58 protein-coding genes and 1 pseudogene (2 of these 59 only partly in view) are annotated in these 54,434 nt (G+C 69.8%); 33 read left to right on the plus strand and 26 right to left on the minus strand.

Annotated features, from left to right (window positions below):
• A protein-coding gene (locus ACQP2T_RS29065; protein WP_433519218.1) for an aldehyde dehydrogenase crosses the window boundary here: on the minus strand, nt 1–1,099 show its 5' portion. 359 nt of this gene lie to the left of the window's left edge; the window shows 1,099 of its 1,458 coding nt (coding positions 1–1,099); it begins with the start codon at nt 1,097–1,099; its stop codon lies beyond the left edge, outside the window.
• Between the two features lie 43 nt (nt 1,100–1,142).
• On the opposite strand from ACQP2T_RS29065, the gene ACQP2T_RS29070 reads away from it, so the two are divergent.
• Nucleotides 1,143–1,820, plus strand: coding sequence for a hypothetical protein (locus ACQP2T_RS29070; protein ID WP_433519219.1), 678 nt, complete (start codon nt 1,143–1,145; stop codon nt 1,818–1,820).
• Nucleotides 1,821–1,826: 6 nt separating this feature from the next.
• On the opposite strand, the gene ACQP2T_RS29075 is transcribed toward ACQP2T_RS29070, so the two are convergent.
• From ACQP2T_RS29075 to ACQP2T_RS29105, 7 genes are all read right to left on the minus strand, one after another.
• A complete protein-coding gene (locus ACQP2T_RS29075) occupies nt 1,827–2,366 on the minus strand; it encodes a hypothetical protein (RefSeq protein ID WP_433519220.1) in 540 nt (179 codons plus the stop codon).
• Between the two features lie 2 nt (nt 2,367–2,368).
• Entirely contained in the window at nt 2,369–2,560 is a 192-nt protein-coding gene (locus ACQP2T_RS29080) for a ferredoxin (RefSeq protein ID WP_433519221.1), read from the minus strand.
• Nucleotides 2,557–3,894: a cytochrome P450 gene (locus ACQP2T_RS29085; protein ID WP_433519222.1), complete on the minus strand. Its 1,338-nt coding sequence runs from the start codon at nt 3,892–3,894 to the stop codon at nt 2,557–2,559. Before ACQP2T_RS29085 ends, ACQP2T_RS29080 begins: the two co-directional genes overlap by 4 nt.
• Nucleotides 3,891–4,667 (minus strand): SDR family oxidoreductase, encoded by a 777-nt coding sequence (locus ACQP2T_RS29090; protein ID WP_433519223.1) that lies wholly within the window; start codon nt 4,665–4,667, stop codon nt 3,891–3,893. The genes ACQP2T_RS29085 and ACQP2T_RS29090 overlap by 4 nt, the downstream gene beginning before the upstream one ends.
• A gap of 14 nt (nt 4,668–4,681) precedes the next feature.
• Nucleotides 4,682–5,881, minus strand: coding sequence for a cytochrome P450 (locus ACQP2T_RS29095; protein WP_433519224.1), 1,200 nt, complete (start codon nt 5,879–5,881; stop codon nt 4,682–4,684).
• 10 nt (nt 5,882–5,891) lie between these two features.
• On the minus strand, nt 5,892–6,494 hold the full coding sequence (locus ACQP2T_RS29100) for a TetR/AcrR family transcriptional regulator (RefSeq protein ID WP_433519225.1): 603 nt from the start codon (nt 6,492–6,494) through the stop codon (nt 5,892–5,894).
• 68 nt (nt 6,495–6,562) lie between these two features.
• On the minus strand, nt 6,563–7,324 hold the full coding sequence (locus ACQP2T_RS29105; RefSeq protein ID WP_433519226.1) for a FadR/GntR family transcriptional regulator: 762 nt from the start codon (nt 7,322–7,324) through the stop codon (nt 6,563–6,565).
• 183 nt (nt 7,325–7,507) lie between these two features.
• Between ACQP2T_RS29105 and ACQP2T_RS29110 the strand changes: the two genes are divergently transcribed.
• The 7 genes from ACQP2T_RS29110 to ACQP2T_RS29140 all read left to right on the plus strand — a co-directional run bounded on the left by ACQP2T_RS29110 (nt 7,508) and on the right by ACQP2T_RS29140 (nt 15,806).
• Complete coding sequence (locus ACQP2T_RS29110) at nt 7,508–8,746, plus strand: ABC transporter substrate-binding protein (protein ID WP_433519227.1); 1,239 nt, start codon at nt 7,508–7,510, stop codon at nt 8,744–8,746.
• A 2-nt stretch (nt 8,747–8,748) separates the two neighbouring features.
• The gene (locus ACQP2T_RS29115; RefSeq protein ID WP_433519228.1) at nt 8,749–9,684 is read left to right on the plus strand and encodes a carbohydrate ABC transporter permease; all 936 of its coding nucleotides are present in this window, start codon (nt 8,749–8,751) and stop codon (nt 9,682–9,684) included.
• Complete coding sequence (locus ACQP2T_RS29120) at nt 9,681–10,496, plus strand: carbohydrate ABC transporter permease (protein WP_433519229.1); 816 nt, start codon at nt 9,681–9,683, stop codon at nt 10,494–10,496. Before ACQP2T_RS29115 ends, ACQP2T_RS29120 begins: the two co-directional genes overlap by 4 nt.
• 5 nt (nt 10,497–10,501) lie before the next feature.
• Nucleotides 10,502–11,650, plus strand: a complete 1,149-nt coding sequence (gene dgoD / locus ACQP2T_RS29125; protein WP_433519230.1) for a galactonate dehydratase — start codon at nt 10,502–10,504, stop codon at nt 11,648–11,650.
• A gap of 48 nt (nt 11,651–11,698) precedes the next feature.
• A complete protein-coding gene (gene manD / locus ACQP2T_RS29130; RefSeq protein ID WP_433519231.1) occupies nt 11,699–12,928 on the plus strand; it encodes a D-mannonate dehydratase ManD in 1,230 nt (409 codons plus the stop codon).
• A 78-nt stretch (nt 12,929–13,006) separates the two neighbouring features.
• On the plus strand, nt 13,007–15,304 hold the full coding sequence (locus tag ACQP2T_RS29135; RefSeq protein ID WP_433519232.1) for a polysaccharide lyase 8 family protein: 2,298 nt from the start codon (nt 13,007–13,009) through the stop codon (nt 15,302–15,304).
• Nucleotides 15,305–15,395: 91 nt separating this feature from the next.
• Nucleotides 15,396–15,806 (plus strand): hypothetical protein, encoded by a 411-nt coding sequence (locus tag ACQP2T_RS29140; protein WP_433519233.1) that lies wholly within the window; start codon nt 15,396–15,398, stop codon nt 15,804–15,806.
• Nucleotides 15,807–15,824: 18 nt separating this feature from the next.
• On the opposite strand, the gene ACQP2T_RS29145 is transcribed toward ACQP2T_RS29140, so the two are convergent.
• Complete coding sequence (locus ACQP2T_RS29145; RefSeq protein WP_433519234.1) at nt 15,825–16,469, minus strand: TetR/AcrR family transcriptional regulator; 645 nt, start codon at nt 16,467–16,469, stop codon at nt 15,825–15,827.
• 168 nt (nt 16,470–16,637) lie between these two features.
• On the opposite strand from ACQP2T_RS29145, the gene ACQP2T_RS29150 reads away from it, so the two are divergent.
• The 5 genes and pseudogenes from ACQP2T_RS29150 to ACQP2T_RS29170 form a co-directional block, all read left to right on the plus strand.
• Entirely contained in the window at nt 16,638–17,519 is an 882-nt protein-coding gene (locus ACQP2T_RS29150; RefSeq protein WP_433519235.1) for a sugar phosphate isomerase/epimerase family protein, read from the plus strand.
• Nucleotides 17,516–18,559 (plus strand): Gfo/Idh/MocA family protein, encoded by a 1,044-nt coding sequence (locus ACQP2T_RS29155; RefSeq protein ID WP_433519236.1) that lies wholly within the window; start codon nt 17,516–17,518, stop codon nt 18,557–18,559. The genes ACQP2T_RS29150 and ACQP2T_RS29155 overlap by 4 nt, the downstream gene beginning before the upstream one ends.
• Nucleotides 18,556–19,569 carry a hypothetical protein gene (locus tag ACQP2T_RS29160; RefSeq protein ID WP_433519237.1) on the plus strand — a complete coding sequence of 338 codons (1,014 nt, stop codon included), beginning with the start codon at nt 18,556–18,558 and terminating at the stop codon, nt 19,567–19,569. The genes ACQP2T_RS29155 and ACQP2T_RS29160 overlap by 4 nt, the downstream gene beginning before the upstream one ends.
• Before the next feature lie 277 nt (nt 19,570–19,846).
• Nucleotides 19,847–21,118 (plus strand): MFS transporter, encoded by a 1,272-nt coding sequence (locus tag ACQP2T_RS29165; RefSeq protein ID WP_433519238.1) that lies wholly within the window; start codon nt 19,847–19,849, stop codon nt 21,116–21,118.
• 192 nt (nt 21,119–21,310) lie between these two features.
• A pseudogene (locus tag ACQP2T_RS29170) lies at nt 21,311–21,703 on the plus strand (ATP-binding cassette domain-containing protein); the annotation flags it as partial.
• A gap of 170 nt (nt 21,704–21,873) precedes the next feature.
• Here ACQP2T_RS29170 and ACQP2T_RS29175 read toward each other — a convergent pair.
• The 3 genes from ACQP2T_RS29175 to ACQP2T_RS29185 form a co-directional block, all read right to left on the minus strand.
• Nucleotides 21,874–22,851: a hypothetical protein gene (locus tag ACQP2T_RS29175; protein ID WP_433520035.1), complete on the minus strand. Its 978-nt coding sequence runs from the start codon at nt 22,849–22,851 to the stop codon at nt 21,874–21,876.
• On the minus strand, nt 22,845–22,967 hold the full coding sequence (locus ACQP2T_RS29180) for a hypothetical protein (protein WP_433519239.1): 123 nt from the start codon (nt 22,965–22,967) through the stop codon (nt 22,845–22,847). Before ACQP2T_RS29180 ends, ACQP2T_RS29175 begins: the two co-directional genes overlap by 7 nt.
• A gap of 108 nt (nt 22,968–23,075) precedes the next feature.
• Nucleotides 23,076–23,684, minus strand: coding sequence for a TetR/AcrR family transcriptional regulator (locus ACQP2T_RS29185; RefSeq protein WP_433519240.1), 609 nt, complete (start codon nt 23,682–23,684; stop codon nt 23,076–23,078).
• Between the two features lie 102 nt (nt 23,685–23,786).
• Here ACQP2T_RS29185 and ACQP2T_RS29190 point away from each other — a divergent pair, with 102 nt between their 5' ends.
• A complete protein-coding gene (locus tag ACQP2T_RS29190) occupies nt 23,787–24,680 on the plus strand; it encodes an NmrA/HSCARG family protein (RefSeq protein WP_433519241.1) in 894 nt (297 codons plus the stop codon).
• A gap of 38 nt (nt 24,681–24,718) precedes the next feature.
• On the opposite strand, the gene ACQP2T_RS29195 is transcribed toward ACQP2T_RS29190, so the two are convergent.
• A complete protein-coding gene (locus ACQP2T_RS29195; RefSeq protein ID WP_433519242.1) occupies nt 24,719–25,360 on the minus strand; it encodes a TetR/AcrR family transcriptional regulator in 642 nt (213 codons plus the stop codon).
• A gap of 137 nt (nt 25,361–25,497) precedes the next feature.
• Between ACQP2T_RS29195 and ACQP2T_RS29200 the strand changes: the two genes are divergently transcribed.
• The gene (locus ACQP2T_RS29200; protein ID WP_433519243.1) at nt 25,498–26,130 is read left to right on the plus strand and encodes an NAD(P)H-dependent oxidoreductase; all 633 of its coding nucleotides are present in this window, start codon (nt 25,498–25,500) and stop codon (nt 26,128–26,130) included.
• A gap of 149 nt (nt 26,131–26,279) precedes the next feature.
• Here ACQP2T_RS29200 and ACQP2T_RS29205 read toward each other — a convergent pair whose 3' ends face one another.
• A complete protein-coding gene (locus ACQP2T_RS29205) occupies nt 26,280–26,900 on the minus strand; it encodes an L-threonylcarbamoyladenylate synthase (protein ID WP_433519244.1) in 621 nt (206 codons plus the stop codon).
• 321 nt (nt 26,901–27,221) lie between these two features.
• Here ACQP2T_RS29205 and ACQP2T_RS29210 point away from each other — a divergent pair, with 321 nt between their 5' ends.
• The 6 genes from ACQP2T_RS29210 (at nt 27,222) to ACQP2T_RS29235 (ending at nt 32,028) form a co-directional block, all read left to right on the plus strand.
• Entirely contained in the window at nt 27,222–28,364 is a 1,143-nt protein-coding gene (locus ACQP2T_RS29210) for an RNA-guided endonuclease InsQ/TnpB family protein (protein WP_433519846.1), read from the plus strand.
• 82 nt (nt 28,365–28,446) lie between these two features.
• Complete coding sequence (locus ACQP2T_RS29215) at nt 28,447–29,196, plus strand: hypothetical protein (RefSeq protein ID WP_433519245.1); 750 nt, start codon at nt 28,447–28,449, stop codon at nt 29,194–29,196.
• Nucleotides 29,197–29,431: 235 nt separating this feature from the next.
• A complete protein-coding gene (locus ACQP2T_RS29220) occupies nt 29,432–30,031 on the plus strand; it encodes a CHRD domain-containing protein (protein WP_433519246.1) in 600 nt (199 codons plus the stop codon).
• Between the two features lie 87 nt (nt 30,032–30,118).
• Nucleotides 30,119–30,553 carry an MEKHLA domain-containing protein gene (locus ACQP2T_RS29225; protein WP_433519247.1) on the plus strand — a complete coding sequence of 145 codons (435 nt, stop codon included), beginning with the start codon at nt 30,119–30,121 and terminating at the stop codon, nt 30,551–30,553.
• Nucleotides 30,554–30,605: 52 nt separating this feature from the next.
• Complete coding sequence (locus tag ACQP2T_RS29230) at nt 30,606–31,490, plus strand: helix-turn-helix transcriptional regulator (RefSeq protein WP_433519248.1); 885 nt, start codon at nt 30,606–30,608, stop codon at nt 31,488–31,490.
• A gap of 91 nt (nt 31,491–31,581) precedes the next feature.
• A complete protein-coding gene (locus tag ACQP2T_RS29235; protein ID WP_433519249.1) occupies nt 31,582–32,028 on the plus strand; it encodes a Clp protease N-terminal domain-containing protein in 447 nt (148 codons plus the stop codon).
• 3 nt (nt 32,029–32,031) lie between these two features.
• Here the strand turns inward: ACQP2T_RS29235 and ACQP2T_RS29240 are convergent, their stop codons facing one another.
• The 3 genes from ACQP2T_RS29240 to ACQP2T_RS29250 are packed head-to-tail and all read right to left on the minus strand — an operon-like array spanning nt 32,032 to nt 35,729.
• Nucleotides 32,032–33,816, minus strand: a complete 1,785-nt coding sequence (locus ACQP2T_RS29240; RefSeq protein ID WP_433519250.1) for a DUF2264 domain-containing protein — start codon at nt 33,814–33,816, stop codon at nt 32,032–32,034.
• Nucleotides 33,817–33,842: 26 nt separating this feature from the next.
• Nucleotides 33,843–34,925, minus strand: a complete 1,083-nt coding sequence (locus ACQP2T_RS29245; RefSeq protein ID WP_433519251.1) for a LacI family DNA-binding transcriptional regulator — start codon at nt 34,923–34,925, stop codon at nt 33,843–33,845.
• Between the two features lie 27 nt (nt 34,926–34,952).
• Complete coding sequence (locus ACQP2T_RS29250; RefSeq protein ID WP_433519252.1) at nt 34,953–35,729, minus strand: sugar phosphate isomerase/epimerase family protein; 777 nt, start codon at nt 35,727–35,729, stop codon at nt 34,953–34,955.
• A gap of 192 nt (nt 35,730–35,921) precedes the next feature.
• Here ACQP2T_RS29250 and ACQP2T_RS29255 point away from each other — a divergent pair, with 192 nt between their 5' ends.
• From ACQP2T_RS29255 to ACQP2T_RS29285, 7 genes are read left to right on the plus strand one after another with little or no spacing between them, the layout of a single operon-like run.
• Nucleotides 35,922–37,376 (plus strand): ABC transporter substrate-binding protein, encoded by a 1,455-nt coding sequence (locus ACQP2T_RS29255; protein ID WP_433519253.1) that lies wholly within the window; start codon nt 35,922–35,924, stop codon nt 37,374–37,376.
• 23 nt (nt 37,377–37,399) lie between these two features.
• Complete coding sequence (locus tag ACQP2T_RS29260) at nt 37,400–38,404, plus strand: carbohydrate ABC transporter permease (protein WP_433519254.1); 1,005 nt, start codon at nt 37,400–37,402, stop codon at nt 38,402–38,404.
• Nucleotides 38,404–39,258: a carbohydrate ABC transporter permease gene (locus tag ACQP2T_RS29265; protein WP_433519255.1), complete on the plus strand. Its 855-nt coding sequence runs from the start codon at nt 38,404–38,406 to the stop codon at nt 39,256–39,258. Before ACQP2T_RS29260 ends, ACQP2T_RS29265 begins: the two co-directional genes overlap by 1 nt.
• Before the next feature lie 4 nt (nt 39,259–39,262).
• Entirely contained in the window at nt 39,263–40,432 is a 1,170-nt protein-coding gene (locus tag ACQP2T_RS29270; RefSeq protein WP_433519256.1) for a hypothetical protein, read from the plus strand.
• On the plus strand, nt 40,426–41,412 hold the full coding sequence (locus ACQP2T_RS29275) for a hydroxyacid dehydrogenase (protein WP_433519257.1): 987 nt from the start codon (nt 40,426–40,428) through the stop codon (nt 41,410–41,412). The genes ACQP2T_RS29270 and ACQP2T_RS29275 overlap by 7 nt, the downstream gene beginning before the upstream one ends.
• Nucleotides 41,409–42,377, plus strand: coding sequence for a D-2-hydroxyacid dehydrogenase (locus ACQP2T_RS29280; protein ID WP_433519258.1), 969 nt, complete (start codon nt 41,409–41,411; stop codon nt 42,375–42,377). Before ACQP2T_RS29275 ends, ACQP2T_RS29280 begins: the two co-directional genes overlap by 4 nt.
• Nucleotides 42,377–43,504: a mandelate racemase/muconate lactonizing enzyme family protein gene (locus ACQP2T_RS29285; protein ID WP_433519259.1), complete on the plus strand. Its 1,128-nt coding sequence runs from the start codon at nt 42,377–42,379 to the stop codon at nt 43,502–43,504. Before ACQP2T_RS29280 ends, ACQP2T_RS29285 begins: the two co-directional genes overlap by 1 nt.
• Nucleotides 43,505–43,525: 21 nt before the next feature.
• Here the strand turns inward: ACQP2T_RS29285 and ACQP2T_RS29290 are convergent, their stop codons facing one another.
• Nucleotides 43,526–44,218, minus strand: coding sequence for a TetR family transcriptional regulator (locus tag ACQP2T_RS29290; protein ID WP_433519260.1), 693 nt, complete (start codon nt 44,216–44,218; stop codon nt 43,526–43,528).
• A gap of 134 nt (nt 44,219–44,352) precedes the next feature.
• Here ACQP2T_RS29290 and ACQP2T_RS29295 point away from each other — a divergent pair, with 134 nt between their 5' ends.
• A complete protein-coding gene (locus ACQP2T_RS29295) occupies nt 44,353–45,546 on the plus strand; it encodes a DUF3500 domain-containing protein (RefSeq protein WP_433519261.1) in 1,194 nt (397 codons plus the stop codon).
• Between the two features lie 10 nt (nt 45,547–45,556).
• On the opposite strand, the gene ACQP2T_RS29300 is transcribed toward ACQP2T_RS29295, so the two are convergent.
• From ACQP2T_RS29300 to ACQP2T_RS29310, 3 genes are all read right to left on the minus strand, one after another.
• Complete coding sequence (locus ACQP2T_RS29300; protein WP_433519262.1) at nt 45,557–45,946, minus strand: VOC family protein; 390 nt, start codon at nt 45,944–45,946, stop codon at nt 45,557–45,559.
• A complete protein-coding gene (locus tag ACQP2T_RS29305) occupies nt 45,943–46,266 on the minus strand; it encodes an ArsR/SmtB family transcription factor (protein WP_433519263.1) in 324 nt (107 codons plus the stop codon). The genes ACQP2T_RS29300 and ACQP2T_RS29305 overlap by 4 nt, the downstream gene beginning before the upstream one ends.
• A gap of 114 nt (nt 46,267–46,380) precedes the next feature.
• Nucleotides 46,381–47,169 carry an IclR family transcriptional regulator gene (locus ACQP2T_RS29310; RefSeq protein WP_433519264.1) on the minus strand — a complete coding sequence of 263 codons (789 nt, stop codon included), beginning with the start codon at nt 47,167–47,169 and terminating at the stop codon, nt 46,381–46,383.
• A gap of 153 nt (nt 47,170–47,322) precedes the next feature.
• Here ACQP2T_RS29310 and ACQP2T_RS29315 point away from each other — a divergent pair, with 153 nt between their 5' ends.
• Nucleotides 47,323–48,435, plus strand: coding sequence for an aminotransferase class V-fold PLP-dependent enzyme (locus ACQP2T_RS29315; protein ID WP_433519265.1), 1,113 nt, complete (start codon nt 47,323–47,325; stop codon nt 48,433–48,435).
• Nucleotides 48,436–48,440: 5 nt separating this feature from the next.
• Nucleotides 48,441–48,854 carry a RidA family protein gene (locus tag ACQP2T_RS29320; protein ID WP_433519266.1) on the plus strand — a complete coding sequence of 138 codons (414 nt, stop codon included), beginning with the start codon at nt 48,441–48,443 and terminating at the stop codon, nt 48,852–48,854.
• A gap of 7 nt (nt 48,855–48,861) precedes the next feature.
• Here ACQP2T_RS29320 and ACQP2T_RS29325 read toward each other — a convergent pair whose 3' ends face one another.
• Nucleotides 48,862–49,338, minus strand: a complete 477-nt coding sequence (locus ACQP2T_RS29325; protein ID WP_433519267.1) for an Lrp/AsnC family transcriptional regulator — start codon at nt 49,336–49,338, stop codon at nt 48,862–48,864.
• Nucleotides 49,339–49,407: 69 nt separating this feature from the next.
• On the opposite strand from ACQP2T_RS29325, the gene ACQP2T_RS29330 reads away from it, so the two are divergent.
• Both ACQP2T_RS29330 and ACQP2T_RS29335 read left to right on the plus strand, forming a co-directional pair.
• A complete protein-coding gene (locus ACQP2T_RS29330; RefSeq protein WP_433519268.1) occupies nt 49,408–49,881 on the plus strand; it encodes a hypothetical protein in 474 nt (157 codons plus the stop codon).
• A complete protein-coding gene (locus ACQP2T_RS29335; RefSeq protein WP_433519269.1) occupies nt 49,874–50,248 on the plus strand; it encodes a nuclear transport factor 2 family protein in 375 nt (124 codons plus the stop codon). The genes ACQP2T_RS29330 and ACQP2T_RS29335 overlap by 8 nt, the downstream gene beginning before the upstream one ends.
• Before the next feature lie 4 nt (nt 50,249–50,252).
• Here ACQP2T_RS29335 and ACQP2T_RS29340 read toward each other — a convergent pair whose 3' ends face one another.
• The 4 genes from ACQP2T_RS29340 to ACQP2T_RS29355 form a co-directional block, all read right to left on the minus strand.
• On the minus strand, nt 50,253–51,050 hold the full coding sequence (locus ACQP2T_RS29340) for a MerR family transcriptional regulator (RefSeq protein ID WP_433519270.1): 798 nt from the start codon (nt 51,048–51,050) through the stop codon (nt 50,253–50,255).
• A complete protein-coding gene (locus ACQP2T_RS29345) occupies nt 51,050–51,904 on the minus strand; it encodes an alpha/beta hydrolase (protein WP_433519271.1) in 855 nt (284 codons plus the stop codon). Before ACQP2T_RS29345 ends, ACQP2T_RS29340 begins: the two co-directional genes overlap by 1 nt.
• A 1,196-nt stretch (nt 51,905–53,100) precedes the next feature.
• The gene (locus tag ACQP2T_RS29350) at nt 53,101–54,042 is read right to left on the minus strand and encodes an RNA polymerase sigma-70 factor (protein WP_433519272.1); all 942 of its coding nucleotides are present in this window, start codon (nt 54,040–54,042) and stop codon (nt 53,101–53,103) included.
• Nucleotides 54,043–54,219: 177 nt separating this feature from the next.
• Nucleotides 54,220–54,434, minus strand: the end of a protein-coding gene (locus ACQP2T_RS29355) for an NAD-dependent epimerase/dehydratase family protein (RefSeq protein ID WP_433519273.1). 757 nt of this gene lie beyond the right edge of the window; 215 of the gene's 972 nt are visible here — the last part of the coding sequence; the start codon falls outside the window, past its right edge; the stop codon is at nt 54,220–54,222.

The raw sequence follows: 54,434 nt of genomic DNA on the forward strand, positions 1-54,434 counted from the left end.
TGTCCCGGTCGGAACGGTGGCCCCCGGTGGCGAACGAGCCGCCCTCCTCGGCCGCGAGCTTCAGGTAGCCCTCGATCCGGTCGCGCTGACGGGCGGAGATGACCGGGCCGCAGACGGTGCGGTCGTCGGAGGGGTCCCGGGCGCCGAGCTTGGCCATGACGCGGGCGGTGATCTCCACGGCCTCGTCGTGGCGGGCGCGGGGGACCAGCAGCCGGGTGGTGATCGCGCAGCCCTGCCCGGCGTGGGTGACGCCGGTGAAGGCGGCGTAGGAGCAGGCGGTCCTGAGGTCGGCGTCGTCCAGCACGATGAAGGCCGACTTGCCGCCCAGCTCCAGGAACACCTTCTTGAGGTTCTCGGCGGCGCCGCGCATGACCTCGCGCCCCGTCGCCGTGGAGCCGGTGAAGGAGACCAGGTCCACGCGCGGATCATCGGCCAGCCGCGCGCCGAGGGCGTGGTCGCGGCCGGTGACGATGTTCACGACGCCCGGCGGGGTGTCGGTCTCCTCCGCGAGCAGCCGGCCGAGCGCCGCGGCGCACCATGGGGTGTCCGGGGCGGGCTTGAGCACCACCGTGTTGCCGGCGGCCAGCGCCGGGCCGAGCTTGGCCAGGTTGATCTGGTGCGGGAAGTTCCACGGGGTGATCGCGCCGACCACGCCCACGGGCTCGCGCAGCAGGCGGCGTTCGCTGACCATCCCCATCGGCGCGGCCCGGCCCAGGTCACGGGTCCATTCGTAGGTCTCGGCGAGGTCGGCGAACCAGCCGAGGTCGGCCACGGGCGTGTCGAGCTGCGCCCCGTACGTCAGGAACCGCGGCGCCCCGACCTCTCGTACGGTGAGTTCGCGTAGCTCGTCGGCGTGCCGTACGAGGGCCTTCCGGAGCTGGCGCAGGCAGCGGACACGCAAGGGGAGATCGGTGGCCCAGCCGTCGAAGGCGCGGCGGGCGGCGGCGATGGCCGCGTCGAGGTGGCCGAGCGTGGCGTCGGCGGCCGTGCCGATGACCTCCTCGGTGGCGGGGTCGAGCGTCTCGAAGCGTTCGTCGCACGTGACCAGCTCGCCGTCGATCAGGAGCGGGGAGCCGCGCGCCGCCCAGCTGTCGAGCAAGCGTCTGCTTGTTATGGACACTTGTCCAGACTACAGTTCACATGTGGCTGTGCAAATGGATGACTATTCCGGCGCGTTCGATCCCGGCTTCCGGTTCGAGGACCTGTCCAAGCAAGCACTGGTCCGCCTGGTCAGGGAGTACGCCCTCATCACCCACCTGCTCGACCGCGCCTCGCTCATCGCGGTCGGGCTGAAGTACGGGCAGCGGGACGTCGAGGAGATCGCCATCCAGGAGTGGCGCGGCGCCAGCCCGGTCTACACCGAGCGGATCCGCGAGATCATGAGGATCGACGGCGACGGGGTGTCGGCCATCTTCAAGTGCCTGCAGCTCGACCCCGGCTTCGCGCAGCACTACATGGACGTCGAGTACGAGCTGATCGACGAGTCGCACGGCTTCTTCCAGCTCCGTACGTGCGGGGCGCTGCTCGACGTGGAGCCGTTCGGCGAGCGGGCGATCCGCGGCATGTGCCACCACATCGAGGACGGCACGTTCGACTGGACCGCCCAGGCGGTCAACCCGAGGGCGCGCATCCGGCCGGTGCACCGGCCGCCGCGCGTCCCGGCGGACCGGGTGCCGCACTGCCGCTGGGAGGTCGTCATCGACGACGAGACCGAGCCGGTCGGCGAGGACCCGATCACCGCGATGACGCGCGGCACCACCGCGGCCCGCTTCCGCTTCCCGCCGATGCGCGACGGCACCCCGCACGTGCCGTCCCCATAGAGGCCGTCACCACAGGGGCACGGGCGTCTCCGGCCGCGCGTAGTAGCCGGGGATCGGCGCGCCGGAGGCCGCCCGGTCCAGGCGCCGGCGCATCCCGTCCGACAGCACCCCGGCCTTCATCATCTCGACGAACACCGAGGTGACGTTGCCGAGGTCGAACCAGTCACGCTGCCAGCGCCACTGGAAGCCGCCGCCGTACTTGAACCAGCTTCCGCCGATCCCGGCGACCTCGTACGGGCTGCCGTCGGGACGCCGGGCGTCGGCCACCTGCTTCCAGAACCCGACGACCTCGCCCCTGCGCTCGTCGATGAGGATGCTCTGGTACGGGTACGACCAGCCGTCCAGGCCGCCCATCTCCGAGCCCAGGGCGAGGTCGCGGATCTCGTCCCTGCCGACCGCCATGAAGTCCTGGCCGGGGCCGATGTTCCAGCCGTAGGTGGCGTCCTCGGTGTAGAGCTCGGCCAGCGGGCGCCAGTCTCCCAGCTCCTCGCACCGCCGATTGGCCGCCAGCCAGCGGCCTACCATCTCCTCCAGCTCGTCCCGCATGGTCAACCTCCCAGCTTGAGTGCTTGCGTCGGGCAGTAGCGGACCGCGGCCTCGACTCGGGCGCGCAGCGGCTCGCCGGGCTCGTCCACGAGGACGCGGACCTTGCCCTTGCGCGGGACCTCGAAGACCTCGGGCGCCTCCAGCTCGCACATGGCGTGGCCCTGGCAGAGGTCCAGGTCGGCTCGCACCTTCACGATCTACGCCTCCGGTAGCGGACCAGGCACGGCCGGGCGAGCTGGACGACCATCTTGGAGTGGTCGTCGCGGTACGACTCCGGGTCCTGGGCCGGCTCGAACTCCCAGTCCCGCAGCAGCGCCGAGAAGATCGCCTTGAGCTGGATCATCGCGAAGTTGGCGCCCACGCAGCGGTGCCGGCCGGCGCCGAACGGCACCCAGGTCCACCGATTGAGCAGGTCCTCCTCGCGCGGCTTGGCGTACCGGGCGGGGTCGAAGCGGTCGGGCTCGGGGAAGTCCCCGGGGATCCGGTTGGAGACCGCCAGACCGCACCCGACCAGGGTCTCGGCCGGGATGCGGTAGCCGAGCACCTCGTGGTCGGACTTGGCCACCCGCAGCAGCAGGATCAGCGGCGGGTGCAGCCGCAGCGCCTCCTTGATCGCCGACTCCAGCAGCGGGATCTCGCGCAGCGCCTGGAAGCTGATCTCCGAGCCGTCGGCGTACAGGTCGTCCAGCTCCCGTACGACGCCGTCCAGGACGTCCGGGTGGCGCAGCAGCTCGATCAGCGTCCAGGCCGCGGTGCCGGAGGTGGTGTGATGCCCGGCGAACATCATCGAGATGAACATCCCGGTGATCAGATCCGCGGAGAAGCGAGGCGTCCCGTCGTCCGCCCGGATCGACATCAGCACGTCGAGCAGGTCCCGCTCCTCGCGGGGCGGGCGCGGCGCCGCGGCCCGGCCCCGCATGATGCCCTCGACCAGCGCCACGAGCTCGACGCGGGCGGCGTCGCGACGGCGGAAGCTGTCGATGTCGGCGTGTGGATCGACGTAGGCGATCGCGTCGGTGCCCCGCTCCAGATCGTGGTAGAGCTCGGCGAAGCGGCGGTCGAGCTGGTCGCGGAACCGCTTGCCGATCAGGCACGCCGAAGAGGTGTAGATGGTCAGCTCGGCGAACCAGTCGAGCAGGTCGATCTCGCCCTCCTCGCCCCACGCGCCGACCATCGCGTCCACCTCGGCGGCGATCGTCGCGGCGTGGCCCTTGAGGAAGGAGCCCTTGAGCGCCTGATTGTGCAGGGCCTCGCGGCGCTGCTCGGGCGTCGCGTCGAAGAGCACGCCCTCGCCGAAGATCGGCGTCATGAAGGGGTACGCCTCGGCCTGGTCGAGCTCCTCGTCCGGGGCGCGGAAGAAGAACTCGTTCGCCTCGGCCCCGGACAGCAGCACCACCGGGCGGCCGGCCAGCCGGAACTCCCCGACGTCGCCGCACTCCTCGCGCACGCGGCGCATCAGGCCGATGGGATCGCCGCGCAGCTCGTCGAGGTGGTCGGGACCACCGGAGACGATCGCCGGATCCTTCATGACGGGACCGCCCTTTCCGGCTGGACCTCCACCAGCGTCAGGTGGACGCCGCGCGGCGCGGTCGCCACGGTCATGATCACCTCGGCGACCTGCTCCGGCTTGAGGAAGTACGGATGCCGGGCCAGACCCCACGCCGCCCAGTCCTCCAGCACGGCGGCGGTGGTCTCGGCGTCCCAGGTCATGCCCATCCCCGTCATCGTCGGGCCGGGCCGGACCACCGACACCCGCACGCCGGAGCCCTCCAGCTCCATCCGCATGGCCCGGGCCATCCCCTCGATGCCGTTCTTCGCCGCGACGTAGGCGCCCATGCGGGGCCGCGGCGACGGCACCACGTCGGAGGAGACGAACACGACGTCGCCGCGCGCCCGGGTGACCATGCCGGGCACCACCTGGGACACCAGCCGGTGCGCGCCGACCAGGTGCACCTGGAGCTGCGCGGCGAACGCCTCCGGATCGAGCTCGTGGACCCGCTCGGCGCTCAGGTCCCCGGCGCCCGAGACGACGATCTCCGCATCGCCGTACGCGTCCGCGGCCGCCGCCACGTACGCCTTGACCGAGTCGGAGTCGGAGACGTCCAGCGGGAGGGCGACGGCCTGGCCGCCCTTCTCACGGATGGCCGTGGCGATCTGCTCGCACCGGTCCACGCGGCGGGCGCCGAGGGCCACCGGATGACCGGCGGCGGCGAGCAAGGTGGCGGTGGCCGCGCCGATCCCGGACGAGGCCCCGGCGACCAGCGCGGGGCGGTGTTCCGGGTGGGGGGCGAATCGGGGCATGAAGGCGGGCCTCCTTATCGGGGGGTGACGGTCATGGGTAAGGCGGCGAAGCCCCTGACGTTGACGGAGTGCACGCGTACGGCCCGCCCGGCGTCGAGGTCGTAGGCCCGGACCACGCGCACGAACTCGGTCAAAGCCAGCCTCGCCTCCAACCGGGCCAGGTTGGCGCCGAGGCAGAAGTGCCTCCCACCGCCGAAGCTGATCAGCGGCGCGGTGTCCCGGTCCAGGTCGTAGGCGTCGGGATCGGCGAACGCCCGCTCGTCGCGGTTGGCCGCCCCGATCAGCAGCAGCATCCGCTCGCCGGCCGGGACGCGGGTGCCGTACAGCTCGGTTTCCTCGGTGACCGTGCGCGCGATCATCTGGCTGGAGGTGTCGAACCGCAGCGTCTCCTCGACCCACGCGGGCACTACGCCCGGGTCGGCCAGCACCTTGGCCAGCTGCTCGGGGTTGCGCCAGCCCCAGTACAGGGCGTTGGCGAGCAGCTTGGTGGTGGTCTCGTTGCCCGCCACGACCATGAGGAACAGGAACGCGATGACCTCCTCGTCGGTCATCCGGTCCTTGCCCTCCTGAGCGGCGAGCAGCGCCGAAGTGAGATCGGACCCCGGTCTGCGGCGGCGTTCCGCGACCAGGTCCTCGTAGTAGCCGGCCAGCACGAGCGCGGCCTCCATGCCGACCGGCGGAATGTCGTTGAGTCCCTCCTCGCGGTGCACCACCAGGTCGGCCAGCCGCCGTACCTCGTCGCGGTCGGCCTCCGGGACGCCCATCAGCTCGGAGATCACGTCCATCGGGAGCCTGCCCGCGAAGTCGGCGATCACGTCGAACTCGCCCGCCGCCACCGCCGGGCCGAGGTATCGCCTGGTCAGCCGCAGGATGTCGGCCTCCAGCCCGCGCACCCGCCGCGGCGTGAAGCCCTTCGAGACCAGATTGCGCATCCGGGTGTGCGTGGGCGGGTCCATGGCCAGGAAGGACATCGTCCGGTGCGCCGCCGGGCCCCACGCGCTCGGGTCGAGGGAGACGCCGTTGACGCTGGAGTAGCGCGCGTGGTCCCGGAAGGCGGCCGATACGTCGGCGTGCCGGGAGATCGCCCAGAAGTCGAGCTCGTCGTTGCGGTAGAGCGGCGCCTGGTCGCGCAGCCACCGGTAGGCGGGGTAGGGGTCCTCGTGGATCGCGTAGTCGTACGGGCTGTAGTCGTACGTGCTGTGGGGGGCGGGCACGGCGATCACCTCACAGGATCGGTTCGCCTTGCAGAAGCAGCTCGGCCACCTCGGCGAGCCGGTCGGCCATTTCGGCGTACGAGCTGTAGCCGATGCCCGCGTGCACGAGCGCGCCCGCGTACGCGAACTCCAGCGCGTTGAGAATCCGGGCGTCCGACTCCGACGGCTTGGCGTCGGGGTTCAGCGCGGTCCGCAGGCGTCGGCGGATGGCCTTGCCGATGCGCAGCCGCAGCTCCTGAACGTCCGGATCGGTGCCGAGCAGCGCGCTCGTACAGGCGGCGGCGAGCCGGGGGTCGTCGGAGACCAGCAGCGCGATCTCCCGCAGCACCGCGATCACCCGCTCCCGTGGCGCCTGCCTGGACGGCTGGATCGGCGGCAGCGCGCTCAGCCGCCGCCAGAACACCTCGGTGATGAGATGGTTCTTCGAGGTGAAGTACGTGTACGCGGTGGCCGGCGCCACCCCCGCACGGCGCGCCACGTTGCGCACGGTGAACCCGTCGAAGCCGCTCGCCCGGACCTCCTCGACCGCCGCGTCGGTGAGACGACGCACCGTGTCGGCCTGCCGGTCGGACAGCCGGCGGCGGGTGGACTCCGTCATCAATTCGCCGGACATGTGTCCAGACGCTAGTTCAGGCATGTCTCCGGCGCAAGAGCCGGCCTACCGGCTCGTCGCTGAGCCGGTCACCTTCCCCCTGGCTCCACGGCCTGCTCCCACAAGGACTTCATCTCGGCGAACCCTTGCTCCATGATCCGCACCATGGCCTCCCGGGCCCGCTCGCCGTCGCGCCGCTGGATCGCCTGGGCCACGTCGGTGTGCAGCTGCAACGCCTCCTCGTCCGGGTTGTGCGGCATCAGATGGTAGTGGTGCCGGCCGGTGAGCACCTCGGCGACGATCAGCTGCAGTTTCGCGAACATCTCGTTGCCGGAGCCGGCCAGCACCCGCCGGTGGAATTCGATGTCCAGGTCGAGGAAGCGCGGCTCATCGCCGGCTTTCCCCGCGGCCCACATCTTGGCCGCGAGGCCGACCAGCTCGCTCGCCTCGTTGTCGTCGATCCGCTCGGCGGCCAACCAGGCGGCGTGCGGCTCGATCGCGGTCCGTAGCTCGGTGATCGAGCGCATCTGCGCCATCCGCCCGGCCGAGGCCAGCCGCCAGCGGATCACCTGCGGATCGAAGACGCTCCACCCCTCGGCGGGCTGGATCATGATCCCGACCCGGCGCCGGGTCTCGATGAGTCCCATGGATGCGAGCACCCGCAGCACCTCGCGGATCACCGAGCGGGAGACCCGGTAGCGGTCGACCAGGTCGTCGATGCTCAGGACGGAACCGGCGGCCACATCGCCGCTGCAGATGGCGGTGCCGAGGTGGTCGAGGACGCGTGCGTGTAGCCCAGTCTCGGCAGGGGAGGGCTGGATTGGGGCGCCCTCTGGAGGGGACTGATTCACGGCATAAAGCATATCAGTTGAAGCCAGCTCTTGAATAAGTCTGCTTTTTTGTCCTAGCATCCCGGAATTAAGCCGATGTTACGAGAGTGTGGCGCTCTTCCGGGGGCGGCGGCCATGACAGAAAGGCGAGATGACGTGCAACGTCGATCGATATTCAGTACTTCTCTGGCCGTGGTTGTCGCCATGAGCCTGTCCGCCTGTGGCGGCGGTGACGACAGCGGTGCGTCCAAGACGGTCCGGGTCACCCTGGCCAACCACGTCTGGACGGAGAACATCAAGAAGGCCCTGCCCGAGTTCGAGAAGCAGACCGGGCTCAAGGTCGAGGTCACTCAACTCGGCGAGGACCAGCTCTCCGACCAGTACAACGTCAAGCTGAACGCCGGCTCGTCCGACATCGACGTGATGATGTACCGCCCCCTGCAGGAGGGGAAGCTCTTCGCCAAGAACAAGTACCTGACCGACCTGTCGGACCAGGTGAAGGCCAACAAGGACTGGGACTTCAGCGACTTCCAGGCCGGCCCGGTGGAGGCCACCACATACGACGGCAAGCCGGTCGGTGTCCCGATCATCACCGAGCAGGAGGTCCTCTACTACCGCAAGGACCTGCTCGACAAGGCCGGCCTGAGCGCCCCGCCGAAGACCCTCGACGAGCTGAAGGCCGCCGCCGCCAAGGTCAAGGCGGCCCAGCCGGACGTCGCGGGCTTCGTCGCCCGCACCGGCAAGTCGCCGGCGGTCACCCAGTTCTCCAGCTTCCTCTACAGCTTCGGCGGCGACTTCGTCGACGGCGGCGGCAAGGCCGCGGTCAACAGCGACGCGGCCAAGCAGGCGTACGCCTACTACGGCGGGCTGATCAAAGACTCCGGCCCGGCGAACGTCAGCACCGATATGGGCTGGCCCGAGGCGATGGCCATCTTCACCCAGGGCAAGGCCGCCTTCTACACCGAGGCCGACTCGCTCTACAAGAACGCCACCGATCCGGCCAAATCCAAGGTCGCGGACAAGGTCGGCTTCGCGCCGTTCCCGGCCGGCCCGGCCGGTTCGAAGCCGTACAACATCCCGTCGTGGGCACTGGGCATCAACTCCAGCTCGGAGAACCAGGCAAACGCCTGGAAGTTCATCGAGTGGGCCACCGGCAAGGGCCAGACGCTCAGCCAGCAGACGTCCGGCGTGCCGGGCGCCCGTAGCTCCGTCTGGGCCAACCCGCAGGGCACCTCGACCTTCCCGAAGGACCTGGTGGAGGCCATCACGGTCAGCACCAAGGCCGGGGTGGGCCATGACCGGCCGCTGGTCGTGAAGGTTCCCGAGGCCCGCGAGATCGTCGGCCAGCCGATCGTCGATGCGATCACCGGCAAGGACGCCGCGGCGGCCGCTGACACGGCCAACGCCGCATTCCAGAAGTTCCTGGACGACGAGGCCAAGTAAGTATGGCAACGATCACCACCACCGAGGCGCCGCCCAGCGCCCCCGACACGCCCGGCTGGGTGCGCTGGGCCAATGACCACCGCAAGTGGCTCTTCGCCGCGCCCGCGATGGCCTTCGTCACCGCGCTGATCGTGTTCCCACTGGCCTGGACCGGCTATCTCAGCCTGACCGACGCCGAGGGATCCGTCCGCGCGGAGAGCGAGTTCGTGGGCTTCCAGAACTACCTCGACGTCTTCACGGACACCGCCCGGTTCTGGCCCGCCGTAGGACGGACCGCCACGTTCACGGTGGTCGCGCTGCTGTTCGAGGTGGTCCTCGGGATGGCGATCGCCCTGCTGCTGTGGCGGCCGTTCAAAGGGCAGAGATGGGTCCGGGTCGCCATCCTGATGCCGCTCGTCGCCACCCCGGTCGCGGTCGGCATGATGTGGCGGCTCATCTTCGACCCGAACATCGGCATGGCCAACCAGATCCTCGGCTGGGTCGGCATCGGGCCGCAGCCGTGGCTCGCCGGCCAGCACACGGCCTTGCCCACCACGATCTTCATCGACGTGTGGCAGTGGACACCGATGGTGACGCTGATCCTGCTCGCCGGGCTCACCTCACTGTCGGACGAGCCGCAGGAGGCGGCGCGCATCGACGGCGCCAGCACCTGGCAGCGTTTCCGGCACGTGACCCTGCCGCTGCTGGGGCCCACGCTGACCGTGGCGATCCTGCTTCGCGGCATCGACGCGCTGAAGACCTTCGACATCCTCTACGCCACGAAGGGCCGCGGCGGCGGTTCGTTCCACGAGGTAGAGACGCTGAACGTGTACGCCTACGGCCTCAGCTTCGACTACAACGAGTACGGCGTCTCCTCCACCGTCCTCATCCTCTTCTTCCTGATCATCATCGGGGCGATGTGGGCCCTGACCGCCCGGCGCAAGGAGGCCAAGCGATGAAGCCCCGTCCCGCGTACCGGGTGTTCCGGGTGGTGGCACTCACCTTCGTGGTGCTCTCGCTGCTCGCGCCGCTGCTCTGGATGATCGCCGCGTCGTTCAAGACCAACGTCGACATCTACGACCCGGGCAAGGCGCTCGCCTTCTCACCCACCATGGACAACTACGCCAAGGTGCTCCAGCAGGCCAACTACGTCGAGTTCATCCTCAACAGCCTCTGGGTGGCGTTCGCCGCCACCGTGGCGTCGCTGATCCTCGGCCTGCCGGCCGCGTACTCGATGAGCCGGTTCAACATGAGAAAGTCCGCGCTGGTGGTGCTGATGGCCCGGGTCATCCCCGGTGTCTCGCTGCTGGTGCCCTGGTATTACGTCTTCTCCAACCTGAAGATGGTCGGCGGCTTCGGGGTGCTGATCCTCAGCCACATGTTCGTCGCGCTGCCGCTGGTGGTCTACATCATGATGGGCTACTTCGACAGCCTGCCCGAGGAGCTGGAGGAGGCGGGGCTGGTCGACGGGCTGACCCACATCGGCGCGTTCCGCCGCATCCTGCTGCCGCTGTCCGTGCCGGGTATCGCCACCGCGGGGATCTTGTCCTTCATCTTCTCCTGGAACAACTTCATGTTCGCGCTCGTGCTCTCCGACGCGGACACCAAGACCCTGCCCGTGGCGATCTTCGACTTCGTCGGCTACGCCAGCATCGACTGGGGCGGTCTGATGGCCGCGGCCACCGTGGTCACCGTACCGATCATGGTGATCGCCTTGTTCGTGCAGAAATACGTGGTCTCCGGCCTCACCGCCGGCGCGACAAAGGGCTGACCGGCATGACGACCATCGCCCGCATCGAGACCTTTCTCGTCGCCCCCCGCTGGCTCTTCGTCCGGGTGGAGACCGACTCCGGGATCGTCGGCTGGGGTGAGGCCACCTGCGAAGGGCGCTCCGAGACCGTCCGCGCCGCCATCGACCAGCTCGCGGAGCTGCTGATCGGCCGGGACGCGCTGCGCATCGAGGACCACTGGCAGGTGCTGACCAAGGGCTCGTTCTACCGGGGCGGTCCGATCCTGGCCAGCGCCGTGGCGGGCCTCGACCAGGCCCTCTGGGACATCGCCGGCAAGCACTTCGGCGCCCCGGTGCACCAGCTGCTCGGCGGTCCGGTCCGGGACCGGATCCGGATGTACGGCTGGGTCGGCGGCGACGAGCCCAGCGAGGTCCGCGACCACATCGCCGCCCAGGTCGAGGCCGGGCTCACCGCGGTGAAGATGAACGCCTCCGGCAAGATGAGCCCGGTCGCCTCGGTCGCCGAACTGAACGGCGTGGTCGCCCGGGTGGCCGCCGCCCGCGAGGTGCTCGGCGACGACCGTGACGTCGCCGTCGACCTGCACGGGCGGTTCACCCTGGCCAACGCCCGCCGTCTGGCGCCGCTGCTGGAGCCGTATCGGCCGCTGTTCCTGGAGGAGCCGGTCGTCCCGGAGAACTCCCACCTCATCGGCGAGTTCGTCCGCTCGACCACCATCCCGGTGTCGACGGGGGAGCGGCTCTACAGCCGGCAGGAGTTCCTGCCCGCCCTCCAAGCCGGCATCGCGGTCGCCCAGCCTGACCTCTCGCACGCCGGCGGCATCACCGAGGTACGCAAGATCGCCACCCTCGCCGAGATGTACGACGTGCAGCTCGCCCCGCACTGCCCGCTCGGCCCGATCGCCCTCGCGGCCTGCCTGCAGATCGGCTTCGCCACGCCGAACTACCTCATCCAAGAACAGAGCATCGGCATCCACTACAACCGCGGCGCCGAGGTGCTCGACTACTGCCTCGACAAGACCCCGTTGGCTTTCGTGGACGGGTACGTCGAGCGGCTCACCGCGCCCGGCCTGGGGATCGAGGTCGACGATCAGGCGGTCCGCTCCGCCGGCGAACGAGGACACGCCTGGCGCAGCCCCATCTGGCGGCACCGGGACGGTTCCTACGCCGAATGGTGAGCGTGATCCCTCGACCTCGCCGCCACCACCTGTGAGAAAGGCATCTGCGTGAAGATCATCGCAGCGGACGTCATCGTCGCCAGCCCCGACCGCAACTTCGTCACCCTCAAGATCACGACGGACGAGGGGGTCACCGGGCTGGGAGACGGCACCCTCAACGGGCGTGAGCTGGCGGTCGCGTCGTACCTGGCCGACCACGTTGTCCCCCTCCTGCTCGGGCGGGACCCGCATCGCATCGAGGACACCTGGCAGTTCCTCTACCGCTCGGCGTACTGGCGGCGCGGGCCTGTCACCATGGCCGCCATCGCGGCCGTGGACGTGGCGCTTTGGGACATCAAGGCCAAGGCCGCCGGGATGCCGCTCTACCAACTGCTCGGCGGCGCCTCCCGGAACGGGATCATGGCGTACGGGCACGCCTCGGGCCGGGATCTGCAGGAGCTGTTCGACTCGATCCGCCTGCACCTGGACATGGGTTACCGGTCGATCCGGGTGCAGACCTCCGTACCTGGCATCAACGCCGTGTACGGAGTAGCCGCCCAGCCCAGTGCCGACGGCAAGCGGTACGACTACGAGCCGGCCCAGCGCACCGCGCTGCCCGCCGAAGAGGACTGGGACACCCGCGCCTACCTGCGCCACCTGCCCGGCGTCTTCGAGGCGGTGCGCAACGAGTTCGGGCCCGAGCTACCGCTGCTGCACGACGGGCACCATCGGATGACCCCGATCCAGGCCGCCAAGCTCGGCAAGGCCCTTGAGCCGTACGACCTGTTCTGGCTGGAGGACTGCACACCGGCCGAGAACCAGGAGGCGCTGCGCCTGGTACGGCGGCACACCACCACCCCGCTGGCCATCGGCGAGGTCTTCAACACCGTGTGGGACTACCAGACCCTGATCCGCGAACAGCTCATCGACTACGTCCGCTCCGCCGTCACCCACACCGGGGGGATCACGGCCATGCGGAAGCTGCTCGACTACGCCGCCCAGTACCAGATCAAGTCCGGCATCCACGGCCCGACCGACATCTCGCCGGTCGGCATGGCCGCCGCCCTGCACCTGGACCTGGCGATCCACAACTTCGGCATCCAGGAGTACATGCAGCACGGCCAGGCGACCAACGAGGTGTTCCAGCAGTCGTTCAGCTTCACCGACGGCTACCTGCACCCCGGCGGGCTGCCGGGACTCGGCGTGGAGCTCGATGAGAAGGCCGCGGCGCGATTCCCGTACCAACCGGCGTACCTGCCGTTCAACCGGCTCGCGGACGGCACCGTCCATGACTGGTGAGCACGGCGGATCCGGGCTGTGGGCGAGTCGACATATGATCCTTTGAGCTGATGTTCGCCCGATAGTCGGAAGGCCGCCATGACCCACCCCCTCAGCCGGCGGTCCGCCCTGCTGGGCACCTCGGCCGTGGTCGGCCTCGCTCTCTGGGACAGACCGGCCGAGGCGGCCGGTGCCGCCACGTTCGGTGCCGCCACGTTCGACGCCGCGCGTGAGCGGTGGGTGAGCATGCTGGCCGGCGGGTCGTTCGACTCCGTCTACACCGACAAGGCGCAGGCGGTCGACGGCTCGGCCGGCGCGGTGCTGCGCAAGCTGAAGCCCGACCCCGGCCGCCCGAGCCTGTGGCCCGACCTGCCGCTCGACGACCCCCGTACGGGCAACTTCAACCGCGCCTACAACCGCATGCGCACCCTGGCGCTGGGCTGGGCCACGCCGGGCACCACCATGCACCGGGACGGGCGGGTCGCCGACACCGCGATCATGGCGCTGGACTTCCTGTACAAGCACGCCTACCACGAGGGACTCGACCGGCGGGGCAGCAACTGGTACTGGTGGGAGATCGGCGTCCCCCGCGCGCTGACCGACACCTGCGCCCTGCTGTACGACGGCCTGCCCAAGGACCGCCTTGAGCGCTGGCTGCGCCCCCTGCGCCGCTGGTGTCCCAACCCGGAGCGCCGCGTCAGCCACCCCGGCGTCGTCGAGACCGGCGCCAACCGGGCGGGCAAGGCCACGGCGGTGGCGATGCGCGGATTGCTCACCCACGACGCCCGCCTCGTCAAGCGGGCCAGGAACGCGGTCTCCGACCTGCTGCGGCCGACCAAGGGGCCGGGCGACGGCTTCTACCGTGACGGGTCGTTCATCCAGCACGACGTGTTTCCCTACAACGGCAGTTACGGCGTGGACTACCTGGAGAGCGTGGCCAAGCTGATCGCCATGCTCGCGAGGTCACCGTGGGAGATCACCGGAATCGGCAACGTCTACGACCTCGTGGATCGCTCGTTCGCGCCGTTCATCTTCGACGGGCTGATGATGGACTGCGTACGCGGCCGGCAGATCTCGGTGCAGGGCCACCGCGACCACCACTCGGGGGAGAAGGCGGTCGAGTCCATCCTCACCCTGCTGGAGGCGGCGCCCGAGCGCTACGCCGAGCGCTGGCGACCGCTGGTGAAGGGCTGGATCACCCGTAACCAGGCCGCCCCCACGCTCGCCCCGCTGGCGAGCATCGCCGGGGCCAAGGCCCTGCTGGACGACCTGTCGGTGCCGGTCGGCCCGCGCATGACGGGCACGTACGTCTTCGCCGACATGGACCGGGTCGTGCACCGCCGCCCCACCTGGGCCTACGCGATCGCGATGAGCTCGCAGCGCATCGGCGCAGCCGAGGCCATGAACCAGGAGAACCTGCACGGCTGGTACACCGGCGACGGCATGACCTACCTCTACACCGCCGACCTCACCCACTGGAACGACGACCTGTGGCCGACGATCGACCCGCACCGGCTGCCGGGCACGACGGTCGACACGCGCAGGCGTGCCCCCCTCTCGCACAGCAAGCGCCGCCTGCCGCCCACCCCGTGGGCGGGCGGCGTGGCACTCGACGGCGAGTACGGCGTGGCGGCCATGAAGCTGATCGCCGACGGCTCCTCACTGCGGGCCAAGAAGGCGTGGTTCCTGCTCGATGACGCGGTGATCGCCCTGGGCGCCGGCATCGCCGCCTCCGACGGCCGCCGCATCGAGACCATCGTGGAGAACCGCAACACCCACGACTGGCATCCGCCGCTGACCCGGGGCGACGGCTGGGTCCACCTGTCCGGCGTGGCCGGCTACGCGCTGCTCGACGGCGCCGACGCGAAGGTGATCCGCGAGCAGCGCACCGGCCGCTGGCGCGACATCGACAAGGGCGCCACCACCGGCGGCGACAGCACCCCCGTCACCAGGCACTACACGACGATCCTCCTCGACCATGGCGTCGATCCGCGCAAGGCGCGCTACGCCTATGCCGTCCTGCCCGACGCCTCCATCGCGCAGACCGCGGCGTACGGGCCGCGGATCAAGATCCTCGCCAACTCCCGGACAGTGCAGGCCATCGCCCGCGACAACGTGCTCGCCGCCGTCTTCTGGCGCGCGGGGACCGTCGAGACCGCGGACGGACCGCTCCACGCCGACGGCCCCTGCACGCTGCTGATCCGCCGCGACCACGGGCGGGTACGGCTGGCGGTCTCCGACCCGTCCAGGACTGCCGACGAGGTGAAGATCACGCTGCCCTGGCGGGTGAAATCGGTCAAGAAGCGCAGCCGCGGCGTGCGCAAGGCCAAGCGCTCGGTCAAGGTGGAGGTCGGTCGCAGCCGCGGGCACGCCCACGCCGCGGTGGTGCACGTCTGAGGCGCTGAAGCGCCAGTCACCATTGGCGCTCGCGAACTTTTCCTCATGCCGGAGCGACCAACTACGAAATCGACCATTACGGAGGCCGTTGATGACTTCGCCCGTGGCTGTGGAGCCGCCGTTAACCCGCCCGCACCGGTCCCGGCGGCTGAAGGGACTCGGGCTGGTCGTTCTCGGCATCGCGCTGGGTGTGGCGCTGTCCGTCGCGGTGCGGTGGCCGCGGTCCGAGGTGGTCTATCGCAGCGACCAGCCGGCCACTGTGGCCTACACCGACAATTCCAAGCATCTGCTGGCTCTGATTCATCGCAGCGCCCTTGCCGGGGAGTCGCACCAGATCTTCGTCGGCCGGGACCCCAGCCTTTCTTACGGCCATTGGGTGGACATCGAAACGTCCGCCGACTCTGTCAAGACGACAGAGTGGACGACCGCCGGGGTGCGGGTGCTTTTCAACACCGGGCACGAGCTCTTCATCCCCGCCAGGTACTTCATCGGCGGCAGGTGACCCTGGCCGGCCGATCGCTCAGAGACCCCCGAGGGGGAGCGGCGCGTACACGCCGCTCTTCCACCGCTCCAGCGTGTGGTCGAGATGGAAGCCGAACAGGCCGACGAGGTCCACCGTGGGATCAAGCAGCCACTGGATCTCGAGGCCGTCCATGGAGGCGCAGAGTCCGCGTGCTTCCGCCTCGGCCTGCGCGTCGGTCAACGGCGGGATCTCTCCCCTCTCCGCCGCCACGAGCAGGCGCTTGACCAGCATGTTCACGGTCCCCGTGTAACGGTTCTGGATGAAGGCTCGCGCCGGATGCTTCTCGTTGGACGCCTCGCCCATGAGGTGGATGAACAGCTCGAGCAGGCCCCGGTGCTGGGTGTGGTACGCCATGAAGTCGCGCAGGTCCTCGAAGGCCGCCAGCCCGCTCCGCTCCTCCACGCGCAGCGCGGCGGTCTCCCCCGCCCACCATTCGAGCACCGCGGCGAGCAACTCCTCCTTGTCCTGGAAGTGGCGGAGCAGAGCCGCGGGTGAGACCCCCACGTCCGCGGCGATCTGCCGCATGGACGCGCCGTTGTAGCCGCGCTCGCCGAAGGCCTTGGCGGCGGCCTTGACGATCTGCTCGCGGCGCTTGATGCCGCTCCGGTATGGGCCACGCGGAGCCCCGCCGACCTTCCCCACCCTCCGACCCTCCCACAAAAATCTTCGGATCGCCCTCTTGCGTCAAAAGCTATCATCCGTTTACGTTTTGAGTCTCAAAGGTTAACACTTGATCACATTTCCCTGATGGGCGTCGTTACGCCATGGAACAGGCGCGACGCGGGTATCCGCGCCCTTGGAAGGACCCAGATGATCGGCATCAACCCCCTGCCGTGGCTGCTCGGGCCGTCCGGCCTCACGCTGGACGTGCCCACCCTGCGCACCGCCTTTGCCGAGATCGCCGAAGCGGGCTTCACCGCAGTCCAGGCCGACGTGCCCGAGGGCATGCCCCCGGCCGCGTACCGCGCCCTCCTCGAGGAGTACGGACTCGCCTCGGCGCCCGGCTACTTCCAGGGCTCGTACGAAAGCCCCGACGCCCTGCCGGACATCCTCGAACGCGCCAGGCGACACGCGGGAACGCAGGCCGCGCTCGGCATGACCGAGGTGTTCATCGCCTCGGCCCTCACCCCCGAACGGATCGCCACACCCGCGGTCGGCGCCGCGTACGATCCGGGCAGACTCGACACCATCATCGAGAACCTCGCCCGAGCCTGCGAGGTCATCACCGCCGAGGGTCTGCGCCCGTGCGTGCACCCGCACGTCGGCACCTGGATCGAGACCGAGGTGGAGACCCGCGCGGTCCTGGACGCCATCGACCCGGGACTGCTGTCCTTCGGACCCGACACCGGCCACCTGCACTGGGCGGGCGCGGATCCGGTCGAGCTGATCACCCATTACCGCGAGCGGGTCGGCGCCGCGCACATCAAGGACGTCCACACCGCCGTCGCCCGGCAGGCTCGCGAGGCGGGCGCGGACTACTGGCAGGCCACCGTGGCCCGCCACCTGTGGACCGAGCCCGGCCAAGGTGACGTGGATCTCGACGGAACACTCGGTGCGCTGCCCGCCGACTTCGGCGGCTGGCTGGTGGTCGAGGTCGACGTGCCCGACCACGGCACTCCCAAGGACAGCGCGGTCCTGTCGCACCAATGGGTCACCACCCACCTCGGCGTCACACGGGAGGCGGCCCGATGACGACCACAGGCGTCGGATTCATCGGCGCGGGCCCGGTCACCCAGGCCATCCATCTCCCCGCCGTCGCCGGGCTGTCCGACCGGCTGCACGTAGCCCGCGTCATGGACGTCGACGAGGGCACCGCGGCCGCGGTCGCCGCCCGCACCGGCGCCGCCCACGGCACCTCTGTCGAAGAACTGCTCGCGGACCCGGCCGTCGAGATCGTCGCCGTGTGCAGCCCGCACACCTTCCATACCGAGCAGGCCGAGGCCGCCTGCCGGGCTGGCAAGAAGGCGGTCCTGGTGGAGAAGCCACTGGCCACCACTCTGGACGATGCCCGCAGGATCGCCAAGGCGTCCCAGGACACCGGCGTACCGATCGTGGTCGGCGCCATGCACACCTACGACCCGGCCTGGCTCGCCGCCGAGCGGCACTGGGGCGACCTGCCCGCCACCGCCCGGCGGGTGCGCTCGCGCATCGTGCTCCCACCCAACTCCCGCTTCGAGACCCTGGCCACCCAACTGCACGCCGAACCGGTGTTCCCGGTCCGCGGCGGCGACCCCTCGGATCCGGCGGTGCGGGCGGCGTCCATCCAGGCCGCGATCCTCGGCCTGGCCATCCACAACCTCCCGCTGGTACGGCGCTTCCTGCCGCACGTCGAGCGCATCGACGTCGCCCGTCCGCTCGCCCCGTTCGGGTACGTCCTCACCTTCCGGGGCGGCGGGCGGACCGCTGAGCTCATCGGGTACCTGCACGGCGGCTGGCGGGAGGAGTGGAGCTTCGAAGTGTGGGGCGACGGTGGCGAGCTGCGGCTCGACTTCACCCCGTCGTACGTGCGGGCCGGCTCGGCCACCGCGCAGCTGCGTACCGCCACCGGCCTGCGCACCTTCGGCCCCGACTCCGACAACGGCTACACCGCGGAATGGCGGCACCTCGCCGCCCTGGCCACCGGCGCCGAACCACTCCGCTACCGCGCCACCGACCTGGTCGACGACCTCGCCTACGCGCTGGACCTGGCAGAACGCGCCGCCGACCTCCTGCTCCAAGGAATCGCCGCATGACCACCGACATTCTCGCCCCACTCCCCGTCACGCTCACCGAGGTCGCCGACAACCCCGCCGTCCACGCCATCCTCGCCTCGCTGCCCAAGTACTTCCGCCCCGTCAGGCCGGGCGCCGGGCTGAGCACCCGGGCGAGTGACGGGCTGAGCGCCGGGGCGAGTGACGGACTGAGCGGCGGAGCGAGTGGCGGGCCTGGCGCAGGGGCGGTCGTCGCCGTGACGACCCTGGCCGCCCTGCGCGCCGCCCTTCACGACCGGCCGAGCGGCATCCTGCTCACCGGCACCATGGCCACTGACGCCAGTGACGCCGCGGACACCGCCCGCGCCACTGACGCCACTGACGCCGCGCAGACCGCCCGCGCCACTGACGCCGCGGACACCGGCCGCGCTGCGGACGCCGCTCATGCCGCGGACGTCGCGGGGGTGCGTGAACTCGCCGAACGTGTACGTGAACTGGCCGAACACGCGCACGCGATCGGCGTCCCCGTCGTCGTGGCCGGACCCTGGGCGCTCGACCCGGGGGTGACGGCCGTGGCCGGAGCGCTGAACACCGAGGGCGCCTCACTGATCGAGGTAACGGCGACGGTCCCGGCGGGGCGATCCCCGGCGGACGTCCTGCTGGACCAGCTCGCACTGCTGCGTACCGCGCTCGCCCCCGCCCGCGCCGTCGAGGTGATCCAGGCCGACGCGCATGGGCACCTCGCCCGCGCTCAGGTCGGCGAGGTGCCCGTCCACCTCGCCGCGACCGTCTCCGGCCTGGGCACCCGGCGGGCACGGTTGGACGTGCTGGGACCCAGCGTTCAGTGGCGCCTCTCGTTCGCCGACCCCGCCACGGCCGGCCCGGCCACCGTCGTCCGCACCGACGCGGACGGCGAGCACCTGTTTCCCACCGTGTACGAGAGCGCGTACCGCGCCGCCTGGCGCCACCTGCACGCCGCCGTCACCCACGGTGCCGTCCCACCGTATTCGCTACGCGACCTCGCCGACGACCTCGCCCTACTCGCAGCCTGACCCGGATCGCGGTCCCGCCGTTGGAACGGTCGCCTCGTCTCTCAGCTGCCTCGTTTCTCGGCCGCACCGTCCCTCGGTCGTCTCGCCTCTTGGTTGTCCCGCTGGTGGGACGGTCGCCCCGCCTCTCGGCCGCCTCGCCTCTGGGTCGCCCCGCCTCTCGGTTGTCCCGCTGGCGGGACGGCGGTCCCGCTTCTCGGCGCCACGCCCTCATGCCCCCATTGCCCCGGTTCCACTACCCCCGTTCCACCCACCCCCCGGTTCCACCCTCGGAGGTCCCGTGACCACTCTGCCGGCCTCGGCCGCGACCAGCCCGCACGACGAGCCGACCACTCCCGCGACCACCCGCTTCATCGCCTTGTACGCCTTCGGCCAGCTGGGACTCTGGGCCGCCCTGCTGACCCCGATCGTCGTGACCCTCTCCGTCAAGGTCGGCGCCATCGCTCCCGACACCAAGGCCGCCAGCCTCGGACTCATCCTGTCCGTGGGCGCGTTCCTGTCGATGGCCATCACCCCCATCTGGGGGAATCTCTCCGACCGCACCACCGGGCGCTTCGGCCGCCGCCGCCCCTGGCTCGTGGGCGGCGCCCTGTCCGGTGCGGCGGGGCTGCTCATCATGGCGCTCGCGCAGAACGTCCCCACGATCCTGATCGGCTGGTGCGTCACCCAGGCCGGTTACAACGCCGCCCAGGCCGCGCTGAACGCCATCAACCCCGACCACATACCGGAGCGGCAGCGTGGACGGGTCTCCGGCGTCCTCGGCCTGATGAGCAACGTCGGCATCCTGGCCGGCACGCTCATCACCACATCCGTCGCCGGTAACACATTCCTGATGTTCCTGCTACCGGGCGTCCTCGCCTTCATCGCGCTCGGGCTGCTCATCGCGTTCCTGCCCGACCATCCCGTCGACCAGAGTGCGCTCGGCCCCTTCCGCCTCCTCGACCTGCTGCGCAGCCTGTGGGTCAACCCCTTCGCTCACCGCGACTTCGGCTGGGCCTTCGCCGGTCGCTTCCTGCTCTTCACCGGTACCGCGTTCAAGCTCACGTTCGGCTTCTACGTCATCACCGACCGCCTCGGCTACAGTCCCCCCGAGGCCGTGTCCCTGGTCTTCACCGCCACGCTCGTCTTCACCGGCGGCTCAGTGCTCACGGCCACGATCGGCGGCTGGCTGTCCGACCGGCTGCAACGCAGGAAGGTCTTCGTGCTGGTGGCGTCCCTGATCATGGGTGTCGGCCTGCTGACCCTCGGCTTCACCACGACCTACTCTCAATATCTGGTCGGCTCGTTGATCCTGGGAATGGGGACGGGCGTGTACATGGCCGTCGACATGGCACTGGTCGTCCGGGTCCTGCCCAACCCCGAGAACGCGGCGAAGGACCTGGCCGTCTTCCAGATCGCCAACTCGCTGCCCCAGTCGCTTGCCCCGTTGATCGCGCCGCTCTTCCTCACCATCGGCGGCGGCGACCAGAACTACCCTGCCGCTTTCACGGCCGCCCTGGTGTTCGCCGTCCTTGGCGCACTGACGGTGCTTCCCATCCGCAAGGTCCGCTGACCTCCACAGCCTGCGCCGTCACGGGGGTTTACAGCAGGACTGGGGTGGTGCGTCTTGGCGGCATGATGGAGCGCGGTCAAGACGCACCACTCCTCCTATCTGATCGAGCTGGACGACGTGTGGTTCCGCTACGCCGACGACCACCCGTGGGTGCTTCGCGGGCTCAGCCTCCGTATCCCCGCTCGGCAGGCGATGGGGATCGTGGGACTCGACGGCGCGGGCAAGTCCACACTGGTGAAGCTGCTGTGCCGCTTCTACGACCCCACCCGAGGCACGATCCGCTGGGACGGTGTGGACATCCGCGAGGTGGATCCGGTGCACTTGCGGCGGCGTAGCGCCGCGGTGTCCCAGGACTACACGCACTACAACCTGACGGCTCGGGAGAACATCGAGGTCGGCGATCTCGACGCGCTCGCCGGCATCGACCGCATCCGCGCCGCCGCCCAGCGGGCCGGGATACACGACGTCCTGGCCGGGCTGCCCCGCGGGTATGACACCCTGCTGTCCCGGATGTTCCTGATGGAGTCCGACAAGAACGACGCCGACACGGGCGTGGTTCTCTTCGGCGGCCAGTGGCAGCGGGTCGCGCTGGCACGTGCGTTCCTCCGCGACCAGAGGGACCTGATGATCCTGGACGAACCGAGTGCCGGGCTCGACGCCGCGGCCGAGCGCGACGTACGCGCTTCACCGCAGCGGCACCCGCGCGGACAGACCAGCCAGACAGACCAGCTGGGCTGGCCCGCCCGGCCCGTCAGTTATGGGCGCGCGACCTCGGTCACCGTGCGGGCGCGCAACAGGCGCGGGTGCAGCAGTTCGGCTCGCTGCCTGTGTACGCCGGCGGCGAGCGCGGCGTCGGTGAGCGCGGCCCCGATCCATTCGAGGTCGACGCTCCGGCCGTCATCCTGCCTGATCAGCGGTTCTCCAGGGGGACGGCTGGCGCACAGCGCGCGCAGCAGGTGGCGGACCTCCGGCGACACCGGGAACGCGACGACGCCATCACGGCCGTCCCGCAAGGTGATCAGGGTCAGCTGGTCGGCGGGGGCGGAAGGGCGGACGTCGTGGGCGGTCAAAGCGGCCAGCGCCTCCACGGAGGCGCCTGTCGCCTCCAGCAGCGCGACGGCGAGGGCCTCGGCCCACCGGCCGTCGTCGGCCAGCCGCCCGGCACCGGTTCGCAGCAGGCGTCGTTCGGCCGGGGTGAGCGGAGGCGTGCCGGTCACGCCGCGGTGCGACCGATCCGCGCCGGTTCGCCGGGCGAAGGCGTAGAAGGAGGCCAGCGTGGCGCGCCTCCGGATCACCGTCGCCCTGGTCAGGGGCTTGCCGGACGCGCGTACGCCGGTGGTGAGGGCGGTGTAGCAGTAGGCGTCCAGTTGAGCCTCGGTGGCGGTGAGCAGGTCGAGGGCCGGCTCGGCGGTGCGCAGCCAGCGCAGGAACGAGGCCAGGACCCGCAGCCGTGTCTGTCGCAGGGGAGCGGAGGGCTTCTCGCGCAGCCAGGCCGTCACCGTACGCCGGGTCCGCGGATCCAGTGCGTCCACCAGGTCGACGTCGGCCGCGGGGACCTCGCCCCCGTCACCGGGGCGCAGGCGCGGTCGTAATCCCGGGATCTGCCCGACGCCGGCCGGCTCTGGATGGCTCGCGGGTCTCATGGGGTCGCCGCCGGGGAAGGGAGACGCGAGGCCGTCCCCGAACGTGTGCGGGACTCGCGGGGTGGTCTCCGCCTCGACCATGCTCAGCACGCGGCCGACGCCGCGACCAGGTCGGCGGTGAACATCGCGGCAGCCTCGCCGGCCGATCTGGAGGGGTGAAGGACCGGACGGCCCGTGCCTGACAAACCCATCATGAGCTCGATCATCTCATGGAGCGTCGCCAACAATCCTCGCCTGACACGGTGGACAGCGGCTGTCAGCTTTGAGCGCAGTCGCCGGACACCACCGGTGGATTGTGGCATGGGAGGCGGCGGTCAGCGCGTGTTCCTCGCCGCTGGGCTCAGTGGAGGGTGCCCGGTGGGCGGACTCTTCAGGACACCGCCGAGGGTGAGCCGCAACAGCCGGCGAGCGCTGTCGGGATCGCCGTCGGAGGCCACGGAGATGGCGTTGGCCAGGGTCATGAGGTCGTGGGTCGTCGCCTCGGTGCGCAGGACGCCCGCTTCCTCCGCGTCCGTGACCAGACGCGTCGCCGCATCATGTATCAGGCCGTGGCAGCTGTCCTCCGCGGCGACGGCGCAGTCAGGGGCTGACATCAGGGCCGTCGCGAGTCCGCGTGTGATCGCGGTGTACGTCGTCACTTCCTCGAGCCACGCGGCCAGCGCGTCGCCGGGAGCCAGGCTGCCGGCGAGTTCTTGGGCGCGCCGGCTGAGCCGTTCCACGCCCTCGTGGAACACCGCGTTGAGCAGGTCGTGCCGCGAGGGGAAGTGCCGGTGCAGGGTGGCTGAGCCGACCCCCGCGCGGCGCGCGATCTCTTCGAGTGAGGCCTGTGCGCCGTCCCGTCCGATCACCGCCTCCGCGGCTTCGAGCAGTCGCCGGCGATTGCGCTGCCTGTCTGCCCGGCCCGCCGGACCTGCCGCGTTCATCGTTGCGCTCACCCTTCACTGGACAAACGGTGGGACCCCCCATATCGTAGCGTCTGGCAAAGCGGGGTGCCCCTCCGTTTATGGGGCTCGCTGGAGGCGGACGTGTCGGATTCATCATTCGTGCTGGTCACGGGGGCGACCGGTCGGCAGGGCGGGGCGACCGCGCGGGCCCTGCTCCGAGCGGGAACGGACGTGCGCGCTCTCGTACGCGATCCCACCTCGCCGCGCGCACAGGAGATCGCCGCCCACGGTGCCGCCCTCGTGGCGGGCGACCTGGAGGATCCGGCTTCGTTGGTGGCGGCCCTCGACGGGGCCCGAGGCGTGTTCTCGATCCAGATGCCCGACCTGGCGGATCTCATGGGCGACTCGGAGGTGCGATACGCCGGCAATCTCGCCGCCGCGGCGCGGAAGGCCGGCGTCGAACAGATCGTGCACACCTCGGTGTCGGGGGCGGGCCGCCGCGAACCGATCGACGAGGAGCGATGGGGGGTCCACATGGGGCACTATTGGCGCAGCAAGGCCGCCGCGGAGCAGGCGATGCGTGACGCGGAGCTCCGCTATACGACCATCCTGCGCCCGAGCACGTTCATGGAGAACCTCCTCTACCCGTCGTTCTACTTCCCTGACGGGCGGCCGGACCATCTGCTGGTCGCCATGGATCCCGAGGTTCCCCAGCCCTTCGTCGCCCTGGACGATATCGGCGTCGCGGCCGCGGCCGCCTTCGCCGACCCCGAGCGGTTCGACGGCGTCGAGCTGGAACTGGCGGGCGACCTGCTGACCTTCCGCGAGGCGGCCGCGATCCTCTCCGAGGTCCTCGGAAGGCCCATCACCCTTCCCGCCGACCCGTCGGAGGCACAGGCCGCCGGTCTGCGCAGCGAGTTCGTACTGTCGCAGCGGTACGCCAGCCTGCATCCCGCACCGGCGCGTCCCGAGTTCGCCCACGCCCTCGCGATCCCGACCACGACCTTCGCCGACTGGGCCCACGCCACCCTCTGACGGGTCTGTCGATCGGGTATCCGGGGCGCCGCCGTGAGCTAACCGCTGTGTGACGGTGCTCGGAAGAGGCGTTCGATGATGGTTTGCCAGCTGTCGGCCAACGGGATGGAGGCCGGGGTCGGGTCGGCCGGGAAGGGCCGCGACATGCCCAGGTAGAGCAGGATCGGGCCTTCGAGGGCGGCGGTGAGCTGGACGGCCAGGCTGTCGAGGTCGGCGATGTCCAGGAGCTCGTACTGGTGCGCCTGTCCCAGGAGCATGCGGATGTGCAGCCGGGAGAGGTTGTGCTCGCCGACGGGGACGGGCTGGTTACGGTCCAGGGCCGCGCGGACGATCGCGTGGTGGTCGAGCAGGAAGGCGATGCGGGCCCGGCCGTAGGCGATCAGTCGCTGCACCGGGTCGGCTCCGGGGCCGAGCGGCGGTGGCCCGCCCATGACGGCCTGCTGGAAGGCGCGGTCGTCCTCGTCCACCAGGGCCTGGAAGATTCCCGCGCGGGTGCCGAACCGGCGAAAGACGGTCCCTTTGCCCAGGCCGGCCCGTTCGGCCAGACCGTCCATGGTCACCTTCTCCACCCCGTGCTCGGCGATCATCTCGCGGGCCACCTGGAGCAGTTGCAGACGATTGCGCGCCGCGTCCACCCGTTCCGCACGGGGACGACCGAAGGGCACCACAGGGAGATCCACAAGTTCTCACCCTACCTCTGGAATATAAAGCGGGGTAAAGTCCGCTTATGCTGAAGCGAGTCGGGGCGCCGGCATCCAGGCCAGACCGCCGCCGACACCGTTGAGCCGCGTGACGCGGCACTCTAAAGGAGATGATCATGAGTCTGTTCCGGCTGGACGCCAGCATCCTTCCCGGCACCTCTTCCAGCGCCGAGCTCGCCGACCTCGTTGAAGCCGAGTGGACCGCGACCCGGCCCGGCGTGCCGGTGGTACGTCGTCACCTGGCCACCGACCCGCTGCCCGCCGAGGCCTGGGCGCTCGCGGCGACCGCGGCGTTCGTCCCCGAACCCGACCGCACCCAGGCGCAGCGTGACGCGCTCGCGCTGGCCGTGCGGCTCGCGGCCGAACTGGAGGCGGCCGACGCGGTTCTGCTGGCCGTGCCGCTGTACAACTACGGGGTCTCCCAGCACTTCAAGACCTGGGCCGACCTGGTCATCGCCGGGGCGGGCGCCGGCACTCCGGTGCTGAAGGGCAAGCCGACCGTGCTGGCCACCGTGCGTGGCGGCGGCTACGGACCCGGGACCCCGCGTGAGGGCTGGGACCACTCCACCCCGTACCTGACGCGGGTTCTGAGTGACATGTGGGAGGCCGACCTCACCGTCGTCGAGCGTGAGCTCACCCTCGCCGCCACCAACCCGGCCATGGAATCGCTCCGCCCGCTGGCCGCGCAGCTTCACGGCGACGCCCTCGCCGCCGCCCGCGACGCGGGCCGAGAGCTGGCCGCCAAGTAGCCGCGCCGCCGGCTCGCACTGGCCGAGCGCGCCGCGGCCGCAGGCGTAGCAGCCGAGCGTCGGCCGCCGCCAGGGTCACATCCGTGATGAGCCGGCCGCCGCCAGGGTCGCCCCATGATGATCGGGGCGGCCCTCACCGGTACTCGAACCTACTCGAAGAGGGACGGGTCTCCCGTGCCGCGACGAAGAATCTCGGGCTCACCCTGCGAGAAATCGACGACGGTGGTCGGGATGGCGCCACACTCGCCCGAATCGATGACCGCGTCCACCACGTGATCGAGCCGCTCCTTGATCTCCCAGCCCTGCGTCGCGGGCTCGGTCTCGTCGGGCAGCAGCAGGGTGCTCGACAGCAGCGGTTCGCCGAGCTCGGCCAGCAGCGCCTGGGTGACGATGTGATCAGGGATCCGCACGCCGACCGTCTTCTTCCGTGGGTGCAGCAACCGCCGCGGCACCTCCTTGGTCGCGGGCAGGATGAAGGTGTATCCGCCCGGAGTCGCCGCCTTGACCAACCGGAAAACCGCATTGCTCACGTGAACGAACTGGCCGAACTGCGCGAAGTCCCGGCAGACCAGCGTGAAGTGATGATCACTGCCGAGGCTGCGGATCTCCCTGATCCGATCGATGCCCTCCTTGTTGCCCAGCCGGCACCCCAGCGCGTAGCACGAGTCCGTCGGGTACGCGATCAGCCCGTCGGCGTTTAACGACTCGACGACCTGGCTGATCAGGCGAGGCTGGGGGTTGTCCGGGTGCAGAGCGAAATACTTGGCCACACCTCGGATCTTAGAAGCGGACGCCCCATCGCATGACACGCGCCCCGGCCCAGCGACGCGACATCGCTGGGAATGGGCACTGGTCGAGCAGGATCACAGTACCCACCGGCTTCGCGGTCCGCTTCACTGGCCCAGCCCAGGCGATCCGATGACATTCCAAGGTGGTACACGCGTGGCTGTGGCAATCCTTCCCATCGACGGCGATGGCGAGGACGGACGGGCTTCCGGCGGCTCCCTGCTCTTCCACGGTGTGGCCCCTGCGGGTATCGGGATCGGATTCCCGCCGCAGTGGCATGGGGCCGAACGATAATGTGTTCGATGATGAGACTGGTGGTGCAGGTGAAGCTCCTGCCGACGCCCGAGCAGGCGGCGGCGCTGGAGGCGACCCTGTGCGCGGTCAACGCGGCCGCCTGTCAGGTCTCCCGCCACGCCCATGCCCAGCGCACCTTTCGCAACTACGATCTGCGTAAGCACACCTACGCGCAGATCAAGGACGGATATGGGCTGGCCGCCCAGGCCGCGCAGCACGTCATCAAGAAGGTCGCTGACGCCTACGCCACCCTGCATGCCAACATCCGCGCCGGGAACCTGGGCAAGGCAGGGTCCACCCGCCGGGTTCGGGCCGAGTCCACGCCGATCGCCTTCCGCGCCGAAGCCGCCCAGCCGTTCGACGACCGCTGCCTGTCCTGGCAGATCGACGCGCGGACGGTGTCGATCTGGTCGGTGGCCGGCAGGCTGAAGAACCTTCAGTTCACCGCGTCCGCCGAACAGCTCAAGACCCTGTCGACACACCGCAAGGGCGAGTCCGATCTGCTCTACCGGGACGGCATGTGGTTCCTGATGGCCACCTGCGACCTCCCCGACCGGCCGGTGACCGTCCCGGACGGCTTCCTGGGGGTGGATCTGGGCATCGTCAACATCGCCACCACCAGCGACGGAACCCGTCATTGCGGCAAGGCCCTGAACGCGATCCGGCACCGCCGGCGCGAGCTACGCCGCCGCTTGCAGGCCAAGGGCACCAAATCCGCCAAGCGGCTGCTCAAGAAGCGCCGCCGCAAAGAAGCGCGGTTCGCCGCCGACACCAATCATGTCATCGCCAAGCAGATCGTGACCGAGGCAGAACGCACCGGTCGAGGGATCGCCCTGGAAGACCTCCAGGGCATCCGGGACCGGGTACGGCTTCGCAAGCCCCAGCGGGTCACGCTGCATTCCTGGAGCTTCCACCAACTGGGAGCGTTCATCGGCTACAAGGCGGCCCGAGCTGGGGTCGCGCTCATCCACGTCGACCCGGCTTTCACCTCCCAGCGGTGCTCCTCGTGCGGGCATGTGGACCGCAAGAACCGGCTCGATCAAGCCTCTTTCTGCTGTACGTCGTGCGGCTTCGCTGAGCACGCCGACGTCAACGCAGCCCGCAACATCGCCGCACGCGGCGTTACGGGCTGGGCAGTGAGTCACGCTGCCTGACGCGGACCGGACCGTCGACGCCATCGACGGCGAGGAGCTGCAAGCTCGGTCGCTTACGGCCGAGAAGCTGACTGACGGAAACATGGGCGAGGCATTCCGTCGCCTGACCGAGGCGAGCCAGATCCTGCTGACCCGCGTCGTCCGGCGCGAGGAGGATCCCGTCTGGTATGACCTGCAGCTGCTGATGATCGGGATGCTCGCGGAGGCGACCGCGATGCACGATGACATCGACGGCGCGCGATCGCTGCTCGACCGGCTGGCGGCCCCCGGCGACGCCCCGTTCACGATCACGGTCTGGGCCGCCCACACGGCGAGGATGGAAGCACTGATCGGCGACCCGGTACGGGCCTTGCGCGCGGCGGAACGCGGGATCGCCGCGGACCCCGATTTCTCCTTCGTGTTCCTCGGCACCTACCAGCGGCTGGTCCGGTGCTGGGCGCTGGCCATGACCGGCAGGGATCCGGCCGGCGCGGCGGCGGAGGCCGAGCGGATCATCGCCACGAACCTCCTCGATCCACCTCGGGCCAGCGTCTCGACCTGCTACGGGCATCTGTGTGAGATGTGGCTGGCCGCCGGCGCGCTGGACAAGGCCGCAGCGGCCCTCGACAGGGCCGACTCCTGCCTCGATCTCTATGGCCAGCGTTACGGGGAGGGCCTGCTCCTCCTGTTGCGGGCGCGACTGCTGCTGGCCGGAGGGGAATCCGTCGCCGAGGTGAGGGCCGTCGCGGAGAGGTGCCGCACGCTGTCCACCGAACGCGGGACCCACCTGTTCGCCCGGCGCGCCGAGGAGTTCCTGGCCACGCTGAACGATGGCCATCTTGAAAAGGGTTGAGCGGCGAATTCAGTAAATATTCACTCGTTATCAAGACGCCTATTGAGGGCTCCCGTCGGCGAGCGTGAATTCCATTTTCTGTTCAGTATTCGTCAAGAATGCATCTGCCCTGGTAGGCGCCCTGTGGCATTGCTCACATGCCGAATGTGTATTTTTACGCAGAACGACCACTATTGTCTTTCATATGGTCTGCAGCGATCAAAGAGTCACAACGGCAAGTGAAAAAGGAAAGGCAATGATGAGCACGTTAAAGCAGGCGGGCAACGGACGGATCTCGTGGCGGCGCGTAATGGGCGGCGCGACGGCGGCCGGAGCGGTCGCGGTCGTGGCCGCCACCGCCGTGGCCGCCACTCCCGCGGCCGCCGCACCGGAATGGCGGCTGCGCCACTCCGGTGAGGTGGTCACGGTCCCCGCCGCGCACAGCCGCGCTCCCATGACCGGCACGTCCAGGAAGTACTACTTCGCCGCAGGGCTCCTCGGCCGGAACGAGGTGCGCGAAGCGGGCAAGAAGGTCAATGACCCGGACGGCGTGGCCGTTGCCAAGTTCCGCATCAACGGCAACCGCTTCTACTACTTCGTCCAGTGGAGGAAGACCGGCAAGCCCACCAACTTCCACATCCACCGCGGCAAGGCGGGCGTGAACGGCCCCGTCGTCATCGACCTGCTGTCCAGCGGCACCATTCGCGGCAACACCAGCTTCGGCTCCGTCCGTGTCAAGAGCAGCCTGCTCAGGGACATCAAGAAGAACCCGAAGAACTGGTACGCCAACCTGCACACCGCCCAGTTCCCCGACGGCGCGGTCCGTGGCCAGCTCCACAAGGGCGCCCACTGGTAAATCGCCCTCTTCGGCGGGGCATTTCACTAGAAGTGGAATGCCCCGCCTGGCGGCCGACTCCATAACAGGACAAGCAACGGCTGTTACATGAATCCCGGCTTATTCGACCTGCTGGCGGGCTGCCATCTGCGCCTCGTCGGTACCCCGCTGGCCGGCCCTGAGGCCACGGCGCGCTGGCTGTACGAGGACGCGCCTTTCGGGGTGCTGGCGCACGACGCGGCGCACGACCCCCGCTTCACCTACGCGAACCGCACCGCCCAGCGATGCTTCGAGTACGACTGGGCGGAGTTCGTCGGCCTGCCCTCCCGGCTCTCGGCGGAGCCGGACCGGCGGGAAGACCGTCAGCGGCTCCTGGACGCCGTGCACCGGACCGGCTTCGCGACCGGCTACCGGGGACAGCGCATCGCCAAGTCCGGCCGCCGGTTCTGGATCGAGGACGTGACGATGTGGAACCTGGTGGACGGCGACGGCGTACTCGTGGGCCAGGCGGCGACCTTCCAACGCTGGGAGCCTGTGCCGTGAGAGGTACTGGGAGGGACCCCCACCTGTGGCGGCGTCTGCTTACCCTGGCGGTATGGACAACCGGCGCGAAATCAGCGCATTCCTCCGCTCCCGGCGAGACAAGATCACGCCTGAGCAGGCTGGGCTGCCGGTGTACGGCCGACGGCGGGTGCCCGGCCTGCGCCGGGGCGAGGTCGCGATACTCGCCGGGGTGAGCGTGGAGTACTACACGCGTCTGGAGCGCGGCAACCTCAGGGGCGTCTCCGAGAGCGTGCTGAACGCACTCGCCCAGGCCCTGCGCCTGGACGACACCGAGCGCATGCACCTGTACGACCTCGCCCGCGCCGCCGGGCCCGCGCCCCAAGGACGGGCCAGGCAGCGGGAGACCCGGCCGGCGGTGCGGCCGGGCGTGGCGCGGATCATCGAGGGGATGCCGGAGCTGCCGGCGTTCGTGAAGAACGACCGCCTGGACACGCTGGCGGCCAATCCGCTGGGCCGAGCGCTCTTCTCGCCGATGTACGCCGATCCGATGTGCGGGGCGAACAGCGCCCGGTTCGCCTTCCTCGGCCCCGCCGCCCGGCAGTTCTACATCGACTGGGAGCGCGTCACCCACGAGGCCGTCGGGGTGCTGCGCATCGCGGCGGGAAAGAATCCCTACGACCGGGAGCTGTCGAACCTGATCGGTGAGCTGTGCACCCGCAGCGACGCCTTCCGCGTGCTGTGGGGCTCCCACGACGTGCATGTCTTTCGCGGGGGCACCAAGCGGCTGCGCCACCCGGTCGTCGGCGACCTGGAACTCGATCACGAGTCTCTGGCCCTGCCGGACGAGAACGGGCTGAGCGTGGTCGTCTACAGCGCACCGCCCGGAAGCGCCACGGAGGACGGCCTGAAGCTGCTGGCCAGTTGGTCCGCCACCGCGGGTCAGGAGCAGGCCGCCGACACCCCGTCCACGAGCTGACCGCGCGAGCATGGTGCCGGTGGGGCCGGTGTGACGCACTAGCATGCCCAGGGACAAAGCCGGGACCAACTGCTTTCCGAGGAGTGGCGGGATGTTTGAGAAGTTCACCGACCGAGCGCGGCGTATCATCGTCATGTCCCAGGACGAGGCCAGAACGCTCGCCCACGACTCCATCGGCACCGAGCACGTGCTTCTCGGTCTGCTCCGTGAGGATGAGGGTGTGGGCGCTCAGGTTCTCAAGGGCCTGGGTCTCAGCCTTGAGGATGTGCGCCGGCAGGTTGAGGAGAGCCGGGGCCGAGGCCAGTCCGCTCCGTCGGGCTACCTTCCGTTCACGCCGGCGGCCAACGAAGTGCTCCAGGCCGCCAACCAGGAGTCCCTGGGACGCGGCCTTGACTACATCGGCACCGAACACCTCCTGCTCGCACTCACCCGCGACCGTGCGAGCGTGGCCGCCCAGGTGCTGGTCAAGCTCGGCGTCGACCTCGACCAGGTCGGGCGGACCACGAACGAACTCCTCCAGCAGTACCTGGCCAAATAGCCGTCAACGAGGGCCGATCAGCGGCTCGATGGTCTCCCACGCGGGCGGTTCCGGCCACCCGTCCGCGGCGTCCGGGCCCGTGGGGCCCAGGCCGAGCACCGCGCAGGCCAGCAGGTGCTCGCCGGGCGGTAGGTCGCCCCGCAGGGTGGGGATCGTGGTGCGCGGTGTGAGCACGTTCGTGCCGGGCAGGGCCGTGACCAGGTCGCCCTCCCGCCCGCCGGTCAGGTCCTCGATCACGCACAGGCCGTGGGGCGCGTCGAGCCGGGCTCGGCCGGAGCCGATGTCGACCCGGGTGGGCGGCCGGTCGCGGTCGACCGCGAAGGCGCCCTCGGCCGTGCGCAGCGCCCGCCCGGTCGTGATCCGGTGCACCCGTACGTGCCACGGGGACAGCGCCACGAGCCAGGTCTCGATCTCCACGTCCTCCCACGGCGTCCAGCGGGAGTGCAGCACACCGTCGGCGGCGGAGACCTGCTCCGGCAGCTCGCAGGGCCGCCAGTGCTCGCCGTCCTCGCTGAGCGCCAGCGTGCTGTCGAAGGCGCCCTGCTCCAGCTTCAATGTCCCGGCGGGCACGCTGAAGCCGAACCGCGTGGAGTAGGCGAACTTCGCGTACTTGGCCGCGCCGTGCCGCGCCCACGGGTTGCGCTGCCCCGCGCTGAGCAGCACCACGTGCCGCCCCTCCTCGCAGCGCATCAGCGCCACGCCCGCCTCCGGCTGGGTGCTGACCTCGGGCAGCGGGGGAGCGTCGGCCTCCTTGGCGGTCCAGAACGGATGCTCCGCCGGCAGGGCGAGCGGCAGGAACGCCTTCATGGCCCAGTACGGCGAACCGGGCGCGTTGTACTGCTCGGCCATGTGCGGCTGGGGGTAGCCGTAGCCGATGGTGAGCAGTCCCGCGTTGTCGCGGATCGGCTGACGGTTCCACCAGCGCAGGTTCCGCAGCAGGTGCCCCTTGGTCACCTCCCACGGCAGCGCCTCGACGCCGGCGAAGGCCAGCGCCCCCCAGAACGCCGACTGCGCGAACCGGTAGGTCAGGCTCCTGCCGAACGGGACGGCCACCCCCTCGCTGCTGAACCAGTGCTGGAAGTCCTGGGCGAACGCCGCGGCCCGCTCACGGAAGCGCCCGGCCCGGTCCTGATCGCGGCCGAGCGCCGCGTAGATGAGGCCGTAGTAGTGCATCGCGAACGGGATGTAGTAGTCGCGCTGCCACGTCGGCCCGTCGGAGTACCACCCGCGCCCGAGGTCGAACTCCTCCAGCCGGTCGAGCCTGGCCGTGTTGGCGTCGTGGTCGTGGGAGATCCCGACGCGGTCGAGCCCGAGCCCCACCATGACCGGGAAGAACAGCCAGTTGTTGTTGTTCGGCTCCACGGTGACGGAGTGCCGTAGCCAGGCGGCCACCGTGTCGCGCTGCGGGCCGGTCAGCGGGTCCCAGATCCGCTCGGGGGCCAGGGCGAGCGCCAGGCCGATGGCGGCGGTCTCGACCAGCCGCTGGTTCTTGTCGAAGGCCGCGCCCCAGTAGTCGGGGTGCTCGGGATCGGTCCCGGCGGCGAGCCCGGCGCTCCAGAGCTCCCAGTGGTCGAACGTCCCACCGCCGGCCGCCAGCGGCGCCAGCCCCCACAGCGGGCGTGCAAACGCTTCCAGCTCGGCTGACTCCTGGTCGTAGTGCGCCGTGTGGAACCCCAGCCGCAGCCGTCCCCGCCCCGGGCTGAACCGGGAGATCAGGGGCGTGACCAGGTCCAATACCTGACGCGCCAACTCGTCTCGATCGCCGCCGGGCCGGTCGTCAGTGTGCACGAGGTCTCTCTTTCGCTGGGAAAGCGCTATCCCGAGCTAGGTTTCCCGCCGTCGCCCTCACTTGTCAACACCCCGGCGCCCTCGCTTGTCAGCACCGCGGGAACCCCGGGCGGGGCGCTGCTGTCGCGGACCTGCAGCTCCATCGGCAGCGTCACCGGCGCCCCGTCGTGCCCCTCGGTCATGAGGGCCACCAGCATCTCGGCCGCCTGCCTGCCGAGCTGCCCCTGGGGCACCGACACCGTGGTCAGGCCCGTGTGCGCCACGTGGTCCAGCGCGATGTCGTCGAACCCCACCACCGACAACTCCCCGGGAACCCGCACCCCGAGCTCGCGCATCCGGGTCACCGCCCCCAGGGCCACCAGGTCGTTGTAGGTGGTGAGCGCGGTGGCGCCGGTGCCGGCCACCGCGGCGGCGGCCTCGTACCCGCACTGGCTGGTGGCCCCGCACGGCAGGATCGTGACCGACAGGCCGAACGCCTTGGCGGCCTCCAGCGCCCTGATCCGCTCGGAGTTGGCCCAGGACACCTCGGGCCCGCTCAGGTAGGCGACCCGGCGATGGCCCAGCTGCGCCAGGTGGCCGCAGATCAGCATCATCCCGCCGAAGAAGTCGGCGGAGACGGCGGGCGCGGCCAGGCCGGGGACGATCCGGTTGAGCAGGACGAGCGGGTGGCCCCGGCCGGTCAGGACGGCCAGGTCGGCGCGCTCCAATCGGGAGGAGGCGAGCAGCACCCCGTCGCAGCTGCGCATGAGGTCCTCGACCAGGTCGTGCTCGATCGTGGGGTCGTCGTCCGACTCCATGACCATGACGCGGCGCCCGTGGGATCGGGCGACGGCCGAGACCGCCTTGAGCACACCGGGAAAGTAGGGATTGGCCAGGTCGGGGACCAGCACGCCGATGGTGCCCCACTCGCCGCGCGCCAGCCCCTGCGCCGCCGCGTTGGGCCGGTAGCCCAGCTGCGTGACCGCGTCGTGGACCCGCGCCGCCAGAGCGGGATCGACCTTCGTCGTGCCGTTGAGCACGCGGGAGACGGTCGAGGCCGACACCCCCGCGGCCGCCCCGACGTCGCTGATCGTCACCCGGCTCCCGCGGCCCTGCCGCAGATTACGCACTCGCTCCTCCTGCTCCCCGTGCGCCTGTCAGCCGAGCAGCCCGCGCAGATGATCCAGATCTCTCCGTACGGCCGCCACCGGGTCGGCCGTCGGGTAGTGGACGTGCAGCGACAGCACCCCGGCGTAGCCGCGTTCGCGCAGCCCGGGGATGATCTCCGCCCAGCGGACCACGCCCCCGTCCGCGAACGGCTGCCAGTCGCACGTCCAGCCGTCCGGGCCCGATCGCCAGGCGGCGTTCTTCACTCCCATGCAGGCCATCCGATCGCCCAGCAGATCGAAGTTGAGCGCCCATGCCTCGCTGCCCTCCTTGGCCTGGTTGCCGGGGTCGGCGTAGAAGCGCACGTCATCCAGGTCGCCGGCGAGTGCGAGGGCGAGCGCGGCGGATGGATGGATCGTACCCTGATGCAGCTGGATCGCCACCCGCACGCCGTGCCGGGCGGCGAGAGCGGACAGGCGGGTCAGCGCGGCTCTGGCCTCCTTCAGCTGGTGGTGGTAGCCGATGGCGGGGTCGTAGCGGTAGAAGCCCGTCCGTACGAGGGGGACGCCGGCCTCGCCGCAGGCCGCGATGAGCCGTTCGGCGTCGGCGTCGGCGTCGAGGAAGTCGGTGGTGACGACGTCGAGGGTGAGCCCGCGGCGCCCGAGTTCGGCGGCGACGACGGCGATGCCGTCCGGGTCGGCCGGGCCGACCGTCTGGCCCTCACGTACGAGGAGGTCCGCCCCCTCGGCGCCCACCGAGGCGACGGCCTCGGCCAGCTCGGGGGCGTCGATGGAGCCGAAGGGCTTGGTGAAGGCGAGCAGGCGCACACGTACTCCTGAAGTTGAGAAAGCGCTTGTACATCTTGGGTCAGACAGACTTCATCGCTGAGCATCCATCTGAAACCGCTTTCTCACAAGCCTTGAATCGGGGAATGAGGCGGGCTACTCTCGACCCACCCTCGGGTAAGCGCTTACCAGCCACCCGACCCCCCTCTGACCTCCGCCTCTTTAGGAGGGTCCATGATCCCCCGTCCGCGTTTGACCGCCGTGATGGCGACCGCAGCCATGGCGTCTCTGCTCGTGTCGGCGTGCGGTACCTCGAGCAACCCGAGCGGAGGTGGCTCGCAGACCACGTTGCGGATCTGGGACTTCTCCGCCGAACAGGTGAACTTCCACAAGGACATCGGCGCCCAGTTCACCAAGGAACATCCCGACATCAAGATCGAGTGGCGCTCGATCACCCAGTCCGAGTACATGAAGACCCTGCCCCTGGCCTTCCAGAGCAACCAGGCGCCGGACATGTTCTACTGGAACGCTCTCGGGCTGTCCCAGCTGACGGACCAGAAGTGGATTCGCCCGCTCAACCCGAGCGGGACCATCCCCGCCGACTTCACCAAGCGCTGGCCGGAGGGGTCCTTCCTGGAAGGCATCAACGTCCAGGACGGGAAGACCTACGGCTTCCCGTTCTCGGAGAACCTGTACTGGGGCTCCGGCTACATGTTCCTCAACAAGAAGGTCTTCCAGGATGCCGGGCTGGACGTCAACAGCCCGCCCAAGACCTGGACCGACCTCAAGAACGCCTGCGCGCAGATCAAGGCCAAGACCAAGGCGCAGTGCATCGCCGCTCCCACCAAGGGCGTGGACATGCAGCGCATCTGGTACGGGCTGATCGGCAGCGTCGCGACGGACGAGTTCTTCGACTACAAGACCGGCAAGTTCGACGTGACCCAGCCCGCGCAGACGAAGACCTTCGCCTTCATCCAGGAGCTCAGCAAGGCCGGCTACCTGGCGCCCGGCACCAACGACAAGAACTTCTCCCGCCAGCAGTTCGCCGCCGATCAGGCCGGCATCATGTTCGACGGCACCTGGCTGCCGAGCGTGTGGGCCAGCCAGGGCTTCAGCAGCGACAAGTACGTGGTGGCGCCACGCGTCAACCCCGACACCGGGCAGACCGGCGCGGCCGGCCGCAAGTACGACAACAACAAGTACTGGGTCAGCTCGCAGACCAAGCATCCCGACGCCATGTGGACCTTCATCCAGTGGATGACCGACCCCAACGGCTACTTCGTCAAGCAGTACTACAAGAGCGCCTTCGGCACGCTCGCCTACGTCGACAACCAGAAGATGGTCACCGACCCGGCGCTCAGGCAGGTCATGGAGATCGGCGGAAAGCCGGGCTACCGGGTCCAGCTTCCCGTGCCCCTGCTCAAGTGCCCCGACATCGCCAAGTCCAAGGCGTACGTCAACGCGGTGGCGAAGACCCCCGACGGCGAGTGGGAGGCCATGGGTGAGGCGCTGACCAGCGGCCAGCCTCTGGAGAGCACGGGCGCCGCCATCGCCAAGCAGCGGCAGACCGCTCTGGAGGAAGGGCTCAAGCAGGAGGCGGCCAGTGGCCTGAAGGTGTCGATGGACTGCTACACCTTCCCCGACTGGGAGTACACGAAGGACTACACCTCGGACATGTACCGCAACTGACCGGACTCCTCGTGAGGACATCCATGACAACCACCGCTCCCGCCCCCGAGAGGGAAAGGGTGACGGACCGGGACCGGTCGCCCGCCAAGCGGGTGCCAGAGCGCCCCGATCACTCCCGCGAGCGCGTCCGCGGCCTCGAGAGGGTCTGGCTGCTCGTCTTCCTGGCCCCCTTCCTCCTGCTCTATCTCGGCTTCACCATCTGGCCGCTGATCGCGACGATCTACTACTCCTTCTTCGACTGGTCGGGCGTCGGCCCCATCGACAAATTCGTCGGGGGCGGCAACTACGGCACGATCCTGGCCGACCCGCTGTTCTGGCTCTCGGTGGTCAACACGCTGGTCTTCGCCCTGCTGACGACCGTCATCAAGCTCCCGATCTCGCTGCTGGCGGCGATCGTGCTGACCCGCAAGTGGCTGCGCGGCAAGCGGATCTTCCGGACCATGTTCTTCGCGCCGCTCATCATCCCCGTCGCCATGGCGGGGCTGGTGTTCACCTACCTGCTCAACCCGTCCAACGGCGCGCTGAACGCGATCCTGCGCGACCTCGGCCTGGTCGACCAGGGGTTCGACGTGTTCGCCAACCGGTGGAGCGCGCTGGTCGTGCTCGTGCTCGTCTCCATCTGGCAGATCTTCGGCCAGTACATGATCTACTGGATCGCGGCGCTGCAGAACGTGCCCGAGGAGGTCTATGAGGCGGCCGCCATCGACGGCGCGGGGGAGTGGACGAAGCTCACCCGCATCACGTTGCCGATGATCAGACCGGTCGCCGTGATCATCGCCCTGCTCGGCCTGGTCAACGCCATGCACGTCTTCGGGCTGGTCGTCACGCTCACCGCGGGCGGGCCTGGCACCAGCACCTACGTGGTGTCCTACTTCATCTACCAGAACGCTTTCGGCTCGGTGCCGTTCGCCTACGGCTACGCCTCGGCCGCGGCGCTGCTGTTCTCCGTCATCGCCTTCGTCCTGGTCTCCGCCCAGGGCCTGGCGGTCCGCCGGGCTCAGCGACTCAGGAAGGAGTACGGCGTCTGATGGCAGCGACCACTCGTACGGCCCGGCGCAGCCATGCCGTGCGGGCCAATCTCATCGCCCTGCCGATCCTGCTGGTCGTCGGGCTCGTGTGGGTCTATCCCTTCCTGTGGACGATCTCGGCCGCGTTCAAGACCCAGGCGGGGATGTTCACCAGCGGCGCGAGCCTCCTGCCCGACCAGCTGAACTTCGACAACTTCGTCCGGGCCTGGGTCAACGCCGGGTTCTCCGGATACTTCTTCAACACGGTGCTCTACTCGGTCGCCTCGACCCTGGTCGAGCTGGTCAAGGCGGCCCTGTGCGGCTATGTGCTGGCCAGGTACGAGTTCCCGGGCCGGACCCTGCTCTACCGGATGATCGTGGGGACCCTGTTCATCCCGGTCGCCTCGATCATCGTGCCGCAGTTCGTGCTGATCGAGAACCTCGGCCTGCTGAACACCCGGGCCGGGGTCATCCTGGCCATGTCCGGCGGCGCCGGCGCGCTCTACGTCCTGCTGTTCGTCGGGTTCTTCTCAAGTGTCCCGACCGACCTGTTCGAGGCGGCCAAGCTCGACGGGGCCGGTTTCCTCAAGACCTTCCGCCTCATCCTCCCGCTGGCCAAGCCGGTCATCGCGGTGGTGGTCATCTTCCAGTTCATCAGCAGCTGGAACGAGTTCAACATCCCGCTGGTGTTCACCCTCGGCCAGCCCGAGTTGCAGAACCTCGCCGTAGGGATGCTGTCCTTCCAGGGCGAGCACGCGACGGACTGGACCGGGTTCGCCGCCGGGATGACGATCTCGTTCCTGCCGATGCTGATGATCTTCCTGTTCTTCCAGAGCTACTTCACGCGCGGCCTGGCCGGCGCCACGAAAGGATGACCGCGTGAGGCATGGGGCGTTCGCCTACACCTGGGACGTCGTGGGCGACCCCGCGGCGGCCGAGCGCATCGCCGGGCTGGGCGTGAGCACGGTGACCCTGCAGGCCGCCTACCACTCGGTCCGGGGCGTCACCCCGTGGCATCCGCGTCACCGGATCGTGCAGGCCGACCACGCGGCGGCCTACTTCCGGCTGCGTCCCGAGCGCTGGCGCGGGCGGCTGCGGCCGTACCCGCCGAGCTGGGGCGTGGCCGACGAGGACCGGTTCGGTACGGCGCTGGCCGCGCTGGCCGGGGCGGGGCTGCGGGCGGAGGCCTGGCTGGTGCTCACGCACTCGTCGGTGCTGGGCCGAGAAGCGCCCGACCTGACGGTCACGAACGCCTACGGCGAGTCCTACCCCTACGCGCTCTGCCCCGCCCAGCCCGCCGTCCACGAGTACGCGCTCACGCTCGTGGGCGAGGTGTGCGAGCAGTACGACGTGCCCGCGCTGATGCTGGAGGCGTGCGGCTGGCTGGGCATGGAGCACGCCGGCCACCACGAGAAGACCTCCGGCGCCGGCCTGTCCGCCTGCGGCAAGGCGCTGCTGTCCCTGTGCCTGTGCCCGGCCTGCCGGGCCGGGCTGGCCGGGCGCGGCCTGGACATCGAGGAGCTGGCGCGCGACGTGCGCGCCGCCGTGGACGGGGAGCTCCAGCGGGGCGTCCCGGCCGGGACGAGCCTGGACGAAGTGCTCGGCCGAGAGCGTGCCCAGGCGGTGTACGGTCACCGCGGACAGGTCATCGCCGGCCTGGTCCGGGACGTGGCGGCGCTGGCCGGCGGCCGTGAGCTGCTGCTCATGGCCACCGACGACCCGCAGGTCACCGGCCCCGACGTGGGGATCGACCTGGCCACCTTCGACGCGCCGGCCGACGCGTACGTGCTCAAGTGCTGGGGCCAGGAGGAGGCGGCCCTGGCCCAGATGAAGGCCGCGGCGAGCCGTACCGACGTCCCGCTCGTCGCCAACCTGACCGTGCTGGAGGACGGGCACGCCCGGATCCCGGCTCTGGCCGCCGACCTCGTCGCCGGGGGCGCGCGGCAGCTGCGTTACTACCATGCCGGGCTGGGCTCACCCGCCCGCCTGGCCAGTGTGCGGGCGGCGGCTCGCTTGAAGGACTTTAAGGACAAGGAGAGACAATGCTGAACGGCCTTTATGTGATGGACCCGAACCGCTTCGACGACGTCTACGGCCCGGACGCCCGGACCGCGCTTGAGCAGCACTTGAGCATCGACTCGCCGCTGCTCACCGCCGACAAGCTCACTCCCGACGTGCTCGGCGGCCTTGAGGTCCTGGTGACCGGGTGGGGCGCGCCCAAGCTGGACGCCGAGTTTCTCGCCGCCGCGCCCAAACTCTCACTGGTGCTGTACGGCGCGGGCTCCATCCGCTCGATGGTGACCCCGGAGATGTGGGCCAGGGGAGTGCGGGTCACCACGGCGGCTACGGCCAACGCCGAGCCGGTCGCCGAGTTCGCGCTGTCGCAGATCCTGTACGCGCTCAAGCACGGCTGGCGCTACGTGCTGGCCGCGCGCGCCGCCGCCGCCACCGCCCCGCGCGGACCCGAGCTGGGCGCCTACGGCGCGACGGTCGGGCTGGTCTCGCTCGGCGCCACGGGCCGGGCCACGGCGCGGCTGCTCGCCCACCACAAGCTCGACGTGCAGGCCCACGACCCGTACGCCGACCCGGCGGAGGCCGAGCGGCTCGGGGTGCGTCTCGTCGGCCTCGAGGAGCTGTTCGCCACCTCCGACGTGGTCAGCCTGCACGCCCCGCTCACCCCCGAGACGAACGGCATGATCGGCGCCGCGCTGCTGGAGTCGATGAAGCACGACGCCACCCTGATCAACTCGGCGCGCGGCCAGCTGGTCGACGAGGCCGCGCTCGTGGACGTGCTGAGCCGGCGGACCGACCTGTTCGCCGTCCTCGACGTCACCCACCCGGAACCGCCCGTCGCCGGGTCGCCGCTGTTCACGATGCCGAACATCGTCGTCACCCCGCACGTGGCGGGCAGCCTGGGCCACGAGCGGCGCCGCCACGGCGAGGCGATGGCCGAGGAGCTCGTCCGCTACCTCGCGGGCGAGCCGCTGCGGTACGAGATCACCGAGTCCGGCCTCGCGAGAAGGGCGTGAGCACCACCCTGGTGCTGTTGCCGCCGCAAGGTCCGGCCACCGCGGACTGGCGGGCCCGGCTGGAGCAGGCGGTGCCGGAGCTCGTCGTCCTCCGGCCGGAGACCCCGGCGGAGGCGGCCGAGGCGCTGGCGGAGGCCGACGCCGCCTACGGAACGCTGCCCGCGGACCTGCTCGCGCACGCCGGGCGGCTGCGCTGGCTGCAGGCTCCGCAGGCCGGGCCGCCTCCGTCGTTCTACCATCCGGCCCTGGTCGCGCACCCCGTACAGGTCACCAACATGCGTGACACCTACACCGACCACGTGGCCGCGCACACGCTGGCGCTCGTGCTCGCGCTGGCCAGGGAGCTGCCCAGGTACGCCCGCGAACAGGCCCGCGCGCGCTGGGCGCCCGACTGGGACCCCGGCGCCGTGCTGCCCCTGAGCGAGGCGACGGCTCTGGTCGTGGGAGTGGGCGCGGTCGGGAGCGAGGTCGGCAGGCTGCTGGCGGCGTTCGGCACCAGGGTCGTGGGCACGGACGCCCGGCGCGGCGGGCCCATGCCGGGCTTCGCCGAGGTGCTGCCACCGGACGCGCTCGACCGGCTGCTTCCCGAGGCGGACCTGGTCATCCTGACGATCCCGCACACCCCCGCCACCGAGGGCCTGCTGGACGCGCGCCGGCTGGCGCTGGCCAAGCGGGGGGCGTACGTGGTCAACGTCGGCCGCGGGCCCATCGTCCGGCTCGACGACCTGGCCGCCGCCCTGTCCTCGGGCCACCTGGCCGGCGCGGCCCTGGACGTCTTCGAGACCGAGCCGCTCCCCGCCGACCACCCGCTCTGGCGGCGTCCCGACGTGCTCATCACCCCGCACGTCGCGGGCGTGGGACCGCACGCCTCGGAGCGATGCTTCGCCGTCCTGCTGGAGAACGCCCGCCGCTTCGTGGCCGGGCGCGAACTGATCAATGTGGTGGACAAGTCGGAATGGTACTGATGAACCGCATAGCACGCGTCGAGACCTTCACCGTGGCCCTGCCCTCGCTGCGCGACTTCGCCGTCGCGGGCGGGTCCGTGGTCCAGAGCGGCCGCCCCGCCATCAGGGTCCTGGTGAAGGTCACGGCCGATGACGGCGCCGTCGGGTGGGGGGAGGCCACCCCGATTCCCTCATGGACGTACGAGACCACCGAGTCCATCGTCTCCACCATCGAGGGCTACCTGGCCCCGGCCGCCGTCGGCCGCCCGCTGTGGGATCTCGACGGGCTCTGCCGCACCTTCGACCGCACGATCAGCAAGGGGTTCTCGATCGGTATGCCGCTGGCGCGCGCGGCGGTGGACGTGGCCTGCCACGACGCCTACGCCCGGAGCCTGGGCGTGTCCCTCGGCGAGCTGTGGGGCCGGCGCAGGCGCGACACCATCGAGCTGGCCTGGATCGTCTCGGGCGAGTCGGCGTCCGAGGCCGCGGACTCGGTGGCCGAGGGCCGCGCGCACGGCTACCGCCACGTCAAGGTCAAGCTCGGCCTGCACACCGAGGACGAGGACGTGGCCATCGTGACCGCCGTACGCGCCGCCGCGCCCGACGCCGTGCTCTGGGTGGACGCCAACCAGGGCTACACGGCCGCCGCCGCGCTCTGGGTGGCCAGGCGCCTGACCGATCTGAACGTCGCCGTCTTCGAGCAGCCGGTGCCCTCCAACGACCTCGCCGGCCTGCGCCGCCTGCGTGAGGCCAGCCCCATCCCGGTGGCCGTGGACGAGAGCCTGCGCCACCCGAGCGACCTGGCGACCTTCGTCCGGCTCGACGCCATCGATGTCGCCGTCGCCAAGGTGCAGCGCTGCGGCGGGCTGACCCTGGCCCTGCGTCAGTGCCAGCTCGCCGAGGACAGCGGCCTGGCCGTGATGGGCTCCGGCCTCACCGAGTCCGACATCGGGCTGGCCGCCTCGCTGCACCTGTTCGCCGCGTTCGGCGTGGACACGCCCGTCGACCTCAACGGCCGGCAGTTCATCACCAGCCCGTACGCCACGGACCCGGTCATTACCGTCACCGACGGCGTCGCCCACGTGCCCACCGGCCCCGGCCTGGGGATCGGCGTGGACGAGGAGGTGGTCCGCTCGCTCGCTGTCTGACAGGCGAGCCGCGCGGCGGGCTCAGCTGAGGGGGCCCGCCCCCAGCGGCAGGTCTTCTCCACGGGCGAGCAGGCCGGAGATGGTCACTTCCAGTGCTTGGCGTACCAGATCGGTGAAGTCGCATCGCATGGGGGCCAGCGCCGGGTCGGAGGCGTAGGCGGCCAGTAGCGCCTCTGTGGGTTGACTGTACGGCCAGGCGGCGCTGACCGTCAGCGTGGCCAGTCCGACGAGCCGGAAGGCGTCCTGTGTGCCGAGTTCGGGCAGGTAGCGGAGAAGCGGCCGGACCAGGGATTGGAAGGCGCGCAGGGTGGCGTTCTTGTGCTGGATGGCGACTTCGGTGGACACGTTGTGTTCCAGCACCGCGGCCTGCGTGCTGATCAGGTCGCACAGCACCGGCCGCCCGGTGATCGACTTGGCCAGGATGGCGGCCAGCCGGTCTCCGCGTTGCCGTGGTGTGCCGTCGGTGGGTTCGAGTGACTGCTCCAGTTCGGCGATCCAGCTCTGGAGCTCTGTGTCCAGGAGCTGGAGCAGGACCGCCTCGCGCGATTCGAAGTAGCGCAGCACGTTGGGTTTGGCCAGGCCGGCGCGGCGGCTGAGTTCGTTCAGGCTCAGTTTCGCGACCGGCGTCTCGGTCAGCATCGCGGCGGCGGTGTCGAGGATCTGCCGCCGTCGTTCGCCGCGTTGCTCGTCGTTGCGGGCGCGCTTGAAGGTCACGGCCACATCTTACATACCGGCGGTCTTTTGCTAGGTAGCCGGCGGTTCGACGGTTATGCTCGATGTCGCGGAACCGGACGTATCGCCGTATGACTCCCGAAAGGGACCATTTCGATAGGGATGAGGTGGGTCTGGTGAGCGAGAAGGTCACCGATCACGTGGAAGCGGCAGGTCTGGTGGATGCGGGTTCGATCGAGGCGGAGCGGACGCTCGTGGACGACATGGTCCGCGTCGCGACCGAATTCCTCGACTCGCTCCCGGAAGCGCAGTACGCCCGAGCGGCGCTGATCCCTTTCGGTGACCCGGCTGTCGAGGCCGAGCGGGTCCGGTGGTTCTACACCCCCACCGACCACGGCGGGGTGCCGCTCGGTGAGCTCTCGCCCCGGCGGCAGGGCCTCGCCATGCGGCTCCTGGCCAGCGGCCTGACGCGCCCGGCGTACGCCACCGCCTGCGTCATCATGGGGCTGGAGAACGTTCTCGACGAACTGGAGGGGTGGGGCGTCGACTGGGGCCGGGAGCGTACCCGCGACCCGGGGCTGTACTGGGTGCGCGTCTTCGGCCGTCCCGGCGACCCCCTGTGGGGGTGGCGTGTCGGCGGCCACCATGTGTCGGTGAACCTGCTGATTCACGAGGGCCGGATCGCGGCGGCGACACCGTCGTTCCTGGGCGCCAACCCCGCGACATCGCCGCTGCTCGCCGGGACGCTGCGCCCGCTCGGCGGGGCCGAGGACCTGGCTCGCTCCGTGATGGGCTCGCTCGGCAGGCGGGATCAGGCGCGGGCGCTGCTGCACCCCCGCGCGATCTCCGACATCGTCTCGGGCAACCGCGCCCGCGTACGCCCCGGCGACCGCATGATGCACCTGCGGGACCTGTTCCGCGGACCTCTGCCCACGCCGGAGCTGTCCGCGCTGGCCCACCGGCTCGACGAAGCCGCCGAGCGCGACTCCGGCTACACGGAGCAGGACCACGAGACGATGGCGCTCACCCAGGACCCGCAAGGGGTCCCCGCCCACGAGATGACGGGGGAGCAGCGCGGGCTGCTCCGCGAGTTGCTGGCGGCCTACACCGACCGCTCTCCGGCACCGGTCGCCGACGCCTACCGCCGCCACTATCTCGTCGAGAGCAACCTCGACCGCGTACATTTCGGCTGGGCCGGCAGCGTCTCGCCGGGCGAGCCCCACTACTACCGGCTCACCGGCCCGCGCTTGCTCATCGAGTACGACAACACCCAGCGCGCCGCCAACCACGCGCACTCGGTGTGGCGGGACCCGGACGGAGATTTCGGGATGGACCTGCTCGCCTCGCACCGGACCGAGATCCCGCACTGACCGCCCGCCGCTAGCCGGCCTGGTGGGCGATCTGGATCAGGTTGCCGCAGGTGTCGTCGAGCACGGCGGTGGTCACCGGCCCCATGTCGATGGGCTCCTGAGTGAAGCGCACGCCGAGGCCGCGGAGCCGATCGTACTCGGCCTTGACGTCGTCGACGGCGAATGAGGTGAACGGGATGCCGTCGGCGACCAGCGCCTCCTTGAACGGCTTCACCGCCGGGTGATCACCGGGTTCGAGCACCAGCTCGGTGCCCTCCGGGTCCTGCGGGGACACCACGGTCAGCCACCGGTGCTCGCCCATCGGGACGTCGTGCTTCTTCACGAAGCCCAGCACTTCGGTGTAAAAGCGCAGCGCCTTCTCCTGATCGTCAACGAGCATGCTCGCCAGATTGATCCTCATGTCGGTCCCCTCTTGTCGTCTGTATCGCCGCCGTCGCCGGCGTCCTTCTCTGGCCTGTTGAGCCACCGCTCGATGATCGGTTCGAGCGGTCCGGTGTTGATGTAGTGGAACTTGTACCGGCCCTCGCGCCTGGTCTCGACCAGGCCGGCGCTCTCGAGTACGTCGAGATGCTGCGAGATCGCCTGCCGCGACGAACCGAGCCCATGCCTGGTGAACAGCCGGGCGCAGATCTCGAAGAGCGTCTGTCCGTTGCGGTCGGTCAGCTCGTCGAGGATCGTCCGGCGCGTGGAATCGGCCAGGGCCTTGAAGACGTCACCCACACGCCGCACCATAGGCAAGCCGCTACTTGCATGTCAAGTGAGCGCGAGTGGCCGTCGTCACCGGCGGTGCCAACGGGGTCGGACCGGCGTGCGGGCGACGGCGTGGGTAGCCGCTCAGCCGCGGCCGGGCCCCGCGAGGTGATGGCCGCGCAGGAGGTTCGTCGCGATGGCGGCGGCCTCCTGCACCGCGGCGACCAGGTCGCGCTGGGCGGCCCTGAACCGCGTCACGGGCACCGACACCGTGTACGAGCCCGCCGGAGCACCGTCATGATCGAAGTAGGCGGCGGAGGCACAGCAGACGCCTTCGCTGAACTCCTCCAGGTCGAGCGCGAAGCCCTGCCGTCGGATGTTGCCGAGCTCCACGGTCAGGCTGTCGACGTCGCCGTGGGTATGCGCGGTCAGCCGCCGGAGCTCGACCCCGCGGAACATGATCTCGATCTGCTCGCGCGGCAGGTGCGCCAGCACCGCCTTGCAGGAGGCGCGGGCGTGCAGGTCGTCGGTGTAGCCGACGTCGAGGCCGCGCACGCCGAGCGCCTGCTCACTGGCGATGAACTGCAACAGGGTGATGACGCCATGATGCCAGCCGCTGACATAGGAGGTCTCCCGCGTCCGCGTGTGCAGCCTGGCCAAGACGGCGAACAGTTCGGGAAGGGGCTCGAACCTGGCACCGAGCCGGCGGCCGAGGGAGGCGCCGTGCGGGCCGACGTCGACTCGCCCCCCTGGCAGTCGCACGATGTAGCCGCCCGCCTTGAGCGTGCGCAGGATGTGGTAGCAGCGGCCGAGGCTGAGGTCGAGCTGCCGGCTGAGGCTCTTGGCCGTGGCCTGGCCGTCCATGTGGGCGACGGCCTGCAGCACGTCCAGGCCGCGCAGGAGTGTCTGCAGGTCCTCGCGGTCGGCGTCCATGACCGCACGCTATGCCGCGAGCCGGCGAACCGCGGGACTGTCGAAGCAACTTTTCGACTATGGCGAAAAGGCAAGCGTTCCTTGAGCCGACGTGCTCGGCGAGGGCCATGCTGCAAACCGCCGAACACGACACATCCGCTGAGGAAGGATCACATGCTCAGCTCCGAGCAGTTCCGGTCACACTTCCCCGCGTTGCAGCGCCACGTGTGGCTCGACACGCCGGCGAGCCCGCCCGCCGCGCTCGGCGTCGTGCACGCGCTGCAGGCGGCCCTGGACTCGTGGCTCTACGGGGAGCACGACTGGCGGGAATGGGACCATGCCCCCGCCGCGAGCAAGAGATCTGTAGCCCGGCTGCTGGGCATCGCCGAGGAACGGATCGCCGTGATGGGCTCGACCGCCGAGGCCGCCGCGACCGTCGCCAAGTCGTTGCCGCCCGGACGGATCGTGGTGCCCGCCCAGGAGTTCCGGAGCAACCTCTTCCCCTGGTGGCAACTGGAGGCCGCCGGACACGAGGTGGTGCCGGTGCCACCCAGGGACGGCCACACCCGTACCGAGGACCTCGTGGCCGCGCTCGACACGCGCACCGCCCTGCTCGCCGTCAGCGACGTGTTGTCGATCGACGGCCACCGCGCCGACCTGCCGGCGCTGCGTCAGGCCACCGACGGCGTGGGCGCCCGCCTGTTCGTCGACGCGACCCAGTCGCTCGGCGCGCTCCACCTCGACATGGAGCGGGTGCGTCCCGACTACCTCGCCGCGCACGGCTACAAGTGGATGCTGTGCCCGCGCGGGGCCGCCTGGCTGGTGACAGCGCCCGAGCACATCGACGGACTGGTTCCCCTGCTGCCGAGCTGGCGGTCCACCGGGGCGCCCTACGGATTCTTCGGCGGGCCGTACGTCCGCGCCGACAGCGCGGCGCGCTGCGACACCTCACCCGCCTGGCTCTCCTGGGTCGGCGCGCTGCCCGCACTGGACCTCCTGCTCGACCTCGACGCCGAGCAGGTCGAGCGCCATTGCCTACGGCTGGCCGCCGACTTCCTGGCCCACGTGGCCGAGACGAAGGCCGGCACCCCCCTGCCCGGCTCTCAGAGCCATATCGCGGTGGTGCGCGTCACCGATCCGGACGCGGTCCAGGCCCGCCTGGCGCGAGACGGTGTCCGCGCCACCCTGCTCGGCGACCGGCTGCGGGTGGGCTTCCACTACTTCAACAACAGCTCTGACGTCGAACGAGCAGCGAACGCGCTGAGAGGTGCGAAGACCCCGAGGTGAGTGAGATGCCCAAGCGTTGGAACCCGGTCGGCGTGCCCGCACCCATCGGCAACTACAGTCACGTGGCCACGGTGCCGGAGAACACCACGCTGGTGTTCGTCTCGGGGCAGGTGGGGACCCTGCGGGACGGCTCACTCGCGGGCTCGGACGCCCTGTCGCAGACCCGGCAGGTGTTCGCCAATCTGCGGTCCGTACTCGACGAGTTCGAGGCGACGCCGGACGACGTGGTGAAGCTGCTGACCTTCGTATCGGGCGTCGAGCACCTGCCCGGCTTCCGCACCGCCCGGGACGAGGTTTTCGCCGAGTGGTATCCCGGCGGCGACGTCCCGGCGCACTCCCTGGCCGTCGTCGCCGCACTCGCCGGCCCGGAGCTCACCGTGGAGGTTGAGGCCGTCATCGCGGTACGTGGCGACGCCTGAGCATCCTTCAGTGCGGCTGTCCGCCCTCGATGGTGATCGGTCGTTCGAAGACGGTGCGCAGGACGATCGTGGAGTTGGTGTGTGAGATCGCCGGGATCGCGCGGATACGGTCGAGCGCGTCGGCCAGCTCCACCGTGGTGCCCACCCTGACCTTGATCAGATAGCAGTCCTCGCCTGCCACCTCGTGCACCTCCAGCACGCACGGCTCCCGCTCCAAGGCCGTGTTGACCTCCGCCTTGGCTCCGGGCTCGGGGCTGAAGCGGAGGGCGACGAACGCGGCCGTGCCCGCGCCGACCTCCGCCGGTTCGACGATCGCGCGGTAGCCGGTGATCACCCCGTCCTGGGAGAGCTTGTCCAGCCGGTCGCGCACGGAAGGCTCGGACAGCCCGACGAGCGTGGCAAGCGCGCGGACCGTCTTGCGTCCGTCGCGCGAGAGCTCCGCCAGCAGAACGCGGTTGATGGCGTCCAGGGACTGCACAGACACAGAATCCTCCGATAGCCTCTATATATAAGGGTGATATCTCATCCAACCTTATTAAATAAGGAGAACTATATGGAACCGCCTCCACCGGATCTCCCGTACCAGCCCCGCAGCGTGCGTTTCCTGCGCCGCGCCGAGCTGGGCGACTGGGTGGTCAAGCTCTACACGATCGCGCCGCACGGGCGACCTGCCCGCGCTGAAGTCGCCGAGGCCGCCTTGCGCACCGCGCGAACGGTGTTCCCCGCGCCTGCCGTCGCGCCCGACCGGTACGGTGTCGGGTTCGTCATCGCCCATGACGCGCCTCGGCTCTGCTATGCGCTGGCCTGCTGGTGGGCCGAGAAGAACGAGGTCCACCAGCGGATCCTTTCCGCGCCCGCCGACCGGCCCGGGCACCTGGCGCCACACCCGAGTCCGGCGGCCGGGTGCGTGTGGGAGCTGAGCGTCACCGACTTCGAACGGCGTGCCTGGATGACGCACGTCCTCGCCAATCCCGGCGGGCCGGACCTGGACGCCTACCTCGCACAGGAGTACAACGACGATGTCTGAGTTCGAGACGAGCCCGCGTGAGCGCCTGGCCCGCTTCGCCGACGCCTGGGCCAGGCGCGACGTCGGCGCGCTGCTGGAGCTGATGACCGAGGACGCGGTCTACGCCGCGTCGGTCGGTCCCGAGCCGGGCCGCACCTTCCGCGGCCATGCCGAGCTGGCCGATGGCTTCCGCGCCATGTTCGAGCATGACGCCGGTGCGGTCATCGAGCAGGGTGAGCCGCTCGTCAACGGCGAATGGGCCGTGTGCACCTGGACGTACCACCTCGTCTCCGACAGCGGCTCGCCGTACCGCGAGTACGGCATCGACCTGTGGCGCTTCCGCGACGGGAAGATATGCCTCAAGGACGCCTACAGGAAGACCCGGTAGCGCGTCAGGGCTCGGGCGTACTTGTCGCCCGCGTGGACTCCACGCGCTCGAGCTTCGTCCAGCCGGTCCAGCCGCGCTTCTTCAGCAGCTCGATCAGCCGACGGGCCGGCGGCACAGTGTCGAACGCCAATGTGTCCATCAGCTTGACGAGCGGTGGTTCCATGTCGATGTCGTCGACGTAGTCCTCGCCCTTCTCCTCGGCCAGCCGCGTGATGTAGGCGGCCAGCTTGTCAGCCAGCTCGACCAGCCGTGGGTCGCCGGCGAGCCGGTCGAGTGCCTGGCTCAGGGTGAGAAAGAAATCGATGAGCCGCGGGTCGGCGATCTGCTCCCGCTTGCGTGCCATCCACTCCGGGACCCGCTCGGGGGAGTGCGCGGCCAGCAGGATCCAGCCGTCGCGTTCTGCCCGGACGATCCGCTCGTCGACCCCGAGCGCGCGCAGCCGGTCGAGATAGCCGACCACCTCCGGGGGCAGCGTCAAGCTCTCCCCGGAGGCGAGCCGGGCGATCCGCTCACGGTGGCGTTGTCGCTGCCGGATCTCCGCCCGCAGCCGCTTGTCGATGTCCGCGACCGCCGTGGCGAACTCCGCCTCGTCGGCCCGCAGCAGCTCCCGCACGCGCGCCAGTGGGACTCCGGCCTCGGCGAGGGTACGGATCTTGATCAGTTCGACCACGGCGCCCGCGTCGTATCGCCGGTAGCCGGAGTGGTCTCGCTCCGGCTCCGGCAGCAGCCCTTTGGCGTGGTAGTGCCGCACCGCGCGTACCGTCACTCCGGCGTAGGACGCCAGCTCGCCGATCGTCAGCATCAGAGCAGCCTCCCAGGGGTTGCTTGAGAAGTCGCCTGGTCGGCTTGGGTACTTCGGATGATCTGCGCGATTTCCGGGGCATGGGTGAAGACCAGTTGATGGTCGGCGTCGAGCCAGGACGTGACGAGGTGCGGCTGCTCGCGGATCAGCCGCTCGACACCGGCGCGCCAGTTCCGGTTGAACCGCGGCGCGTGCCCTTCGCCGCTGTCGCCGGCCATCGAGGTCGACATGATGAGGCTGATGGGCCGGTCGATCTTCTCGTACCGGTCGAGGATCCTGGATCGGACCGCATCGATCTCGATGTTCAGGTCGAGAATCTCCTGCGCGGTGAGCAGCACCTGACGCGCGGTGCCCCGCTCGGCCTGCTGCCGCGTCGCCAGGTCCGCCCACATGGCGCGGAAATCCGGCAGCAGGGCCTCGGTGATGAACGGTTCAGGCACCGGGTTCGCCCCGTCGATGAGCACGAGGTCGGCGACGGCGCCGGGATGCTCGGCGGCATAGTGTACGGCCAGGTCCGCGCCCAGCGAGTAGCCCACAAGCGTGGGCACCGCGTCCAGCTCCGCCAGCACGGCGGTCAGATCGCTGAGAAACGCCTCGAAGGAGTAATGGTCGGCGGCCGAGGCGAGGCCATGGCCCCGGAGATCGAAGGTCAGCACGTCGTGGTCGCGCCGGAGCAGCTCGGCCAGTTCGTGCAGGTGGGCCTGGGTCGAGTTCAGTCCAGGGCACAGGACCAGCGGTCGTCCCCGGCCACCGCGAGTCACCGGGAGCGTGACGCCGTCGTGGTGGACCGTGAAGTGCCGCATCGTCCTGTCGCCTCTCGTCGCCTGCTCTTCATCCCCGTACGCGTTGGTCATGCCACCATGCTGGGACCTTGACCGTGGGGCAGGGTCAAACGCGCCGCCCTGGCCAGGGTGTACGCCAACGAGCCTGGGTATCGACGTCAGTGGGCGCCGGAAGGAACGACTGGAAGACCGCGTGCGGCACCTGCGGAGGTGCGAAACCGTGAGCTCGCTGGGAAGAGCGGATGCCTCAGCGTGGCCAACAGTCCAGGCGGCCTGATCAGCGAATTCGCGGCTTCGGCGAGCTGCCGCACAACGTAGCGCCCGCTTTCATCCTCGCTTGCCACGCTGTTGCGGACACGAGTTCATGTTGCAGGACGACGGCCACGGACGTAGCCGGGACCGCGCGAACTTGCCGATCCCTACAGAAATTGGGGTGTGACACGTAACGCCGATCGCTACGGTGGGAGGCAGTTCACAAGATCTGGAAAAGGTGCGGGTCGAATGAGCGTCGGTTATCTTTCTCACTCAAGGATCCCTCCGGTGCTCGCTCAATACATCCGCGCCTTTCTCGGCCATGTGAGCTGGTCAGGTCTGGTGTCGGCACGGGTCGAATCTCGTCGGTTATCGCCTTCCAAGCGGGTGACGCGGGTTCAAATCCCGTCGCGGACTTCGGTTCGTGTAGCTCAGTGGCCTAGAGCACCTAAACGGCCGGTGGGTCACCCATATCCGTGCCGACTCCAGACCTGATCGCTCGTCAGTCCTGCCAGTGGTGCGGGTCGAATCTTGTCGGTTATCAGAGGTTCGATTCCTTTCGGCCCCTCCTTCGCGGGGCCGTCGCCCAGTTGGCTAGGGCATCCGGCTGGAGTCCCACATCCGTGCCGCTGGCAGGGCTGACGAGCAGCAGGGGAGAGCGGGTCGAAGTTTCATCGGTTATCGCTGGGCGACCACGACGGCGGCATGCGGTACACGCTGTCCGGCGGCCGGCCGCTCGCCGAGGGTGACGAGGCCGTGGCGGCGTTCCAGGCGAAGGTCGCTGAGCACATCCATGCCTGACCCCGCACTGAGGGCAGGGGTTCTGGGATCTGAGGCTATAGAGCGGATGTAGTGACTCTATGGCCGCACTTCGCATGATGCGGGATGTAGTGAGCAACCCTCACTCGGTTGGTTGCCGGCAGGGCAGGCCGGGCCACGTGGCACACCACGCGCGTGAGCTGTCTTGGTGCAGAAGCATCGACTCTGGGGCAGGGTCAACCGTCGCGAGCGCCCGGTCATCGCAGGGTGAGTGGGGTCTCTGCCGCGATGCGGGTCAGCTTCCGCGGGTTGCGGACGTAGTAGAGACCGATGATGCGGGCATCCTCGACCTGGATCGCTATGACGCCGTCGATCTCGCCGTTCACGCGAAGGACGAGTGCCGGGTTGCCGTTGACCACGGTGGGGTCGCCGGTGAGTGTGACCTGGGCCTTGCCGAGGCCGCCGACGATGAAGCGGGCCGCCTTCTCGGCGCCGGTGATCGGCCGTGGCGCGGCCTGCTTGACGCCGCCGCCGTCACTGATGAGGACGACGTCGGGAGCGAGCACGTCGAGCAGGCCCTGTAGATCCCTGGTTTCGAGTGCGTACTGCAACGACTCCAGAGCCGCCCGGGCCTGGCTGGGGGAGATCGCTTCGCGAGGGCGTCGGTCCTGGACGTGCCGGCGGGCGCGGTGCGCGATCTGCCGTACGGCGGCGGGGGTCTTGCTGAGGGTGGTCGCGATCTCGTCGTAGCCGACGTCGAAGACCTCGCGCAGGACGAACACGGCGCGTTCAGTCGGCGAGAGCGTCTCGAGGACGAGCATGAGTGCCATGGACACGCTCTCGGCCAGTTCGAGGTTCTCGGCCACGTCGGGCGTGGTGAGCAGGGGTTCGGGCAGCCAGGGGCCGACGTACGCCTCCTTGCGGCGCTTCATGGTGCGCAGCCGGTCGAGCGAGCGCCGGGTGGTGATTCGGACCAGGTAGGCGCGCTGGTCGTGCACCTGCGTCAGATCGACCGTCATCCACCGCAGCCAGGTTTCCTGGAGGACGTCTTCGGCGTCGGCGGCCGATCCGAGCATCTCATAGGCGACGGTGAACAGCAGGTTGCGGTGGGTGACGAACGCCTCGGTGGCGGGGTCCATCTGGGCGGGACCGGCGAGCGGCTCGGCTGTGCCTGTCGTCGGCTCGCTGTGCTCGTTCATGGCCGGCTCCTGCCTGTTCGCTTCTCAAGTGCGCTGTACGCACAAGACGCCGGTTCTCGCCACTGTGTGACATCCGTGATCGGTGGTGTACGTCACATGACCGATGTCTGGATGTCATCGTGAACAACGCCGGCTGCCCCGATCACCGAGACCGGTGCAGCCGGCGGCCGCGAGAAGTCATACGACGAGGGGACGGTCTACCTCGAGCCGGCCGTGTTCGATGAGCCAGCGGACGGACTCGAGTACCGCGGCCTCGGGCTCGTACCTGGGTGAATAGCCGAGAAGTGTCTTGGCCTTGTCGATGGTGAGGCAGTGGCTGCGGTAGAGGTGTTCCCAGCTCACCTGCGCGTGCTCGTCGGTCGTGGTGGCGCGGAACTCCTCCCATGACACGC

Origin of the sequence: Nonomuraea sp. CA-143628 (assembly GCF_050942315.1) — a bacterium.
GTDB lineage: Bacteria > Actinomycetota > Actinomycetes > Streptosporangiales > Streptosporangiaceae > Nonomuraea.

What these genes read in the sequence shown, in the direction of transcription:
- ACQP2T_RS29075 (WP_433519220.1), bottom strand. Translation starts at nt 2,366, where the DNA reads ATGCGGGACGAGCTGGAGGAGATGGTAGGCCGCTGGCTGGCGGCCAAT.
- ACQP2T_RS29085 (WP_433519222.1), bottom strand. Translation starts at nt 3,894, where the DNA reads ATGAAGGATCCGGCGATCGTCTCCGGTGGTCCCGACCACCTCGACGAG.
- ACQP2T_RS29090 (WP_433519223.1), bottom strand. Translation starts at nt 4,667, where the DNA reads ATGCCCCGATTCGCCCCCCACCCGGAACACCGCCCCGCGCTGGTCGCC.
- ACQP2T_RS29100 (WP_433519225.1), bottom strand. Translation starts at nt 6,494, where the DNA reads ATGTCCGGCGAATTGATGACGGAGTCCACCCGCCGCCGGCTGTCCGAC.
- ACQP2T_RS29110 (WP_433519227.1), top strand. Translation starts at nt 7,508, where the DNA reads ATGAGCCTGTCCGCCTGTGGCGGCGGTGACGACAGCGGTGCGTCCAAG.
- ACQP2T_RS29115 (WP_433519228.1), top strand. Translation starts at nt 8,749, where the DNA reads ATGGCAACGATCACCACCACCGAGGCGCCGCCCAGCGCCCCCGACACG.
- ACQP2T_RS29120 (WP_433519229.1), top strand. Translation starts at nt 9,681, where the DNA reads ATGAAGCCCCGTCCCGCGTACCGGGTGTTCCGGGTGGTGGCACTCACC.
- dgoD (WP_433519230.1), top strand. Translation starts at nt 10,502, where the DNA reads ATGACGACCATCGCCCGCATCGAGACCTTTCTCGTCGCCCCCCGCTGG.
- ACQP2T_RS29135 (WP_433519232.1), top strand. Translation starts at nt 13,007, where the DNA reads ATGACCCACCCCCTCAGCCGGCGGTCCGCCCTGCTGGGCACCTCGGCC.
- ACQP2T_RS29140 (WP_433519233.1), top strand. Translation starts at nt 15,396, where the DNA reads ATGACTTCGCCCGTGGCTGTGGAGCCGCCGTTAACCCGCCCGCACCGG.
- ACQP2T_RS29150 (WP_433519235.1), top strand. Translation starts at nt 16,638, where the DNA reads ATGATCGGCATCAACCCCCTGCCGTGGCTGCTCGGGCCGTCCGGCCTC.
- ACQP2T_RS29155 (WP_433519236.1), top strand. Translation starts at nt 17,516, where the DNA reads ATGACGACCACAGGCGTCGGATTCATCGGCGCGGGCCCGGTCACCCAG.
- ACQP2T_RS29160 (WP_433519237.1), top strand. Translation starts at nt 18,556, where the DNA reads ATGACCACCGACATTCTCGCCCCACTCCCCGTCACGCTCACCGAGGTC.
- ACQP2T_RS29180 (WP_433519239.1), bottom strand. Translation starts at nt 22,967, where the DNA reads ATGATCGAGCTCATGATGGGTTTGTCAGGCACGGGCCGTCCGGTCCTT.
- ACQP2T_RS29185 (WP_433519240.1), bottom strand. Translation starts at nt 23,684, where the DNA reads ATGAACGCGGCAGGTCCGGCGGGCCGGGCAGACAGGCAGCGCAATCGC.
- ACQP2T_RS29200 (WP_433519243.1), top strand. Translation starts at nt 25,498, where the DNA reads ATGAGTCTGTTCCGGCTGGACGCCAGCATCCTTCCCGGCACCTCTTCC.
- ACQP2T_RS29210 (WP_433519846.1), top strand. Translation starts at nt 27,222, where the DNA reads ATGAGACTGGTGGTGCAGGTGAAGCTCCTGCCGACGCCCGAGCAGGCG.
- ACQP2T_RS29215 (WP_433519245.1), top strand. Translation starts at nt 28,447, where the DNA reads ATGGGCGAGGCATTCCGTCGCCTGACCGAGGCGAGCCAGATCCTGCTG.
- ACQP2T_RS29220 (WP_433519246.1), top strand. Translation starts at nt 29,432, where the DNA reads ATGATGAGCACGTTAAAGCAGGCGGGCAACGGACGGATCTCGTGGCGG.
- ACQP2T_RS29225 (WP_433519247.1), top strand. Translation starts at nt 30,119, where the DNA reads ATGAATCCCGGCTTATTCGACCTGCTGGCGGGCTGCCATCTGCGCCTC.
- ACQP2T_RS29230 (WP_433519248.1), top strand. Translation starts at nt 30,606, where the DNA reads ATGGACAACCGGCGCGAAATCAGCGCATTCCTCCGCTCCCGGCGAGAC.
- ACQP2T_RS29235 (WP_433519249.1), top strand. Translation starts at nt 31,582, where the DNA reads ATGTTTGAGAAGTTCACCGACCGAGCGCGGCGTATCATCGTCATGTCC.
- ACQP2T_RS29255 (WP_433519253.1), top strand. Translation starts at nt 35,922, where the DNA reads ATGATCCCCCGTCCGCGTTTGACCGCCGTGATGGCGACCGCAGCCATG.
- ACQP2T_RS29260 (WP_433519254.1), top strand. Translation starts at nt 37,400, where the DNA reads ATGACAACCACCGCTCCCGCCCCCGAGAGGGAAAGGGTGACGGACCGG.
- ACQP2T_RS29265 (WP_433519255.1), top strand. Translation starts at nt 38,404, where the DNA reads ATGGCAGCGACCACTCGTACGGCCCGGCGCAGCCATGCCGTGCGGGCC.
- ACQP2T_RS29275 (WP_433519257.1), top strand. Translation starts at nt 40,426, where the DNA reads ATGCTGAACGGCCTTTATGTGATGGACCCGAACCGCTTCGACGACGTC.
- ACQP2T_RS29285 (WP_433519259.1), top strand. Translation starts at nt 42,377, where the DNA reads ATGAACCGCATAGCACGCGTCGAGACCTTCACCGTGGCCCTGCCCTCG.
- ACQP2T_RS29300 (WP_433519262.1), bottom strand. Translation starts at nt 45,946, where the DNA reads ATGAGGATCAATCTGGCGAGCATGCTCGTTGACGATCAGGAGAAGGCG.
- ACQP2T_RS29310 (WP_433519264.1), bottom strand. Translation starts at nt 47,169, where the DNA reads ATGGACGCCGACCGCGAGGACCTGCAGACACTCCTGCGCGGCCTGGAC.
- ACQP2T_RS29315 (WP_433519265.1), top strand. Translation starts at nt 47,323, where the DNA reads ATGCTCAGCTCCGAGCAGTTCCGGTCACACTTCCCCGCGTTGCAGCGC.
- ACQP2T_RS29320 (WP_433519266.1), top strand. Translation starts at nt 48,441, where the DNA reads ATGCCCAAGCGTTGGAACCCGGTCGGCGTGCCCGCACCCATCGGCAAC.
- ACQP2T_RS29330 (WP_433519268.1), top strand. Translation starts at nt 49,408, where the DNA reads ATGGAACCGCCTCCACCGGATCTCCCGTACCAGCCCCGCAGCGTGCGT.
- ACQP2T_RS29335 (WP_433519269.1), top strand. Translation starts at nt 49,874, where the DNA reads ATGTCTGAGTTCGAGACGAGCCCGCGTGAGCGCCTGGCCCGCTTCGCC.
- ACQP2T_RS29340 (WP_433519270.1), bottom strand. Translation starts at nt 51,050, where the DNA reads ATGCTGACGATCGGCGAGCTGGCGTCCTACGCCGGAGTGACGGTACGC.
- ACQP2T_RS29345 (WP_433519271.1), bottom strand. Translation starts at nt 51,904, where the DNA reads ATGACCAACGCGTACGGGGATGAAGAGCAGGCGACGAGAGGCGACAGG.
- ACQP2T_RS29350 (WP_433519272.1), bottom strand. Translation starts at nt 54,042, where the DNA reads ATGAACGAGCACAGCGAGCCGACGACAGGCACAGCCGAGCCGCTCGCC.